The following is a 48,183-nucleotide window of genomic DNA, read 5'->3' as shown; positions in this document are numbered from 1 at the left end:
CGCGCAGGCCCCCGTCGCCGAGGCTCCGGCCCCGGCTGCCGCGTCCGCCGGATCCGGTACGCCCGTGAAGATGCCCGAACTGGGCGAGTCGGTCACCGAGGGCACCGTGACCCGCTGGCTCAAGGCCGTGGGTGACACCGTCGCCGTCGACGAGCCGCTGCTCGAGGTGTCCACCGACAAGGTCGACACCGAGATCCCTTCGCCGGTCGCGGGCACGCTGCTCGAGATCACGGCGCAGGAGGACGACGTCGTCGATGTGGGTGGTCAGTTGGGTGTGATCGGTAGTGGTCAGCCCGCGGCCGCCGCTCCTGCCCCCGAGCCCGCTCCCGCTCCCGCTCCCGAGCCCGAACCGGCTCCCGAGCCCAAGGCAGCACCGGCTCCCGAGCCCGCCGCCGCGGCGCCCGCGCCGAAGCCGGCTCCCGCTCCGGCTCCCAAGCCCGCTCCGGCTGCCAAGCCCGCGTCCGCTCCTGCCCCGGCTTCGGCCAACGGCAGCACCCCGTACGTGACGCCGCTGGTCCGCAAGCTGGCCGACGAGAACAACGTCGACCTGTCGAGCATCACCGGTTCCGGTGTCGGCGGCCGCATCCGCAAGCAGGATGTACTCGCCGCCGCCGAGGCCAAGAAGGCGCCCGCCGAGGCACCGGCTCCGGCCGCTGCCCCCGCGGCACCCGCGGCCCCGGCCAAGCAGTCCGCCGCCCCGAAGCTGGCCGCCCTCGTCGGCACCACGCAGAAGGCGAGCCGGATCCGTCAGATCACCGCGACCAAGACGCTCGAATCGCTGCAGAGCACCGCGCAGCTGACCCAGGTCCACGAGGCCGACGTCACCAAGATCGCGCATCTGCGTCAGCTCGCGAAGGCTTCGTTCAAGGCACGGGAGGGCGTCAACCTGACGTACCTGCCGTTCTTCGCGAAGGCCGTCGTCGAGGCGCTCGGTGTGCACCCGAACGTGAACGCGTCCTACAACCAGGACACCAAGGAGATCACCTACCACGCGTCGGTGCACCTGGGGATCGCGGTCGACACCGAGCAGGGTCTGCTCTCGCCGGTCATCCACAACGCCAGCGACCTGTCGCTGGCCGGTCTGGCCCGTGCGATCGCCGACATCGCCAACCGCGCGCGCACCGGTGGGCTCAAGCCCGACGAGCTGTCCGGTGGCACCTTCACCATCACCAATATCGGTAGCGAGGGCGCGCTCTTCGACACCCCGATTCTGCTCCCGCCGCAGGCGGGCATGCTCGGCACCGGCGCGATCGTGAAGCGCCCGGTAGTGGTGACCGACGAGGCCGGTGGCGAGTCCATCGGCGTGCGCTCGATGGTGTACCTGCCGCTCACCTACGATCACCGTCTCATCGACGGTGCCGACGCGGGCCGGTTCGTCTCCACCATCAAGCACCGCTTGGAAGATTCGGCGTTCGAGGCCGATCTCGGCCTGTAGCCGAGGAATTCGATGAAGGTGGTCATCGCCGGTTCCTCCGGCCTGATCGGGACGGCGCTCGTCGCGGCACTACGCCGCGACGGGCACCAGGTCTCCCGCTTGGTGCGCCGTACTGCGGCCGCACCGGACGAATTCGCGTGGGATCCCGCGCGCGCCCAGCTCGACGAGCGGGCGTTGCGCGGGGCCGACGCGGTCGTGAACCTGTGCGGTGTTGGCATCGGTGATCGCCGCTGGAACGGCACCTACAAGCAGTTGCTTCGGGACAGCCGCATCACCCCCACCGATGTGCTGGCCACCGCGGTCGCCGCCGTCGGCGTGCCGACATTGATCAACGCCAGCGGCGCGCACTACTACGGCGGCGAGACCGGTGACGCCGTCGTCGACGAGACATCACCCGCCGGAACGGATTTCCTGGCCGTGCTGTGCCGGGACTGGGAAGCCGCCACCGAACCGGCGGCCGAAGCGGGTGTCCGCACCGTGCTGATCCGCAGCGCCGTGGTGCTCGCCCGCAACGGCGGCCTGCTCAGCAAGCTGCAACCGCTGTACTTCGTCGGCCTGGGCGGACGACTCGGCAGCGGCCGCCAATACTTCCCGTGGATCTCCCTCGACGACGAGGTCGGCGCCATCGTCTTCGCGCTCACCCACCCCGAGATCTCCGGCCCGATCAACGCCACGGGCCCCGCCCCCGTCACCAACGCGGAATTCAACCGCGCCCTCGGCCGCGCACTGCACCGGCCGACCCCGTTCATCGTCCCCGGTTTCGCCGTGCAAGCCCTGGTCGGCGAGCTGGCCGACTCGATCCTGCACGGCCCACGCGCCATCCCCTCGGTGCTGGAGGAGGCCGGGTACACCTACCAGCACCCGACCCTCGGCGCCGCCCTGTCCGCCGCCGTCGGCAGACAGTGAGCCCCTCGATGCTGATCCGCGACGCCGACAAGGCCGATCTCCCCGCCGTGCTGGCCATCCACAACACCAACATCGCCGAGTCGACCGCGATCTGGGACACCGACGAAGTCGACCTGGACGACCGCCTCACCTGGTTCGCCACCCGCACCGCCGCCGCCATGCCGATCCTCGTCGCCGAGATCGACGGCGAGGTCGCCGGCTACGCCTCCTACGGCCAGTGGCGCCCCAAATCCGGCTACCGCTTCACCGTCGAGAACTCCGTCTACGTGGACAACCACTTCCAGCGCCGCGGTGTAGCCACCACCCTGCTCACCGAATTGATCGCGCGCGCAACAGATTCCGGCCGCGTCCACGCCATGATCGCCGCGATCGAGTCGAGCAACAGCGCGTCGATCGTCCTGCACGAACGCTTCGGCTTCCACACCGTCGGCGAACTCCCCGAGGTAGGCCACAAATTCGGCCGCTGGATGGACCTGACCCTGATGCAGCGCAACTTCCCGATCGAACCCTGACACCCTCTTTGGCCTCCCCGGTCCCCCGGCGTAACGTCAGAACGGTGAACGACACGCGCCCCACCGCGTCCGCTCGATTCGATTCGACCCCGATCGTGGTCGAGGATCTCGGACTCATCGACTATCACGCCGCCTGGGAGCTGCAACGGCAGACCGCCGATCAGCGCGCCGCAGGCGAAGGAGCCGATCGGCTGTTCGTGCTCGAGCACCCGTCGGTCTACACCGCGGGCCGCCGCACCGAGGCCGAGGATCTGCCGATCGACGGCAGCCCGGTGGTGCAGGTCGACCGCGGCGGCAAGATCACCTGGCACGGACCCGGCCAGCTGGTCGGCTACCCGATCATCCGCCTCGCCGAGCCCGTCGACGTCGTCCACTACGTCCGGCGCCTGGAAGAGGCCCTGATCCAGGTCGTCACCGGGCTGGGGATCACCTGCGGCCGCATCGACGGCCGCTCCGGCGTGTGGCTGCCCGCTACCGAACTGCTCGCCGAGCGCAAGATCGCCGCGATCGGGGTGCGCGTGCAGCGCGGCGTCGCCCTGCACGGCATCTCCCTGAACTGCAATTCCGCCCTCGACGGCTTCCAGGCGATAGTGCCCTGCGGCATCAAGGACGCCGGCGTCACCACCCTGACCCGCGAACTCGGCCGCGAAGTCACCGTCGCCGAGCTCAAGCCTCTCGTCGCCGCCGCGATTGTTGCCGCGCTCGACGGCGAAATTCCCGTCTCGCCGCATGACATTGATCGCACCACCGCACCGGCGAACGCGCAGGCCCCGAGCGTAGAGTCGGTCCGGTGAGTTCCGTAGACGCCTCTGCCCCCGCCGGACGCAAGCTGCTGCGCATCGAAGCGCGCAATGCGGAGACCCCGATCGAGCGCAAACCCAAGTGGATTCGCACCCGCGCCACCATGGGCCCCGAGTACACCGAGCTCAAGAGCCTGGTGAAATCCGAGGGCCTGCACACGGTGTGCGAAGAAGCGGGCTGCCCCAACATCTTCGAGTGCTGGGAAGACCGCGAGGCCACCTTCCTCATCGGCGGTGAACAGTGCACCCGCCGCTGCGATTTCTGCCAGATCGACACCGGCAAGCCCGCCGCCCTCGACCGCGACGAGCCCCGCCGCGTCGCCGAGAGCGTCCAGTCGATGGGCCTGCGCTACTCCACGATCACCGGCGTCGCCCGCGACGACCTCGACGACGGCGGCGCCTGGCTCTACGCCGAGACCGTGCGCGCCATCAAGGCGAGCAACCCGGCTACCGGCGTCGAACTGCTCATCCCCGACTTCAACGCCGACCCCGCCCAGCTCGCCGAGGTCTTCTCCTCGCGCCCCGAGGTCCTCGCGCACAACCTGGAAACGGTGCCGCGCATCTTCAAGCGCATCCGCCCCGCCTTCCGCTACGAGCGCTCCCTCGCCGTGCTCACCGCCGCCCGCGAGGCAGGCCTGGTCACCAAGTCCAACCTCATCCTCGGCATGGGCGAAACCCCCGACGAGGTCACCGAGGCGATGCGCGACCTCCACGAAGCCGGCTGCGACATCCTCACCATCACCCAGTACCTGCGCCCCAGCCCCCGTCACCACCCGGTCGACCGCTGGGTGAAGCCGGAGGAATTCGTCGAGCATTCCCGGTTCGCCGAAGAACTCGGCTTCGCCGGCGTCATGGCAGGCCCCCTGGTCCGCTCCTCCTACCGGGCAGGCCGCCTCTACGCCCAGGCGATGACCCACCATGGCCGCGAGATCCCCGAAGCCATGGCCCACCTCGCCAAGGAAGGCACCGCCTCCCAGGAAGCCAGCTCGGTCCTGGCCCGCTTCGGCAGCTGACTTAGACTAAGGGTCCCCTCACCCCCTCGGAAGGACCCATGTCGAAGTTCGAGAACGTCTCCGTCAGCAAGAAGGCCAACGTCTACTTCGACGGCAAATGCGTCAGCTACAGCCTCGAGTTGCCCGATGGCGCCTCGGTGTCGGTCGGCGTGATCCAGCCGTCGTCGCTCACCTTCTCCACCAACGCTCCGGAGGTCATGGAGCTGGTCGCGGGTGAGGCCAACGTGACGTTGGCCGGTACGACCGAGGCCATCACCTACCGTGCGGGCGAGTCGTTCAAGGTCCCCGGCGACAGCTCGTTCGACATCGACGTCGTCGACACCATGCACTACATCTGCTACTACGGCTGACAAACCCGGCGCCGGGGCGACCATCTCGGTCGCCCCGGATCGCCGGATCTACTTCACAAGGAACTCGTCCTTGTACAGCCGGTTGGGCCGCGGGGCGGTAGCCTCGCTCAATTCCACCTGAAAGTCACTCTCGCGCTTGGTCCTCGGTCGGTAACTGCCACCGAAGGTGACCATCACCGACCCGCCGACACCGGTCGTTCCGCGAGCCGACGTCGTTTCCCGGCCGGCGTTGAACACCGTCGCCACATCGCGTCCGTCGTTGCCGACAGCGATTTTGCCGTCATGGAAGAACTGCACGAAGGTCCCGTTGTCCGCGCCGACGGTGGCAGCCACTGTGTGCCCCTTCTCGGGGTCGAGCTCGAACTCCGCATCACACTGCTGACGCCGATCCACGGGACCGGGCTCACCGAGCGTGCGCCCGATGCCGAGCAGCACAGTCTCGCCGAGGGCGTTGTGCCGCTCGCGACCTTCTTCGGTCCACAGGTGGGTGGTCGACCAAACCTTTACGCGCCCGTCATCGAAAAGCGACACCCGGTCGTCGGTGCCGTTGCTGATCAGATATTTCGCACTGTTGGGGGCCATACTCCCCATCTTCCTCGCTTTTACGGATCGAGATCACCCGTTCGGATGAGTCGATCGCCCAAACCGCGCTGCACGCCAGGTCAGAAGCTTTTGTGCGGTACACCGACGGTAAGACCACCGTCCACCACGAACTCCGCGCCGGTCGAATACGAGGACTCGTCGGACGCCAGATACGCCACCAGCGCCGACACCTCATCCGGCTCGGCCGCCCGCGCGAGCGGAATCTGCAGGAAGTCCGCGGGAATCCCCTCGGTCATCGGCGTGGAAATCAGTCCCGGATGCACCGAATTCACCCGAATCCCCTGCGGCGCGAGCTCGAGTGCCGCCGACTTGGTGAGCCCACGCACCGCGAATTTCGTCGCCGTGTATCCGTGCAGACCCGGACTACCCCGCATCCCCTCCACCGAGGAGATGTTCACAATCGACCCGCCACCAGCGGCTTTCATCGCCGGAACGGCCGCCTGCATCCCGAGAAACGTCCCGGTCAGATTGATATCGATAATCCGCTGCCACTCGTCCAACGCGAAGTCCACCAACAGATTCCCATTGACGATCCCCGCGTTGTTCACCAGCACATGCAGCCCACCGAACTCCTCGACCGCCGCCGCCACAGCCCCCGCCCACTGCTCCGGCTCACGAACATCGAGATGCCGATACACCACCGCATCCCCGAGTTCCTTTGCCACCGTGGCGCCTTCGTCATCGAGAACGTCACCGATCACCACCGACGCCCCCTCGGCGACGAACCGCCGAGCATGCGCCGCCCCCATCCCCCGAGCCCCACCACTGATCACCGCAACCTTGCCGGCCAACCGTCCCATGTCCGCATACTCCTTCGTCGAATCGAACCCCCTCACACCGTATGAGGTTCGTCCGCACGAATGGGCAGTATTGCTAGAACACGTTCTAATTCAACCCGGCGGACGGCGATACGCTCGCAGGAGCGCCGATCAAGCCGACCGCGAGCTGGAATCAGCAGGCGATGTTAGCCGCGCCTGACGACTGGAACGAAATATGCACATGGTCATAGTGATTCTGCGTCGGGCTGCCACGATCCTCCATGTAGGACCAGCCGTTACCGTCGTTGTAGCGCTGCTGCCAGATCACATAGGTGACACCGAAGCGCGCCTTGTTGGCCAGGACGAAATCCGCGATGGTGTTACCCAGGGCAAGGTTGCCCGTCATCACGTCGAGCGCTTGCCCCGCGCCGTGGTCACCGTCATAACGACCGTGTGCACCACCGATATCCGAGACCCCGAACATCTTCTGCAACAGGTGACCGACCTGCGCCACGTGCGGCAGAGTCCCGTTGAACTCCGTCCCGCACAGAACCTTGACCTTCAGCGCCGACAAGGCGGCCAGTTCGTCATCGGCCCTGACAATCGGCCCCGGTTGCGGCGCATCGTGCATCGGCGCTGCGGCGATCGGGTCGAGTTCGATGGCCGAAGTCGACAGCGGTTCGACCGAAGCCACTGCCTCGACCTCCGCCCCACCCGGCCGCATCACCATCATCAACATGCCGGGAATCGTTGCCGCGAGACTGCATACGGCCAGCGGCATGCGGCTCTTGGGAGCCGACGGTTTGCGATGCGAAGCAGTCACGATGTAGATCACCAGTCGTTGTCGAGAACAGGTCACTGTAAGATTACGAAACGGTCGCGGAAATGTCACGCCCAGACGCACACTACACAGTCGGACCAGCATCTATCACCCGAAGCGATCTCGCAATCCTTTCGCCGCGTGTCGTTATCAAGACGGCCTGTCGCGACGCCTGGCGCTTCAGCTGTCGCTCACGTCACCGGCTCGACCCGTCGACATAACAAGGATCGGGATCCTTCGCCTCCCACGAACCCATCGGTCATCGCCGCGATCCCACTATCCAGGCGGATTGTGCGCAGTCGGGGTCGAGCTGCCGACGCGCCCGATCAGCTTGTTCACCGCGCAGGCGGTCCAGTGCCGTCGGATCACATTCGGCTACCCTCCGTCGGCCGGATTCCCCACCGCTGACGAGCGCCGCGCCAATGTCGGTGCCCCTTGCTACTTTTCGTGCATTCGATCTCCACGAGCTCAGCGAGGACGCATGACCGCCGAAACCACCTATCTCGAACTGTCCGACGACGCGGGCTCCTCGCACAAGTTCTACGAGGTAGTCGTCACCGGAACGAACGTCAATATCCGCTACGGCCGCATCGGCGAGCAGGGTACGTCCAAAGCGAGCTCCTTCGCCACCGAGGACAAGGCGAATTCGGCCGCGCAGAAGAAGATCGGCGAAAAGATGCGCAAGGGCTACGCCCCCGCCGTCATGGGCGCGCGTGAACGCCGCACCGTCACCCGCCGCAGCATCACCAGCCAGCGCTCCACCGCCAAGTCGGCCCCCGTCCTGTGGCGCTTCGACTCCGGCGCCGCCGCCTTCGGCATCTTCGTCGACGAGCAGCGCTGCTGGGTCGGCAACGAGGACGGCGAGGTCTTCACCCTCTCCCCCGCCGGCGTCGTCACCAACAGCTACAGACTGCCCGACGCGGTCAAATGCATCGTCGCCGACGACTTCTGGATCTACGCGGGCTGCGACGACGGCCGCGTCTACGACCTGTCCGGCAAAGTCCCCCGCGCCGCCTACGACGTCTCCGCCGACGACGTCTACTGGCTCGACATCCACGACGGCATCCTCGCCGCCTCCGACTCCGCGGGCGGCCTGACCGTCATCGACCACGAAGAGGAATCCCTCTGGTCGGCCCGCAGCAAGGGCAACTCGGGCTGGATGGTCCGCGTCGACCCCACCGGCGTCTACCACGGCCACAGCGCCGGCGTCACCAAGTACCACCTGGAAACCGGTCGCTCCCAGTGGAATTCGTCCACCCGCGGCGCGGTCCTGTTCGGCTGGCAGGAATCCGACACCGTCTACGCGGGCACCTCCCACAACCAGGTCGAGGAGATCACCAAGCAGGGCACCACCACCCGCACCTACCAGTGCGACGCCGCCGTCTTCTCCTGCGCCGCCTCCCCCGACGGCCGCTACGTCTTCGCAGGCGACTCCCACTCCTCGGTCTACTGCTTCGACGCCACCGGCACCCGCCTGTGGAAACTCGCCACCGGCTGCGGCTCCGCCTACTCCATGCAGTACCACGACGAAAAGCTCTACCTGGTCACCACCTCCGGCGCCCTGGCCTGCCTAGACGTCAGCGAATCCGCCATCCGCGACGCCGACCAGGGCGTCCTGCCCACCACCCGCTCGGTGAAAGCCCCCGAATTCTCCGCCGTAGCCCCCAGCACCACCCTCGAACTCACCACCGACGTCGGCACCGGCGTCATCGTCGAATGCCTCCAACACGGCGATTCCCTCCGCGTCCACGTCATCTCCCCCGGCTACGACCCCGGCTGGAACGTCCAATTCCCCCGCGACATCCGCCTCGCCGGCGCCCGCTACGTCGTCGACGCCGTCTCCGAATCCGCCCGAGGCGGCTTCTACCGAGTCCGCGGCGACATCCGCCGCCTGGGCTGACACCCCCACCGCGACCCGACCCCGCCGCCATGCCGAGTCCGGCACCCATCGACTAGCTGACGACAACGGCCTGGACCCCGATCACCGAATCGGAACACCCGCACGAACGTCGCAGCCCCACCGCCAGCCACGAACGACTACCGTCCGCCAGTAACGAGATGGCGGCTGTGGCTGGCGGTGGGCTGCCTCAGACTTCGCCCGCATCGGGGTTCAACGCAGCCAGGGTGGCAAAGATCGGCACCCCCGGATCCGCCGTGATACCCCGCCCGCGCAGAAACGCATCGATCATCCCCCACACCAATTCATGCACCCTACTTACGAATTCACCGGAATCCGGCTCCCTGTCGCTCAACCACAGGTCTGTCAGCACGATCATCACACCGACGATCGCCCGCGCCAGATATTCGATCCCCTCGGCATCCAGAGGAATCGAATCCGCCACCGCCCGAGCCCTTTCCGCGAAGCGACCCGCCACCGCGCCGGCGAGGTCGTACTGACCCGTCACCCCCTCACGGTTCGCGCTCGTCTGCGTCAGGAACCGGAAAACGTTGGGGTGGGCAAGAATTCCGACGGCATAGTCGGTGAGCGCGCGATCGATGGCGGCGCTGGGCGGCTGCAACAGCAGGGTCAGGTCGGTTCCCGTCGCAGCGAACGCCGAGTCGGCGAATCGTGTACCGATGGCGGCGTAGAGGTCACCTTTGTCGGTGAACTGCCGATACAGCCGCGGCTTCGTCATCCCCGCCTCGACCGCGAAAGCATCCATACTCGGATAAGGCCCGTCCCGATCGAGCACCCGAATCGCCGCGTCGACGATGACATCCCGACTCACCGGCGGAGGTCGTCGGCTGGCACGGGTCACGGTCGAGAACGATACACGTACCGGCAGTACGATCGGGACTTTCCACATATCCCGGCCGAATGGCTCTTTACAGAAGGCACCCCGTACCGGCAGTATCGTTGCCCGTACCGGCAGTACGAACTTCCGGACATCGCATCGAAGGAGACGGTCCGTGTCGGATGCCCTGCGCCAACTCACCGCAACACTCGGCGCCCCACCACCACCGGACTTCGCCACCCTCACCCCCGACGAGCTGGCACTCCTCGACAACTACGTCCGCGCCGCCCTCGACCACCGCAAGGCCGCCCTCGACGACGCCCTCGACTCCGGCATGCGTCTCATCCCCCGCCTGGCCCGCCCCGCCGTGAAGAAGGTGCTCGGACTATGACCGCGACCCACCACACCACCGTCGAACTAGCCAAACTGGCCCGCGTCCTCGACCGCGACCCCGCCGACCTGGCCTTCCTCGCCACCCTCCCACCCGCGGCCCTCCGCGAATTCCGCGACCAGATCACCGATCTCACCGCCCGCCGCGAAGCCCGTCGCATGCAGCGAGTCGGCGCCGCCGCCAAACTGGTCCCCGCCCCCATCGCCGCCAAGATCACCGAAGCCGCCTTCGGCCCTGTTCTCGCCGCCGCGCTCGCCGGCTCCGTCGACCCAGCCCGCGCCGTAGCCATCGCCAGCGCCCTCTCCCCCAGTTTCCTGGCCGACGGCACCCTCACCCTCGACCCCCGCCGAGCAGTCGAACTGATCGCCCAGGTCCCCGGCCCGATGGCAGCAGCCGTCGCCAGCGAATTGATCAGCCGCGGCGACTATCTGACAATGGGCAACCTCGCAGGCTCGGTCCCCGACTCAGTCCTGCGCGCAGCCCTCCCCCACGCCTCCAACCTCGACATCCTCCAGGTCGGCTACTACCTCGAGGAAACCTCAGCCGCCGACCGCCTCCTCACCATCGTCACCGACCGAGTCCCCGGCGTCATCCGCGCAACCCACGACGCCGACGAATGGCCCAAAGCAATCACCCTGCTAGCCCTCCTAGGCCCCACCGAACGCTCCAAACTCGCCAACGTCGTAGCCGCCCAAGACGACGAAGTCATCGACGGCCTACTCGCCGCAGTAGAAGAAGTAGACGCCTGGGACACCCTCCTCCCCGTAGCAGCAGGCATGGCCCCGCACCCCCTACAACGCCTGGCCCAACGCCCAGCCATGCAAAACCCCACCCTCCTCACCAAAATCGCCAACCTAGCCCTAACCCAAAACCTCTGGCTCTCCCTACTCCCCCTAGCCACCCACCTCTCCCCCACCCAACTCCACACCGTCGCCGCCCGAGTAGCCACCGAACCCGACGACTGCCTGACCACCCTCATAGAACAAGCCCACACCGAAAACCACTGGCCCACCCTCCTGCCAGTAGCCCTCGCCCTCTCCACCCCAGACCGCAAACGCCTGGCCTCCCTCCCAGTGATGCACCGCCCCGCCTACCTCACCGCCGCCATAGAAGCCACCGCCACCCACAACCTCTGGCCCGAAGCCCTCCCCCTCCTCAACGACCTCCCCACCACCACCCACGACACCCTCGCCACCACAATCAACGCCCTCACCGACAACGAATTCCTAGCCGCAGTCCAAGCGGCCCCAGCAGCCGATTGCAGCGCAACCCTGATACAAATCCTTCTCCGCCAGGACTTCTCTGCTCGATCCCGTTCGATCACCCTCATTAACGAAGCCGACAACCTGGAAATCCTTGTCGGCACGATCACCACGCAAGATCCCGCCATCTGGCTAGGTCTGTCTGACATCCGCACAGAATTCACCGAACAACTCCGCAACCTGCTCGCCGCACAAGCAACTCGATGCGGTCAACCAGAACTCGCGGACAATCTGACGGCCAGCTGATCGGCCGGGGACCTATCAAGCATCCTCGCGGCGGTGTCAGTCGTGACGGACGCTCGCACGGGACATACATTGCGGGATAGTCTGCATTCCGCAGCCAAGCAGGCCAGATATCTACGGCCTTACCCCGAAAGTCTCGCTGCACAGAGATTGCGCGAAAGCCTGGTCTTCGCGGTCGCGTAAACGGGGGTTGTCGGCGAGGAAAAGGAGTCGGATAGGGGACGTGCTCGCTTGGGCCCAACAGCCCGGACCTACGCAGACGCGGGTCCTCGGCAAGACGACATCCGGCCTGAGCGGTGATCGTCATGGTGAGTTAGTTCTTCCGGACAGAGATGCGAGCACCGTCCTCGCTGTTTACGAAATCCTGGTGGTAGTTGCCAAGCGCCGGATCCAGTTCGAAGTCTCACCAGACGAGGCCGGCATGGGCGACGACTTCGAAGCGATCGAACCGCCACCGTTGAGTGGATTCGGCCTGCCAGACCCGGATACCCTCGTCGGGATTGTCATGCGCTTCCAGATCGCACGGAAATTCCATGCCGTCTCTGACGCGCACGAACCACCGTTCTCGGTCAACGAGCGCCCCCGTGACATCGGCGATCTGCTTCTCATCCGAGACTCCGCGGCCGCCACCGGGAGGCCGACATTTTCGGAGATCCAAACAGCGGGAACGGCCGTGTTCGGCCCGCGCCCACGAAGCTCGCCGTCTCGGGCGCCCTCCTCGCTCGTGGCCGCCAACCATTACGACGTATCCGCGCTGGCTTGGCGACTTCGCGAAAGCTGCCATGTCCACGCGGGATCCAGCTCTCGCTCGATGACGCCGTTGCCGAGGTGAACGCGCGGTAAGACGCGATCCACACGGCAGGGACCAACTAGTCGGCAAGCGGGGCAGCTGACGCTAGGGATATGGTCCCCATCATGGAATTCGCCACCGCCACTGCGGAGTTCGATCGCACCAGCGCCGTCCCACGGGTCTCCAATGCCGAGGAAAAGCGCAAGCTAATCCACACCGAGTTCCCACTAACCGGCATGCTTCAGCAGTTCCTGGCCGGTCGCACTCGTCTACCTGTGGAGGCGGCCTCGTGAGTAGCGGCAAATCGGTCCGTCTGTTCCTGGCTGACGGCACGCCTGGTGGGCTACTCACGGCCGAGATCATGAACTGGACTGGTCACGTCGTGGCTGCTCCGCGTTCGGACCTCGCGGCGCTGTTGAAGCGCCCCGAGGCGACGCGCACTGGCATCTACATTCTGCTCGGCGATGATCCGAACAGTCTTGGCGGGCAGATGGCCTACATCGGCGAAGGCGACGACGTCAGCAAGCGTCTGTATCAGCACGCTCGCCCGGAAGACCGGAACGGCAAAGACTTCTGGGATCGAGCCATCGTGCTGACCAGTAAAGACACGAACCTGACGAAGGCGCACGCTCGATACCTGGAGAGTCGGTTCATCACGCTCGCCGTACAGGCCAATCGAGCTCGGCTCACCAACGGCACCGCGCCACCGCCGATCGTCTTGCCCGAGGCTGACGTGTCGGACATGGAGTACTTCATCGAGCAGGCCAAGATCGTGCTGCCAGTGCTCGGGGTGAATCTCTTTCGGTCGCCACGAGCGATTTCAGTGGGATCAAACCCCGAAACGGCCGAGCCCCGGACGGATTCGCCGCTGTTCGAGATGGCGGTTAAGAAGTTCGGCATCACCGCGACCGCGCAGGAGGTCGATGGCGAGTTCACAGTGATCGAAGGTTCCCGCGCGCGACTGGCTTGGGCCGGTGACGAGAGCCACAGCTATGTGGGGCTGCGGGAGAAGTTGGAGCACGATGGCACGCTCGTGCCCACGCCCGATGGCTCGGCTATGCGCTTCACTCGCAACCACGTGTTTGCTAGTCCAAGCGCAGCGGCAGCCATCGTCGCCGGCCGCGCCGCCAATGGCCGCAAGGACTGGCAGGTCAAGGGCACGCAGACAAGTTATGGGCAGTGGGAAACCGAAGGAGTTGAGGAGGCGATGAGACAAGGGGTGAGCAATGAGTGATGTGACAGATTGAACAGAAAGCCCAGAACCGCGTGGTCGCGTTGTTTCGCGACCAGTAGCCTCAAGATCTTGGCAATTGGAAGTACCGCGATAGCAACTCGAATGTCCAGACTGAGTTGCTGACGCAGTCACCCACCGCCGACGGCGACACCTGCTTGTCATCCACTCATCACCACATGAAGCTGGCGGCGAACAACCCTACAGACCGATTCGCGACCAGCGTCCGCAGTGTGTCAGGCCGCGCGGCTACGGATCAACTCGGCGAGGTCCCGCGTCTCCTGGAAGAGCGGGAGGCTGGCGATGCGTTGGCCATGAAGGGCAGCAACCTGTGCGGGGATCCACTCGAGCATCTGCTGCGCCGGCCACTCAGGCCAGTACCCATCCTCGCTATCAGGAACTCGTGACAGGTCGAACGGTTCCTTGAGTCTCGGAACGGGGACCTCGGCTCCCTCGGTCGACGATGTCTTGCCACCTTCGCGGAGGACGCGCCGCTCGGGCTTATGCCCAAGTACCGAATCCGGTCCACGAAGCTGCTAGCTCCTGTGTCTGTTCCCGGGTGATAAAAACCAGCCCGCCATTGCTGACCCGTACACCAGTACCCGTGCGCTCATCGCCGTCCCTTCGGGTTCAGGCGGCCGATCTCTTCGACCGCCGGTACATCACGTTGTCCACGAAGTGTCGTTGGAGCGTGACCGCCTCGCGCGAGTTGCTCCGAATGGGCTGCAGGAGTTCTCGAAACCTGAGTCACCACAACGCCCTGAGAGCTTGTCAAATCAGACGAGCATATGGCTGGATGCACAGGCCTGTCCGCTTCCGCTCTCGGAAACGAGATCAGCTGTCGTTTCGGATGTACGTCACGCCGAAGGCACGAACCTGACGGAACTCCTGGCGCGTACCACCGAAGTCAAACCAGCCCCCTTCTTGCTTCTGGAAAATGTCCAGACCACGGCCGAGATTGATGCGCCACCCGTTGTCGGTGCGGATCCAGCGGTCGTGACCGCCGGGGTCCTTGGCCACGTCCACCTTGATCCCCTGCTGGGCAGCGCCCTGAACGATTTGGTTGAGCATCTGCAACTGCTTCTTCTGATACTCAGGATCCTCTTCGAGCAGGGTAAATAGCTTGAACGACACCTCGTCAGCGGGATCCTTCGCCGAAGCGATCAACGCCAGCAACTCGACCAGGTTGCGGCCCTGGTGACTCATCCGGATGTACGGGTCGTGCAACTCGATCTGTGTCGCACCACGCAGGTACGGCATGAACAGGGTCTCGTAGGAGACTCCGCGCTGGTTCTCGACGAAGTCCCGCTGTCCTTGGAACAGCTCCTCCTTGACCGAAGCCGTGACAGCCGCGGCGTCCGGTGTAGCCAGCTCAGCCACTTCCTCATCGACGCTCCCGGTGCCCGGCCGACCACGGTGGTAGTGCCCCGGGTACTCGTCTTCCTCCAGCGTGGTGACGGCCGTCCATTCGCCCGCCGGACGCTGGTAGCCGAAGTTCACCGCGGTCATGGTGTGGTCAATGCGCAGGATCTGGTCCTTCACGCGCTTGCGTCCTTCGACCGCGAAGCGCAGGACCTCCTCGATCTCCTCGGCCGTGGCATGCTCGTGCGGGTAGATCAGCTTCATCAGTCCGGAGAAGGTCTTGTGGATGCTGTCGCGGTCGCGAGTCGAGATGTCTGAGCCAAGCGTGAAGTACTGCTGGTAGCGGTCGGAGTAGTCAAGGTCCCGCATCGACTTGAGCACCTCGGCGATGTAGTCGACGACGAATCCGTATCCCGTGGAGAACATGTCGCCGCGGATCGTGTCGAATTCCCAGCCCGGGATATAGAAGTGCAGGCGGTCGAGGTAGGCCGAGTCGTGGTAGCTCTCGGGCAGTTCATCGAACAGGTCGGAGTGCTTGAGCATGTACGGCACGGTGTGCGAGGTGTTGCCCACGAACACCATTGATGCCTCCGCGCCGAGAGTCTCGACACCACGGGAGAACGACTTGTTCGCCATGTAGTTCTTCATGATGTCGACGAGCGCCTTGTCGGTGCGCTTCTTCTTGCCCGCGAACTCGTCGAAGGCAACCACGTCCCAGTAGCCGACGAGCCCGAGGCGACCGTTGGCGTTGTTGACGAACAGCTTGGGCACGGTGATTTCGCCGCCGGAGATCAGCATGCCGTGGGGCGAGAACTCCGAGTAGATGTGCGACTTGCCGGTTCCTTTCGGTCCGAGCTCAACGAGGTTGTAGTTGCGCTCGACGAACGGGATCAGGCGGACGAGCTGGAGAAGCTTGGCACGACGGCCGAACATTTCCGGGTTGAAGCCGATCGACTGGATCAGCAGATCAATCCACTCATCCGTCGTGAACTTCGCACGCGCAGACAAGTAGTTCTGGTAGTCGAAGTTCGACATCTGGATCGGCTTCAAGCTGCCGAGGATCCACGGCACCGCACGGACGTCGTCGCTGTGGAAGTACTCGATGTCGCACAGGCACCACACACCACTGACCAGCAGCTTCTGATTGGCGTTCACGGTGCTCGGGTCGACGAGAACTCCACTGATGCCGAGGTTGGCGAAGGAGGCCTGGTAGACGTCGTCCTTCTCGTTGAGGGTGACACTCACCTTGTCGATGATCCGGAAGCGGCCCTTCTCCCGAATGCGCGACTTGACCAGTTCGGACTCGTTGCGGTGCACGTAGTGCTGCGCCAGGATGTCTCGCACCTTGTCGATGCCTGCCTGGATCGTGGCCTCATCGTCAGAGGCCGCGTACTGACCGAGCAAGTACTCCAACACGTACGAGGGCACGATCGCGTTGCCCTTGACCGCCTTGACCAGGTCCTTCCGGACCACGGCGCCGGCGAAGTGCTCGTTGATCGTGCGATCCAGATCGCTGGGCTGCCCTGTCGCTTGCGGTGCCTCGTCTTCCAGAACGCCCTCGATGGGCGCGGCCGGGGTCAGGTCGATGTTCTCGCTCATCATCGCTCCTTTAGAAGTCAAAGTCTGTTGTAAAGGAGCGTTTGATCGTGTACGGCACGCTCTTGTACTTCTTCCACTGGTCAGTGCCGTCGATCGGCTCCAACAGGCGGAATTCCACACTCTGGTTGTTAGCGTCGTCCGCGTCCTTGCTCAGCAGGAGCCGAACGCTCTGGAACCGGTCACGCCCCTGGTCGCTCTCCGAATCGAACATCATCTCCTGTTCGTTCGAGATCAGCTGATCCCCGAAGTAGAGCCCGGCACGCAACCGTCGTGCAGGACGCTGCGGTTCGACCTTCATCGACTGGTAGAGCTTGACGACAACCTGACCCGTTGTGATCTTGTCCGACTCTGGGTGGATGTCGACGTTGAGCGGCTCGACCGTGTTCGAGCGTCTCTTGTTGATCGAGACGACCGGCACCACGATCTCCTGGAGCGATGCTCCCCCGTGCACGAACTGGAACCCGGCACCTGGCTTGACGATCCGGTGGATCGAATTCGGAATCTGCACCTCGAGATCGCCGGCCAGCCCCAGCTGCTCCGGTTGAAAGATCCGAAGCCCGGAGTCCTTCTTCAGACCACGGCCGAGCACGTAACGGCGCTTCTCCGCCACGATCTGATCACCTTGCGGCTTGACCGTGAGGTTGAACTGCGGTGCCAGTTTGGAGCGCTGATAGAGGAACCCGTGGTCCGCGGTGACAAAGATGTTCGTGGCGTTTGCGTTGGCGAGCTTCTTCACGATATCGACCAGTTGATCGAGTGCTTCTGCTACTGCCGAAAAGGTGCGGTGCTCCGACTTCGCGCTGTCTCCCGTGGCGTCGATCGTGTCGTGGTAGATGTAGAGCACCTGGTGGGATGAATACAGTTCTCGCCGCTCGGCAAGTTTCATCTCCACGAAGTCCTTCGCCTGTACAACCACGCCGCCCACCGCGTTGAGGATCTTATTGCGGTTCGCAGAACCATCGGACTTCACACCGTCGACCAGAACCGGATCACCAGTCGGCGAATGAGCCAGCATCTTGTGCGGTAAGAGCGCCGCCATGCCCAGCTGTGTGTAGCTGGGCAGCACGCCCAGTAGTGCCTCGATCTTGGCCTCGTACCTGTTCTCACCACGGATCTTCGAGGTCAGCTCCTCAGCAACCTCGAAGCGCATCGCATCAGAGATCACGACGACAGCCTTTTTGTGACCGCCCTTGGTGAGCTTCGCGACATATTGCTCGTAGAACGAAGACTGAGAGGTCACCGCAGGCGTACACCACTGCTCGATCGCATCGACCTGCTGCTGCCAGCTCATGCCGAGCGGGGCGAGGAAGTTCGTGACGTAGGCAGCCTCGACCTGGTCCGCCAGCTCGTCGAGCGGCTGCTTGAACTCGGCCGTCAGGTAAGCGTGCGTGAACTGGCGGTAGAGCTGATCGATACGGAACAGCTCGTCGCGGTAACGCGTAATCCCCTCGTCGAAGCTGGTGAAATCCACTCGGCAGGTGCGAATCGCGGGGAAAAGCTCAGCGGCGGCCGCTAGTGCCTCGTAGAGGGTGGCGTAGTCCTCGAACCAGAAGCTGTCGCGACGGCGTGTGCTGATGGCGTCGAGGACATCGCGTTGCGGCATCGTCTGGTTGACGATCCCATCGACCAGACGTCGGATAGTCTCCCGTTCAGCGGCTTCGAAAATGTCGGCGTCAGTCAGTACATCCCACGGGATCTCTGCGACTTGCTCCTGGTATCCGAGATCATTCTCGGTCTTGCGGGCGAGCTCCTTGATCGCGCGAGCGCTACGTTTGGAGTCGCGGAAGCTACGGAAGTCGATCGCGAGGTTACGGGCGCCGTTAGACGCGGTGACGTCGAAGCCATCGTGAGCCCGCCGGAACATCCACAGAATGAAGCCGGGCACTGTCGGCGACTCGGAACGGTACCCATAGATGTGCTTTGCGCCACACCAGTGAAAGTCGGCAAGCCCGTACTCGGACACGGCGTCGAAACCGGCCGAGCTACCGTCCGACTGCTGGACCAGCAGCGTACGCGTGAGCTCGGAGAAGCTGTGTTCCTTCTGACCGATCGCGACAGCGCACATCTTTGCCCGGACCGTCACAAGGTCATCGCTTGGCGCGAGCAGCGCCTTCAACTTGTCGACAAACGTGGCATTCGCGAAGAATGAGGCGTGCTCGGCGATGAGCGCGTCAGCGCCAGGCAGGGTCAGCCCCAGGCCAGCACATATGAGCGCGTCACGATCTGCCGTGAACGCCGGACCGTAGGCCAACTCGATATCGAGCAGCCAATTACTCACCCCTTCCGCGACGGCTCCGCAGCGGTAGAGCAGGAACTGAGTTATCGTGTCCTGGCGGAGCACACGATGCTTGGCGGCGAATTCGTTATCCTCGATACGCAGCACGGTGATGCCCTCCGGCACGTGGCTGTCGAGGTCAGCCGCGTAACCACCGTCGGGGTCGTGCCACACGACGATGCGTTGCTCGGCGAAGCGACCTGCCAGGTAGTCGGAGATCGTCGGCGTCTCGCTCATTAGTCGTCCTCATCGTCGCGGCCTGAGCCTAGTTCGGGGCGCGCAACCTGTTCCTGGGCTGCGCGGTAGATCTGCGCGATTCGCCGCTCCAGTTCCAGCTTTGGTCGTTGAGCTGTCCGGGCGCTGCAATGGCCGCAGCTCAAATGCTGCGACAACGTCGCTAAACTCTCCAGTGCGTCTCCGGTCCAGCGTTCCTGGAGCACCTCGGTGTCAATGAGATGACCGATCTCCCAGTTCACCTGGGTCAACGCCGCATTCGCCTGAGCAGCAACTGCCGTACGGTTCTGCTCGACCAACGCCGAGAGACCCGCCCGAACAGATCCGCCGCGCTGGTATCACCGACGCGTTCCAGGTCACCCATCGGATACCTCCAGACCCGTGATCTTCCGTACAGCCGGGTAGAACTTCGAGTAGTTCACCTTCACCCCGTCGTCGAGGTCGATCTCTACTCTCTGGATATCCAACTGGTAGAGGACGTCGTGCTCGTAGTCACGGAGTTCGGCGAGGATCGCGCGGAGGCGATCAGCTTCCTTCTGCTCTTTCGCCGATACGCCACCAGCAGCGGCTTCCTCAGCGCGCTGGAACGCGACCTCGAGCTTGGCTCGGTATTCACGGAGGTACTCGTTCAGGACGGTCGAGACTGTTGACGGTGTGTAGCGGTGGAGGTAGACCAGCGCGTTGAATGATCCCTTGGGCGAGGAGAACATCCAGTAGATCGGGCGCTTTTTGTAACGCTGCACATGGTCGTCGTAGAACGTCGACTTCGCGACGCTCTTGCCGGACGGATTCGACGTCGCGATGAAATAGTCCCGAATCGCCTTCACACCCAGTGATTCCTCGACAAAACGCAGGTTCTCCTCGAAGTGCTCCGCACCGAAGGCGGTACGCATGAACTGACGGAAGCGCTCCACGATGTCGTCCTCGAACCAACCGTCGTCGACGAACGGGATGACGTTGTCGGCGTCGGGCTCGAACGTCGGCGACGACACCTTCGCGAGATAGTCCTGAAGCGTCGCACCCTGGTCGGCAAGGATCAGTCCTGGCTCGTCGAGACTGTAACGACCGAACATGCAACCAACGGCGTAGGAGATCAGCTCTGCTACGACGTCAGCACGTTCCAAAGCCTCGTACTCGGCGTCCGACTTACCGGGGCCGTATCGAAATTCAACATTGCGAGTGAGTGAAACGCGGTGGAGCGGAACATCGACCGATACCTCATCTGCTAATCCGTACGCCTCAGCGACGACGCGGTTGTTCTCCCTCTCTCGAGTCTGTTGCTCGCGAGAAGTCTGAGATTGGTCCGACGACCAAACCCCATAGCGTCGAGCAAGGGGGCCGCCGACAAGCGCGGAATTAAATAGCGAAGGACGTTGGAATTCCCACGATGTTTCGAAGTCATCCCAATCACTCCGTGAGGTATCAATCAGATCCTGAATCGACTCACTAGCGGCAGCTTTGATTGACTCGGAGTCTATGATCGGGACTGCCCCAATGTTGATAGGCTGAAAATTAAGTGTCGGCGAAATTGCTGCGAGAATAGCGTCTGCAGTTGTAGAATTTAGAATCAAGGCCGGAACAGATAGATCTCGGCCAGAAAATAGCGTGCAACCACCGTTATCGAACGCGGCACCCTCAGGCGTAAACCGCATCGACAGTCCCCCTGACGTTACTGTCCCCCAGGTCCAACCAGATCGTCCGAAGTAGCGGCTTCCACTGCGCGTTCGCATCTCGGTTCCAGCATGCCGCCAGTCCACCAAGAACTCACGGTAGCCATACCATTTACGAAATCCGCCACCCTTGTTGTAAGCGTTCCAAGTGCCATTCCGGAACTCAGTCAACGATGTCCCCCGCTGAGACACTTCCCACCACCCGCGCAGGAACCTCGCGTTGTCGCCAGTGTCCATTCCCTTCCGCGGTTCTGCGCTCAACCGCAATGGTTGTCCAGTCGTGAAGGTTGTACGCATAACATCAGAGAGCCAGTACGCAATCGGTGAGCCAGGAACCTTGGCGAAATCCTCGGATGATGCGGCAAACCGCCACTCGCAGTCAATTCTCTGCGCAGCATCAAGCAAAACTGTCCTTTTCGCGGCTTCGTTCTGCCCATTAACCGCCCGAACAAAATCTGCTAAGCGCGCGGTTTGCCGACCAGGTTCGAGTACGAAAGCAGTCGTAGACACGACGGCACCGGGGATCGAATCGAAAGCCCGTTCGCCAAGATGGACCATAGAAACTGGCGGGCTGGAGCGGACAATTCTCTGCCTTAGATCCTCATAGGATGAGATGAACATCCAAGACTGCATCGTGATCATGGCGGTAGCGCCGTGCTTTGCCGTCAGTGCCAGACATCGCTGAATGAACATCGCAAAGAGATCAGACTTCGATTCTTTGTACTCCGCCTTGGCGAACTCGGTAAGCCGAGTATCCATATTCTTACTGCCCATGTAGGGCGGGTTTGCCACCGCGATCGCGTACTCGCGACTGAGGACCGCAGCCTGCTCAATAACATTTCTAGCCACTTCGAGAGTTCGCCAATGGAAGATATCGCCGTCGTCGTCAAGCGCGGCCAATACGGCTTCCGAGCGCTGCGTCTCTTCGGCGGCCGGTTGGATTAGCGCACCGAGTCGGTCGGCGTCGCTGAACTGGTTCCAGAACGCCTCCTCCGCGTGACGGTCGCCATCCTTGGTCACCAGGAAGTCCAGTTCATCGGACCCGAACGAGATCGGTTCGATCACGCAGATCTTAGGCTTCACCTGCGAACGAGTGAAGAAGCGCCGGTCGCTGTCGCGTGCCTTCATGGTGAGGGCGAACGCTGCCAGAGATCCTGCGCGGGGGTCGATCTCGGTGCCGTAGAGATTATGAGCGAGGATCAGGCTCGGGATCTCCGACGGCGCGATACCGTCTTCTTCGTAGATTGCGTAGAGCAGGTCAAATGCGTAGGTGAGCATATGGCCCGACCCGCAGGCCGGGTCGATCACCGTCAGCTCTTCGGGGCCGTTGATCTTGAGGAAGTCGGCTTCCTCGTCTACCGGGGCGATGTAGTACTCCATCCGGTCGACGAGCCGCGAGGTCGGCCGGTTGAGCATCCAAAGTCGGCCGAGCGAGTTCTCAACCAAGTAGCGAACAATCCAGTGTGGTGTGAAGAGCTGGGTTGCCGCCGGGATCTCTTCGGCGCCGGCCTTTTTGTTCTTCTTGAAACCGGCGAAGACTTCGTCTTTCCGCTCGGAGATGTAGAACTGGTAGAGCCATCCGATAACCTCGACGTCCTTGCAGACGTCCTCCGTAAGCACTTCGCGGGCACACGACAGAATCGCGCCGTCGGCAAGTAGCCCTGAAGGTACGAGCAGTTCGGTGTAGTCGCCTTCACGCTCGAACATGAAGGGCATGGCCTTGTTCCAATGCCGACAGTACTCAGTCAAGAGCAGCGCGTAGGCCTCCCCCTCAGCGTCCGTGCTGCGACGGGTTCCGTCGAGAAGCCCCAGGATCGCGTCAGCCGTGCGACCGCTGGTGACTACATCGGTATCGAGGTGTCCCCGCTTGGCGTCGGCGAGGATCTCCGGCTGGCCGTGGTCGTGTCCTTGCACTGGTGAGACGATTCCGGCGCTCGTGTAGCCTCGGGCATCCATATAGCGCAGTGCGATGAGCCGGTTGAACCACGTGTATGCGACCTTGTCGATCACATGCTTTTGGCCGTGCTTGGCGATGTCCCTTTCGAGTCGCTTCACCGGCTCGCTGCGCTCGCTCCGTGCGACCGAACCAGCAGCGAGCACCGCCGAAGCCTGAGCCTCAACCGCGGTTAGCAGTTCTCGGCGGGCTTGGGTGGCAAACCGCTCCAGGGACTTGGTATCCATGTGTGCTTCTCTTCCTCAGAGCGTGATGCGCTTGTTGTCGTTGATCGTGGCGAGTAGCGTAGCGCGCAGTTTGTCGAGGTAGGCGTCGACGTCATCCGCGTTTTCGAGGACCTGACCATTGCCCGGCAGCGCCAGTTTCTTGATCGACACGGTCTGCTTGACCGGTACCGAAGCAGGCGTCGGGGCTGGGTCGTTGCCGGGCTGCGGGTTCGGTTCGGTGTTCGGAACCGACGCGGACTTGGCGGCTTCCAGCTCGTCGATAATCTCCGGGTAGATCGTGTCGGCAAAGTGAGTTGCGAGATTCCTGATCGCCGGGATCTGTGTCTCCTGCTGCACCCGGTCGCGCACCACCTGCGCTTTACACCTCACCGATTGCTGGGCGGTGTCGGTTGCGTCAGCGTAAGCCTTACTTTGTGGCACTTGGCACCAGTAGTCGTTAATCTCGTCGGAAGCGGCGGTACGTGCAGCGTCGATCAGGTTGTGCAGCTGCTGTTCCAGATCGTTCACCGCGACACCGAGCTGCTGGGTCTTGTTGCCACGGAAGATTTGGGCGTCTTCCAGCGCGAACGCGACGACGTCGGTGGCGCCGACGGGCAGGTGGCCGATATTGGACTGGTTGTTCTGCATGAAGGCCAGAGCGTTTTCGAATATGGCGCCCTGGCTGCCGTTCAAGAAAGCCTTGATCGGGTCGATCACGTCGTATTTCGCATCGAGCAGGTCATCGGCGTCACGGAAGTCGGTGATGAACCAGTCCGCCTTGTGCTCGGTCAGGTCGGCGAGAATCTGAATCGGCTCGTCCAGCTGATCGATGAACGCGAACCGTGAAGCTGTACGCAGGGTTTTTAGCTCGGCGAGTTTGGCTTCCAAGCGCTCTTTGCCGGCCCGCGCAAGATCCAACGGGTCCTTGGCGATCCCCCCGTCGTCGGTGAATGCCACGACGAACTTGCGGAAGGCGTTCACGATCTTGGGATCGAACACACGCTGCGGCGCGACGACCATCGCCGAGTAGCTCTGCGTGTTCCGCAGTGCACCAGTGATCTCGGTACGGGCCAATACCTTCCCGTTCAGTTGGACCTCGATCTTCGACTGTCCGGCAAGGTAGGCGACGACTGCAGCGACCGACCACTGGTCCCAGCCGAACGGTTTGGCCGTGTAACGATCGACGAGCTGTCGCATGGTGACTTGCTCATGGCGCTTCCCGCGCAGCTCCAGGTGACCGAGTACGTCTCCGCCAGGAACGTCCAGGACGCTGGCGGCCTGCTCGAACAAGACGTCAGCTGCGGGGTTCACAAATCCGTTCAGGCTCTGCTCGGCGAAGGTCTTGCCGGCGAGCATCCCGAGATTCGTATAAGTCGCGGCGATGACCCGCTGGAACCCTTCGTTGATACGGACCTGCGCGTCAGCCGAGCTGACGTCCAGTGCGCCAGCGTTGTGGATCAGCGTCGAGTTACCGACTGCATTACGCAGCCGTTCGACAATCTCCTTTTCCCGTTCCGCGTTCTGGGTGCCTTTCGCTTGCAGGATCATCTGCTCGATGGCAGTGCGGCTCGACGCCTGGGCACGCTTGACGTACTTTTCTGTCTTCAGCAGCAGCCGCAGGTCACCAAGGATGCGGTTCGCCTCGGCCGGGAGAACAACGCGCAGTTCATCAAGCCCGGCGCTGTGGGCCTTAATCTGCTCCAGACTGAACTCGGTTTCGGGGCTGGTGAAGTGGAGCGACAGCTCATACTGCTTGCCGTACGGACTACCGTCGAGCTTGTATCCGAAGGGGAAGTTCTGCCCGTTCTTGTAGGCAGTCTTGGTCAGCTTGACCACGGACTCAGCGAGCAGCTTATTGAGTTTTCCGGAGACCTCGGAGTTGTCGATGTCGACGCTCTTGATCTCCTGCTCGATCTTCTGCTCTTCGTTGGTTAGATAGTCATACAGGTCACCGTTGCGCTGGATGTAGGTCTGCGCCTCCAGTGCGTTGAGGGCCGCGCTGACGTCCTTGCCCAGCTGGGTGAGGTCCCTACCGAACTGGTCGTAGACGAGCACGGTCAGGTTGCGGGCGGTGGCTTTGAAGGTATCCACATACTTGACCAGGAACAGCGCCTTAAGCAGCTTGACGGCCAATGGAGGCAGCGAGGAGCTGCGCTCTGCATCGTTGATTGCCCGCTGGTTCGCGGACTTCAGTGAGGCGCGGATGCCCTCGAACATCTGGTCGAAGGAAGCGAGCGTTCCCAGAGGTCTTTCGGCCAGACCGGTGGCGACCTGCTGAACAACGCCGAGCATGGAGCGCTCACCGACAGAGCTGTTACGGCCTTCGAAGAGGTCGTGGTCGCTGATGCTTTCGATCGCGGACTGGAACAGCGGGAACTGGTAGCTCACGAATGGGTAGGTGCCCACGAAGTGGGACTCGTCCCGGTAGTTCGGGTAGTGACGTCCCTCGACGAAGTCGAACAGCGTCTTGAAGTTCGCGTGCTCGGCGCCATAGATCGCCGCGACCTCATCGGTGGCGGACTCGGTCTTGGCGAGCAGTCGCTTGCGGATAACCTCCTCGACATCCTGGCTGGTGAGTTTGAGCCGGTTCTTGAAGCGTGCCTGAATCTTGGAGAAGTCGTTGGCCTGCTGCTTGGTGCGGTTTCCGCCGACCTTCTCCATGTCCTCCTGCGAGGTGACGAAGATCCACGCTCGCCCTTTGCATTTCGTGGCAAGGGACTCGGCGATGGTCTGGAGGTTCAGCATGAGCTGGGTGTTGGTGCCGATGAACTGGCCGACCTCGTCGACGAAGAAGTTCAGCCGGTATCCCTCAGGTTGCCGACCCAGCCAGGCGGCGACCTCGTCGGCGAAGTCCTCGATCGAGACCTTGTAGTTCTGGCTGTACTGGCGGATGATGCCAGGGCTCTCGGAGCCGTTGACCTCGGCAAAGGCCCTGTCGATATTCCCTGTTTCCAATGCAGACTGTTCACGGCCCCGCAACCACGGAATCCCTGCGAGGCGCTCGAAGGCGGCCTTGAACGCGGAGTACTGACCGCGGGAGTCCAAGTCGCGTTCGAAACTTGCGATGTGTCCTTGATTGCCGTAATAGCCGCGGGACTCGTCGAAGATCTTCACGAAAACCTTGAGCAAGGCGTCGTTCTGGTCCTTCGATATCAGCGTGGCCTTCTGGTCGATGTTGAACAGCAGACTCTTGGCCGCGATCCGGTCGGCCTTCTCGATCAGGGCAGGCAGGAACGCGTCATCGGCCTTGTCCCGGAACTGTTCCGAGACCTGAGCTCGCGGATACTCGTGGCCGTCGATATCACCGAGCAAGTGGGCGAGCATCTTCAACAGGTGCGACTTACCGGAGCCGAAGAAGCCGGAGATCCACACGCCGTTGGCGTTCGTGTAGTTGGTGTAGGCCTCCAGAACATGTTCCACGCCCTTCGCGGCCTCGTTCGTAAGGACATACTCCTCCACCTCGGTGGCGAGCTGGGAGGTATCGTCGGCCTTGATGACACCCTCGATCGCTCGGTCAATCCGCTTGCCGAAGATCTCGTTGATCGTGCGCACGCTCATGCTTCTTGCTCCAGAATGTCTTTGGCCCGGTAGTAGCTGTCTCTGGCACCGAGGTTCAGTACGCGCAGCTGGTGGCCTGCTGTCTGAGTGAACTCATAGGCCCCTGGGAACCAGGCGAGCATCGGGCGCCCGACCACGACGCTTTGCAGGTTCTCTAGCACCGTGTGGGTGCGGATAAAGGGGAATACCTCACCGATGCCGGTGAGGAAGACCATGTCGCTGGGCTGTACATCGAGCCGCGCACGAATGGCGGGCGCGAGGTGATCGTGCGGGTCGAGCATGCCCTGCAACACCTCACGGAACTCCGACTTGTCCATCGTTGGCTCGAGGTCGAGTACGCGCGCCCAGACACCGCGGTTCTGCAACAGCTCCACGGCAAGGTCGTAGAGGTTGACTTCCACGACGCTGAGACCATCATCGCTTTGAAGCCTAGTCTGCACACGGTCACGCATGCCTTCGACGTCAAGTCCCCAGGCAGGCGGGAAGTGGTAGATGAAGAACGGGACTTCCTTGGACAGGCCTTCCATCTTGCGGAACCGTTCACTGCGCAGCACGTCGTACACGTGCTTCTCGTCGCTGACGAGGTCCCGCTGGGTGGTTCGCATCGCTACACCTCGTGGTTGAACTGGCTGATCGGCGTCGTGGTCGGAAAGAACCGGACGTCGCTCGGGGTTCGGTGGCCGAGCACCTCTACGACACGCGCGGAGAGCACCGCAGGGATAATATCCCCGCTCGTGGTACGCAGTCCCGCCTCGTGGAGCATCCGGAAGAGGGTCTGGCGGAGCTTCTGCCTGGTGGAAGGTTTCAGTTCGTCTAGTTCCGGGTGCCACAGGCTCTTGCCGGTCAGGAAGCGGTTGAGGTCCTCGGCGCTGAGTGTGGGAGTCATCAGCAGGAAGCGTTCGCGGAGAACTTCTTCGGCGAAGTCGCCGATAATGTCGTAGCGACGGCAAGCCGCAACCCACATGAGCTGACGCTGCTCGGTGGGACTCGCGTCGGTCAGCAGTTCAAGCTCACTGTTGCTCAGCACGGAGAGTCGTTGAACGGTCTCGCGGGTGACACGAATATTCGAGGAGAATGTGCGAGCTTGCAGCCGGTTACCTTCCACAACCTGGGTACGAGTCTCATCCCAGGAACCGCAGGCCAGATATACCTCGGCGGCCACCTCCCCCTCGCGGGTCAAGAGACCGCCGCTCGAGAACGACAAAGCATAACGTGATCCTGGATGGTGAGTCACTACCACAGGGCCTCCTTCCTGTTTTGAGCAGTAGATCAACCTATCCGAGACCACCGACATTTGTGTCGTCGGTCCCCGCGCAAGTCGTCAAACCGAGTTCGCCGCGCATCCGCGGCGCACCCACGTGTCGACCTCGCTGGCCTGAACCTTCAAAGCTGACCGACCTAGTGCGCAGGCATCCCACGTTCGGCAATCCAGGTGTCGACGATGTCATTCTTGACGCCGAGGTGGGCGGCGCTGTCATCAGCTGGCAACCACGGTTCGCTGACGCCGCAGGACTGGGGTTCCCCGAACCGGGAGCTACGACCGGGAGGATAGGTGACCAGCGAAGTGGTGTTGGCACCGATACCTGGAGATGCCCGGCGACTCATAGATTGTCACCAACGAAGTGATCCACCCCCGATAGGAATTGTTCTATCCTGGCGCCCGAAGCTGGAAGATACGGGCGGTACTCTGCGACAGCGAAAACATAGCTCCACGCATACAGGCGGCTCGGCGTCAGCAGCGGGTGAGACGCCAGATCACCCAGCCTCTCAACGATGGTGCGGGGCCCGTCCTGGACCGCCACCCACAGCGCAGCTTCGGCATTCACGTCACCGACCGCACCGAGCGGGTCGATCGTGTACCAGAGGTCGGGACCTTGCAGGATGTTCTTGGCTTGCAAGTCGGCGTGAAGCACGTGCCGTCGTTCAGTCGTGATCAACAGTCGCTCAAGCACACGCTGTGCCTCCTCGAGGTGCCGATCGATCGCAACCCTCTCGACATCCTCGACGAACCGCGGATCATCGAATCGCTCTCTTGCCCAAGCTATTCGCATCTGCACAACGTCGGCAAGGTCTTTCAACACCGGCGGTTCGGGCAGGTCGGGAGCATTGAGCCTGCTGAGCAGTGTTGCGAAACTGGCCGATTCACCGGGATCGCTGCCAGGCCAAACGACAGTGCCGGGGATGACCCGGGTCATCAAGAAGACCCCGGTGTCGATGTCGTGTTGCAGTACCGAGGGTGCCGCGTTGCCAGCCGCCCATCGGTCAATCATCCGCATCTCGGTGTTGCCGGCCTCCAGATCGACAGGGATCTTCAGCACCGCCGCTCGACCGGTCTCGACCTCAACGCAGTAAGCACAGCACGACATCGCACCGTTCTCCGCGATGCTTTCCAACTCCAGACCCCACCGCTCGGCGTAGTAGCCGAGTCGGTCGGGCAACGCACCGAGCCAGGCGCGGCCGTCCTGCTCACCGCGCAGGAAGATGATCGCCGCTTCGAGCCGTTCGGGAATTGTCGGGACGTTCATCGAGACAGCACCTCCTTGATTCGGTGGGTGACACGGTCCACGTCGTTCTCATCGTTATAGATGTGCATTGCTAGCCGCAGCAGGCATTCTCCCTGGGCGCCCTGGCCGACCCATGCTCGGATCTCCGCAGCCTGCAGCAAATCCTTGACCTGCAGAGGGTTCGCTCCGTCGAGAATGAAGGCCCGAATGCGGGGCGGCCGGAATTCCGGTGCCGACGTGTACCTCGCCCCGGAGTCTGCCATTGCGTGGTCTGCTATGTCTGCGAGCTTCTTGCAGCCGTCGATCAGTCCATCCGATTCCCATTCGCCCCATTGCCCGATCGCTGTCTGCACGCTGAGACGTGGGACCGGATCGAACGTGCCCGGCCAGGAGAATCGCTCGACCAGGCTAGACGAATCCCAAGTCAGCGAGACTTCCGCGGGACGGATGAGGGTGTCGAGGTCTGAAGCAAGCCAGAGGAATCCGACGGGCCGCAGCGTCGGAAGCCACTTGTGCAGAGTCCCGAAGACCGCAGATGCACCCCACTGCCTGGGTTTCAGCGGAATGTGTCCGGGACCGTGCGCCGCATCGACGATCAATCGCGCGCCTCGCTGTGCTGCCCAGTTGCCGAGTTCGGACATCGGCAGTTCGATAGCGGTCGACGAGGTAATGGCGCTGACCTGTAGGTAGTCGACTGGACCAGGTACTCGTGCATCGAGTTCGGCCAAGAGGTCGGTAGTCGACTCGAAAGGCATTGGTACCGACACTGAGATGAGGCTGGCGCCCGCCTTCGCACAGGCTATCTCCCAAGCGCGGCGTATTGATGAGTACTCGACATCGAGGATCACCACAACGCTGTTCGACGACAGCGGAACCGAAGTAATGATCGCGGCGGCCGCTGATGTCGCGTTGGTGCACAACGTCATTCGATCCTGATCGATCCCCAGCGCACGAGCCACATCGGCTGTTTGCACCTCGAGTCGAGCGGTGAGCTCAGCGCCGAGATGAACAGTCGGGTCCGATTCGATTTCGCGGCGAAGGCGTTCCCCTTCTTCGATTACGCGCAGCGAGCCCAGCCCATAGGACGCGTGGTTGAACTGAATGATGTCCGCACCCAACGGAAACTGTGCGACTGCAGCGGTTTTCATAGCAACCCGCCTCTCAGCTGCGCCAAGCTCGGCACATCGAACCGGAAAATGGCGTCGGCTGCTTGCGCGTCCTCCTCGGGCACGCCCAACACGCTGACAGCGAACGAAACCGGATCCCAGACCAAAGGGCGTTCACGGAGTCGTTCGACCAGCCCCCGCAAAAGCTGACGAGACTCCACGAGCAGAAAGTCTTCACCGGTCGCACGCGCAAGTTCGTCGAGAAACTCGCCTCCGGCCACCGGGCCGTGCTGCCACTCGATCTCGGCCAGCTGGCAGGCAAGCGTTGTCGAAATCCGTCCTGCCGCCGAGTTCTGGCTGATGTCGGTGAAAACCGCGAAAGCGTTGGCGGCGTTCGGGAACTCGCCCCGCAACCCCAGCACACGGCTGAGGTCACGGACGTGCGGCGGGTTCTCACTGGCCACCCCGGAGGTCTGCGACATCTCACGCAACTGGGCAAGCAGCTGAGCCGATCGCTCAAGCTCCAAGCAGGCCATCGTCTTCTTGCTGAGCCAGTGCACGGCTTCGTACTCGGCATACGGATGTCCGGCCGCAGCCGCGACATCAATCGCTTTCTGCAGCCACTGTTCAGCCTCCATCGGCTGAAACGCGGCCAGGTGCGCAAGCCCTCGGTGACCAAAAGCTCGGGATTGCACTTCGGGGTCCGCGGACATCGCCGCGACCTGGTCACACAGGTCGATGCACTGCACGCAGTCCTGAACCGGCCCACACAGCGCGACCTCGGCGTAGAGGTTCAACGTCTCCGCGAGCAACCCACCGGGTTCTGGATAGGCGACGGCCAACTGGTCGAGTACGTCCACCGTCTCCGTCCAGCGGCAGGTCATGCGCAGGGTTCGCGCCCACAGCAGTCGTACATGTGCCACCAAGGTGGGATCCGCCGTCGCAGCATCAGGAAGTTCGAGCGCGGCTACACACGCGTCCACTCCCCCGACGTGGTCGCCGCCGGCAGCGAGACATTCGGCCAGTAGTGCGAAGGCATCGAAGCTCGGTGCGTTTTCGACTGCGATCCGTGCGAGGTCACGCGCTTTCGAGACTGCTCCCAGCGCGAACTGACGTCGCGCGGCTTGCAACGCGAGCGGCCCGGCCTTCGCGCTGTTGCGTGCTTCGACAGCGACCGCTGCGGCACGCACCCACAACTCGTCGTCCCAGTCCTGCTCAGCCTCGATGATCTGCAGCAGTTTGGTGTGGTGGCGCCGCCACCGTGGTCCGTTGGCCACGCCGCGTTCCCGCAATACCTGCGCGAAGAGCGGGTGATGAATGCGGTAGCGGTCGTACTCATTTCGTCGATCGGCCGGGCGGACGAGATCGTGCTCGTCGAACAGAACGTGCAGTCGCTCGAAGACATCGTCGATGTCGAGCCTGGTGAGTTGGGCGAGGTAGTCGACTTCGAAGTTGTAGCCGATCAGTGCCGCCGTCTCGAGCAGCCGCTGATCCTCGGAGGACAAGTAGGACAGTCGATCCTCGATGACAGCCGTGATCTGACGTGGAGGGAGATGACCATTACGTTGGTTCACGCGCGCCAACGACTCCGCGAACAGCGGATTACCCGCGCTCAACCGGACGATCCTCGATACCGCATGTGACGCGATGCTCGGACCGGCGACGGTTCGACGGACCAGCTCCTCAGTGTCTTGCGGCGACAGTCGCGGCAGATCGATGACCGGTGTATCGGGAAGATATCGGCACAGTCGAAAGACCGTTCGTTGCAACGGATGCGTCTGCTCCACTGACTTCAATTGATCGGAGCGGTACGCAAGGACCAGGACGAGTGGGCCCTTCACCCGCAGCGCGATCGTTGTCAGAAGGTCGATGGTCGCGGTATCCGCCCAATGCAGATCATCGAGCACCATCAGGAGCGGAGTATCGGTGACGATGTCCTCGATGAGGCGGAGTAGCTGGTCGAGGCGGCTGTCCATCTCCGTCCGTTCACCGCCACTCGCTGCGTAGGACTGTCCGGTTCGGACGCCAGCTGCGAGCACCTGGCCAACGACCGGCACAGATTCGATCCAGTCGGGTGCGTTTTCTTTGAAAGATTGGGTGATTCGATGCCAGCGGGACGGCGAACTCGATCGTTGCGCAGAAGCTGCCATCGAGCGCAGGCACTCGCGCACAGCCTGGAACGAATCCGAGGCGAGCGAATTCAGCATCGCCTGGCCATAGCCGGTCAACAGGTGCGCAGCGCTGTGCCGGACGGCAGCCTCGTGAGCGAACGTCGTCAGCAGGCTCGTCTTTCCGACCCCCGCCTCGCCTCGCAGGACGATAATGCTCGCCTTCTTCTGCTCGACCGACTGATCGACGGCCCTCAACAACAGCGCCAGTTCATCGATTCTATCCACCAGCGGGGCTGGTGCGGCTGTCCCCGGCAAAGCGTTCCCCTCGCTTATGGTCCTTGTGCTACGCACATGGCTTTGCACGCATCATAGATGGATAGGCCGTCTGATCGAGAGCTGTTGTGGTGCCATAGGATTGGGCGAACGTCCAGCAGCTACGAGGACGCCTCCTCGAGGTGCTTCATCAGTACATCGAAGGTCGGCGCATCGGGCCACGAGGGGGTCAGATTCCCGACACGAGCCCATCCCCAACGGCGATACGCGCTGTAGGCCCTGTCGTTGTCAGGCTCGACCAGTAGCGTCGCGCGGACTTCACTTCGACCCTTGAGCAGCTCATCGTGAAGCTCGCGGGCGATGCCTCGTCCTGCATAAGCCTGGTCGACCATGATCTCGCTCAGCGCGAAAGTCCTCGCACCACTTTCCTCGATGAATTCAGCCATGTCTGAGGCGGAGTCATTCAGTCGGAGACCTACCCACCAGGCTGTTTTGGGCGTCAGCGGCCATCCCCAACTCTGGCCGACCGCAACATCGTCCAGGTAGGCAACGACGAGTTCGAAGCCGCTTCCCCGTGCGGGGTCGGTGTACGCATCGAAGCGCTGCATGAACGCTTCCGGTGAATCAAAGGCGTGTCCCGATTCGATGGCATCACGGTAAGACCGGCGAAAGACATCCTCCACGACGTCGTGACCTTCGCGCGCGGCAGCAGCCGTGTAGTGCGTGAACCGCAAGCCGTTCACGCTATCGAGACCTTCCGATCGAGGTGGTCGTAGCGGTCAGCGAAGCCAGCGGCCGTGGCCGCGTGAAGTGCTCGAATCGGCGCCATCGCGCGCAGAGTACGAGTCGATCCGATCACGTCGAGAGTCGCCAGCACTGATTTTCCCTCGGCGAGAGCTCCGCGCGTATCCCCCGCTGAGGCAAGGGTTGCCGCATACCATGCGCGCGTGTTCGCCTCGTTGCGGATGCTCTGTCCCTGCAACGCCCGCTCATAGTGGGTGAGGGCGGTGTGGTAGTCACCGAGGTCGCCGTGCCCCCGAGCCTCGTGCCCCGCCATCTCCGATGGGTCGACAAAGCGCAGCCAGCTCGGGCAGTGGCCGAGGAGTTCGGAATCCATGGCCTTGTCCATCGCTTTGTGCGCCGCGCTCATCGCGGTCCGGAATCCGTCGGAGTTCCCGATGCGAGCCCACGCCTGTGCCCGCCGGATCGCGATCAGCGCGTGTACGCGACCAGGCTTCCAGCGCTCGGCCAGCCGATCCGCCCGGCTCACGTTCTGAAGCGCCAGATGTGAATTGCCTACGGCCTGCCGGGACAAGAGGATTTCCTGGTTCGCGGCATTGAGTAGGGCGTGAACGGCCAGTTCGTCATCTCCCGAGTGCATCGACATCTCGAGAGCCGTGCGATACGACGCTCGGGCAAGATCATGCTGTTCGGCGTCATGAGCGAGCCACCCGGTGATCACGGCCAGATTGCCCACCGCGCTGGCGGCCGCGGCGCCCGTTGCCGGATCGCAGTCGGCGCCATCGAACTCACGACGAGCCCGCATCAGCGCGGAACTCGCTGCACGCACCAACCGGTCCCCGCCTTCGCGTTGATCGCGTTGCTCGAGTTCCTCCGTGTACTCGATCCACGTCCTCACTTCGTCCAGCCCGATACGACGCGGCTGTATGTCCGCCGGATTGGTCCCGACCGCCGGTCCTGCCAGCGAGACCGCACTCACGGTGGCCGCGATGCCGAACTGCCTGCGGTTCACGTCATCCTCGCTCTCCGTGTTCGTTACGAGCGCCAGCTGCATTCGATGGAGCTGATCAGCGGTGAGTCGAGCGAGTTGCGTGTCGAGCGCGGCCGCCGACGCACCGCGAACCGGCTTCGCCTCGGTTGCCCGGCACTCCCACTTTCGAACGGTGACAACCTCATAGCCCAATCGCGCGGCGAAGGTCGGTTGGCTTTCTCTCAGCGCGTCCACCCGCAACGCCCGCACGTGCACCGCTGTCCACTTGCCGACGATCATCGTCACCCCTTGTCTTCGCCGTCATCTGTGGGTCGGACTCGTATCACCTTCGTATGAGGTTCGGCGCTGTTCGGAACCCGCCGTCCCCGTCACGCTGGAAGACGTTCTCATCCACCCTCTGCCAACGTCGTATTCCCAGGTTACGCGGGCCGACGCGAGAGGAAGACGCAAATTCGGGAGACAACGATGTCCACTTTTGACCAAGCACTCGTCCTGCGCATCCTACGGCCTGGCGGTCAACTCACCGACCACCAAATCGCTACCAACACAGCCATATCCATCCGCCGAACCAGACGCGCACTCCGCACCCTCCACCTCAACGGCCTACTCCGCCACGTCGCACACCGTCAAGCCTGGGAACTATCGCCTTGCGGCCACGCCTACACCAACACCCCCGCCGGCCAAGCCATGCTCGACGTACCCCGATCGGCACTCGCCGGATGAAACCCATCGCCATCGGATACCTACGATCCGACATCTCCGGAACAGCCCAGAACTGGGACGAGATCCGAATCCGCTCCCTCGCAAAGCGATACGGCTACGACCTCGCGAAAACCATCGTGTTCACCCCACGGACCCCAGACCCGATCACCCGATTGATCACCACCGCCCACCGGACCGCCGCCGAAGCCATCTTCACTCCCCACCTCGCGCACCTCGGCACTGAACTGCCCAGCATCATTATCCGAACGTGCGACGTGATCACCGTCGATGACGAGAACACCTACGCAAGAGCTTATTTCGTTTGCAGCATCCCTACGGTGATCACATGATCCGTGAGCAATCCGGCGACCTACTCAACGCCGACGTCGAAGCGCTTGTCAACGCCGTAAACACCGTCGGTGTGATGGGCAAGGGGATCGCGTTGCAGTTCAAGCAGACCTACCCGGAGATGTTTCGGGAGTACGCCCGAGCCGCACGGGCCGGCGAAGTTCAAATCGGTGCGATGCACATGTGGGCAACCGGCGCCACGAGCGGTCCGCGGTTCATCATCAACTTCCCGACGAAACGGCACTGGCGCTCCCCCAGCCGCCTGGCCGACGTAGCCGCGGGCCTACCGTCCCTTGCCGAGACCATCGAGCGGAACGAGATCCCGGTCACTGGCCATCCCGGCGCTCGGCTGCGGGCATGGTGGCCTCGACTGGGTGGGCGTGGAGCCGCTGATCCGTCAGACGCTGGAGCCGTTGTCTGGCCTGAGATTCAGGCATCACGAACCGGTTGGTATTTGTTTCGACCGCTCGGGCTCTTGAGGTAACCCACGAGGCGATGTCTGAATCTCACCAAGAGTATTGGACCGCCGACGATCTCGACAATCTGCAAGTAGCCTGGCCACACAGTGCCAGCCGAGCAGAGGATCAACGGTGGATCAGCCCGATAGCGAGACCGCTCTCAGCGTTTCCGTTGAACCGGAGGGGCTACTTGTCGCTGGCGACGCCGACGCTGTTGCCACGTACTTACGCAAGCTGCGCTTCAACGCGGTGGAGATGGTCGAAGTGGCCGGCGTGGACGCGCAAACCGTCACCGGCGCGGCTGCCCTGGCCACCGGGCTGGCTGCGATCGGCGCTCAGCACGGAACCTTCGTCCGGATCCGGCCGGCCGATGTCGAGTTGTTGCGCAAGTTCAAAGTGATCCCTGGGGAATCGGGCTTCAACCGGATGACAGTGACCGACGTCGCTGGGCGTTTTCGCGGCCAAATGCAGTGGCAGCCAGCACAACTGGCAGGGACCAAAGCGCTCTCGCTGCAAATGGCCGTCGCGACGATCGCTCTTCAGACCGCGATAGCTGAGACAACTGCGGCCATCGAGCGTGTCGAAGGCACCGTTGATCAGGTGTTGAACCTGGCCAAGGCAACCACGATCGGTGACGTCATCGGACATCACCGATCGTTGACGCGGATCGTGCACACGCTCGATGAAACCGGCACGCTGCCCGCGGTCGACTGGGACTCGGTCGCACACTTGGGACCGACAATCGAGACAGTCGTCGAGCGCCTGCGCGCCCACATCAACAGAACCATCGACGGTTTCGACCGCACGAAACCCGTGCAAGATCGCGCCAAATACCTGACACGGGCAGTGAGCGACAATCGCCTGGGTGAAACCCTCGAGTTGCTCGTGCTCGCACAAGATTCGATGTATCAGTGGCAGCGCCTGCGCATCGAACGAGTCCGCGAAACCGAGTTCGCCAACCTCGAGCTGGTGATCGCGACTGCCCGCCGAATACTCGCCGAACAGCTCGACTCCGACAGCGAGCTGTTGCTCAAAGCTCGTGCCGAGCTCGCGAGCTACGCGGCGATCAAACCCCTCGAGCTCCTGCGATGGTTGTCGACGACGCAACTCAAGCGCGACGTCGTGCAACTGCGGTGCGACCTCGACAGTTTCGCGACCGCACGTCGAGCAGAAGTCCTCGGTTGGCACGATCATGAGGACCCGACCGTGCGAGATGCGCTCGCCGAACTCGGAACTCGCGTCAAGTCCTTCGGCGACTCGGCCAAGGTGCTGGGCTCGCGCGGACTCGACGCTGGCGCGACCGGCTTGGACATCCTCGGCCGCAGCGCCCAACGCGTCGCGGCCCACCGCCGCAAAGAAGCCGAACCGGATACGGACAACACCGCCTCACCGTGGAGTAAGTAGCGGCAGTGTGGCCTCGGACGATTGGCGCGTAACAAGCTCGGGGCCCGACGCGAGACCATGGCAGATCCGTCGAGACATTCCGCTGAACCGAAAGGCACGTGAAGCCGTGGAGGCACCGAAGTTGTTGCGCGGACAAAACCTTCCGATCCCCGCGGACACGACCCGCGTCGCTGCCGTCATCGGTTGGGCCGACCCTGCGGCAGACGTGGATGTTTCTGCACTGCTGCTGGGGGCCGACGGAAAGGTCGGATCCGACTCCGACTTCATCTTCTACAACCAGCCGCGGTCCGCGGATGGTTCAGTGCGGTTCGAGGGCACCGACGGAGTGCGAGGGAGCACGCGAGCCCGGATCGTGATCGACTTGTCCACCGTTCCCGACCATGTCCATACGGTCGCGCTCGCGGGCAGCATTGCGACCGGGAACTTCGGCGCGCTCGGAGATCTCACCTTCGAAGTCGTCGACGATGCCGGGCGTCCGCTGGCCGAATACGTCACCGCAGACGCGACCACGGAGACGGCGTTCGTTTTCGGTGAGGTCTACCGCCGCGCCGGTGTATGGAAGCTTCGGGCGGTGGGCCAAGGCTGGGATTCCGGACTCGCCGGTCTGGCAACAGATTTCGGCGTCGAGGTAGATGATGCTGCCGACTCCCCCGTCGAGCCTGCGGCGGCGAGGGTTCAAGCCGGGCGCGCTCCCGAACACGAAACAGGGTCGCCGTATCGGCTCTGGAGTCAGCCGCGAAACTGGCGCGACCACGAGCTCGACGTCACCGAAGAGCATCTGCCGGCGATTCGAAGCCTCCTTCCAAACCCTCTGCCCGAGGAACGAATCGAGCTGACCCCCGAGTTCGAACTGATTCCCGAGCCATTCGGACCGCGCGGCCAGTGGGCCATTTCTGTGCGCGCGGACCGTCGAACTATCGGATACCTCGATGACGAAAGTGCTGCAGGCTGGGCAGGTCCCATCAGACGCATCATCGCCTCGGGATTCGTTCCGACGACCTCCGGCCGTATCGACTACTACGAATACGACGGGTGGGACGGGGTCGAGCCCAGAGCGTCGGTGCAGCTCGGTCTCGGCGACGCGTGTGACGCGATCCCCTTGAACGACCCGCCGACCGTCCTCTACACAATCCTTCCGCGTTCGGCCATCGTGCAGGTGACCAAGGAACAGGAGCACTTCGATGTGCTCCGGAAGGTGGTACCTGCGAGCGGGCACGGCGTCTTGATCGTCACCCTTCACGAGAACGTGCCGGAGTCCGGAAAAGCGAAACCGCACGTGGAGCTGCGAATCGACGATCAGCGGATCGGCCAGCTCACTCCGCAGATGAGCCAGCGCTTCGCGCCACTCATCCAACATCTCGAGCGACGTGGCCTCGTCACCGCTTGCTGGGGAGACATCACCGGTTCGGCTGTCGCCGCGAAGATCCGCATCGACAGCATCAAAGCTAACGAAGCGTCTGCGCAGGTACTGGACGGAGTCCCGGTCACGTGCCCTCGACTCGGCCCCGAACTGCCTGATCCACTCGCGTATGACCTCGCGGCGGCAAGGCCGCTGCTCGAACCACTTCCGCTTGTTCAACCCGTTTCGAATCCCTTGCCAGCCGAACCACCGGACGGCTCGATCATTCGCTTCGGCCGGGGCAGCTACAACTATGTAGCGGTCCGGCGCGGCCCGAGCTGGGAGACGACGTCCACGGGCAGCGGTGGCCCGATCGACCAGGTGATGTCCTGGCCGAACCTGGGCTCGAGACTCCGCAAGTTCGATATCGCGACAGGATTCGCTCCGACGGACCGCCACGGCGATGCCCGGACCCGCCAATCCCTCGCTGTCGTCCGGTTTACCGCGGGCGGCCACTATCTGGCGGCGATCAATATCGCCTCAAGGGGAAGCGAGAACAGCACCTGGTACACGACGGTGACCGAATCTATCGCGGACCGATTGCCCTTCAGTAGCTACACGAGTTGGCCAGAGATCGCCCAGCACGGAAAGCACATCCAAGTCGTGTCCGAGTGGACATCGATCGGCTGATCCATCCACACCGCCACCGATAGTTTCCGCGGAGATCAGCGGCTAAAGTCGGACACTATGACCAGCTCTGGGGGAGATGGCCGCGCACTGTCAGTGGTGCCGGATCAAGTTCGTGAGGTCGGAAACTTCGTCTATGGCCTTGCCGATACGCTGCGGCAGGCATTGGACTCGGCCGCGCGCGAGGTTGACGATGTGGCGGAGGGCAGCTGGACAGGCGACGCGGCCGTCACCTTCGCGGCCGGCTGGGCTGAGTGCCGGACCGGTGGCATCGAGATCTTGACCGCGTTGACCGGCATGGCAGAGAAGCTCGGCGTCACCGCCGACACCTACGCGCGCCGCGACGAGAGCAATGCGGCAGCCTTCACTCCGGTCTCACTCGACCTACCGGGGCTGTAATGGCCGAATTCACGGTCGATCTCGACCAGCTGGACAACCTGGTCACCAGGCTTGTCGGGTTAGCCGGCTTCGTCGGCGATCACCTCGACGACATCGACGACAAGGTCGCCGGTCTGCTTGGCACCGGATGGGAATCTGTCGCCGCAGAGGCGTACCAGGCTGCGCATCAACAGTGGGTAGCCGGAGCACGCGATTTCGCGGACGGCATCCGAACGATGAGTGATGCGGCCAAAGCCGCACACGGTCACTACGGGACCGCACAGTCTGCCAACTCGAGGATGTTCCGTGGGTCCTGACGCCGCACCGCCGTCCGCGATACGGCTATCGCCAGGGCAAGACTGATGGCACCCGGACTCGCCATCAGGTCCGACATCTACTACGCCGCCGCACAGAAGCTCAGTACGTTGTCGGCCGAAATCGGCACTGCAGTCACCCGCGATCTCGCACCGGCGCTGCCCACCACGACCGGCATGGCGGGCAACTACCTGGCCGCTGTGCCGTGGGCGACGGCATATCTGCTGCACGCCAGCGAGATTCGTACCTTCGTTCAGACCTACGCCGACGCTCTGCGTCACTACAGCGACATCATCGATGCCGCAGGCTACAACTGGGACACTGCCGAGTACAACGCGGATTCGAACCCGAACAAGGGTGCTGCGCCTAGCCATCCAGCCCGAGCGCCGCAGTCATCCATCGCAGGCACGGGGTTTGCTGAGATTCCATGCGCAACAGGCGATAACGGGCCTGGCGTCGTGATCAACTCCACCGGAATCAGTGCCTCTGAATGGAGCGGGGCACCCAACGCGCGCGCTGATGCTCTCGATACCGCGGCCTCGGGGTGGGAAATTTTCTCGAACAGCCAGGAACTGAGCAGCGCGGCGGCAACCCTACAGGCGGTGCACGACTCGTTTGGCGTCGTACAGGCCGATGAAGTCGCTGATCTTCAAATGGGCCTGGTTGCCTTGCGCAGTGCTGCACAGCAGATTTCCACTGCCACTACGGCACTGGCCGAGGCAACCCGCACACACCACACCAATCTCCTCGCCGCCCGCCAGAAGCTCGCCACAGTTGCTGCCGCCACAGCATTCCCGGCTCATCCCGACGCCCAGGTTGCCACAGCGATCGGCACCACCTCGATAGCGATCACTGTCGGTGCAGACCTGATCGAGCCTGACATCGGAATCGCTCGCAGCGCTCTGTCCACCGCGTTGAGCAGCACCGATCTCTACAACCAACTGTCGGTAGTCGGATCCAACCGCGGACTTCCCAGTTGTGACGCAATCACTGGTCTGCGTGATCTCCAGGCGATCCAAGCACTGGCGATGATCGTCGAGTCCGGCAACGAGCACGACAACACGGCCATCGTCGACGACCTCACGAACCTGTCCACGTGGACTACCCCGGCGCCGACGCTGACTGTCGGCGACCCCAGCGCACTGGATGCCTGGGGACCGCAGATGAAAGCCTGGGCAATCTGGTCGGTCCAGTACGGGCACGAAGCCGGCGTCGACCCGCGCATGGTCCTGGCCATGGCCCTGCAAGAAGGGGCGCCACTGCGATCCGGCTACGCCAACGGGAACGACTTCCACGCCGCGACCCAGGGCAAGCCGGAGAACTATCATCCGGACTCGGACAAAGGCATTCTCGGCGGATATGCCTGGGATAAAGCACGACGGTGGGCAACACCATTGGGTATCGACAAGAACGATGCCGGAAACTCGATCGGCCTGACAAACCAAAAACCCGGCCCGTTCAACGAAGTAAAGGAAAAATATCCAGCACAGTTCGAAGGGCAGGAATGGGCAGACTTGACAACAAGTGACGAGCTAGGAATCAAGTCCGCCGCCTATAACCTCCGAATGTTGCAGGACTCGGCGATGGAGAATGCAACTAATGAGGTCCGCGCAAATACACCACTGAACCAATTTCTCGGTTCAGGATACAACGCTGGCGGTATGGAAAAACGCACAGCAGATGTCGCCGTGGGCCGCGGAGTATTCAGTGATGGCGAAACCGAGCACGGCCAGAGCACACTCGAAGTGTTCAAGGCCGCAGACAACATATTGCGGGGATCAGGGGCATACTATTGAGAATCCAGCCGTTAGAGCGTGACGTTCGGCGCCGTTGGTTCGCTGGAATTGTTATATTGACAGTTGTGCTTGGGCTGAGCATCTACGGCTACAAGCGGTGGGACGAGTGGCGCTACACCACGAGCGAGGCACGCCTCGTCGCGGAAGGCACGACCGCGACCGGATTTGTGCGGGTAGATGTTATCGATGTGTCGAGCGGAGATAATCCGCCTGGCGCAGAGGCATGGCTTCTGGGCTCCCCCCCTGCGCCTTCGAATGCGGCAGCCTTGATCAGCATCCCTGGCTTTCCGTTGCACAACCTCGATCCTCCCTACGTTTCAATACCGAGGCAGCTTCCGAACGATTACACCATCGTCGCGAGAGGCGAGCAGACTGGCCGGTGTGGAGTATCGGTCACCGTAGACCGGAATCCTCGCAACACAGCCCCGCCATGGGGAAGGCAGAAACATTCCCGGGAGATACTGTCACCAGACCAGCTGGAATCCGTGCGGAGTGGGGACTTGGTCCTCATCATCGTTTCGATCTACAACTGTGGGTAATGTCAAGAAATTCGGCCAGCCGTATAGCCCCGGTTAACATCACCACGGCCGAGAGATCCGCCACCAAGATGTGGGTCGATCCGAAACTGGAAACCCCGCGCCGCGGCGGCAGCAGCAGGGAACCACATCGACGGGGAACGCGGTTCAACGAGTGCCCCATGAACCCTCGGGTGTTGTCGGTGTGGCGGCGTAGTGTCACGCATATCGGCGTTGCGGGTGACCAACCGGAGGTTCGCGATGGACGTACTGCTCGGAATCGGAACGCGTAAGGGTCTGTTTTTGGCTCGTAGTCGGGACGGGCGGGCCAGTTGGACGGTGTCGCCGCCGCAGTTCCCGGTGGCTGATGTGAAGGCGTTGGCGATTGATACTCGACAGGACACGCCGCGGGTGCTCGCCGGGGTGTTAAACAGTCATTTCGGGCCCACGTTGGTGGTCAGTGATGATCTCGGGGAGACGTGGAGCGAGCCGGATGACGCGCCGCTGGCGTTTCCCGAGGACACCGGGGCTGCGTTGGGCGGCGTTTGGCAGATTGCGCCTGCCACCGATGCCGAGCCCGACGTGGTGTACGCGGGCGTCGAACCGTCGGCGTTGTTCCGGTCGACTGATCGCGGCCGGACGTTCGAGCTGGTCAGGGGATTGTGGGACCATCCGCATCGGCCGCAGTGGGAGCCGGGCGGTGGCGGGCTGGCTTTGCACACCGTGCTGCCACATCCGGTCGATACGCAGCGGATGGCGGTGGCCATGTCCACCGGTGGGGTCTATCAGACATCCGACGGCGGCGAATCGTGGACGCCGACGAACAAAGGCGTCACCGCGGATTTCATGCCTGGCGAATTGCCGGAATGGGGGCAGTGCGTGCACAAAGTCGCCCTCGATGCCGAATCGCCGAGCACCATGTATCTGCAGAACCATGGTGGCGTGTTCAGAAGTACCGATGCAGGCGTGAGCTGGCAATCGATCGACGGTGGGTTGCCGCCGTCCAATTTCGGCTTCCCGATCGTCGCGCATCCGCGTAAGCCGGGGGTGATCTACACCTTCCCCCTGGTCGCGGATATGGAGCGCTTCCGCTTCCCACCCGATGCCACCTGCGCGGTGTATCGCAGCGAGGACGGCGGCGAGACATGGTCGCAGCAGAACGATGGGCTCCCGAAGGTTCCGTTCTGGGCCGCGGTCATGCGCGATGCCATGTGTGCCGACGACGCCGACCCGACCGGCATCTATTTCGGCACCCGCAACGGCGAAGTGTATTGCAGCGCAGACGAAGGCGACCATTGGCAGCTCGTGGCCGACAAGCTGCCGGACGTGCTGTGCGTGCGCGCCGCGGTCATCGGTTAGCGCGATGGCTCGTGTCTGTCTGCCCTCGATGCTCCGGACATACGTCGACGGCGCCAAGGAATTGGACGTCGACGGTGCGACCCTGAAGCAGGTTCTCGATGCGCTGCGCGAACGGTCGCCCGGGTTGGAACGCCGACTCCGCGACGAGCGCGGGGCGTTGCGTCGGTACGTGAACTTCTATGTCGACGGTGACGAATGCCGTCTGCTCGACGGCCAGGACACGGCTGTCGGTGCGGGCACCGAGGTGATGATCATTCCTTCGGTCGCCGGTGGATGATCCGTATTCTGTTGGAGCACAATGCTTACCGGAAATAGGGCGTGGCCTGCACCCAATGGAACCCTCGCGAGACAGCCGGGTACTGCGCGAGGTCGACCTGGTCCAGTTGCATTCGGACCGGTCGGCCGCCGAGCGAGCCCTCCAAGATCAGCTGATCCGATTGTGGCTGAACGTAACTGAAGGTCGCGAGCTTCCATTGGTGTGTCGTGTCTTTCGACAGCGTGATGGTGTGCTGGTCGGTGTCGATCCGGGCAGGGAACGAGACAAGTGAATCGTCGAGCCGCTGCATGGTTATGCCCTGGGGGATGTCGAAGATGATGCGGCGAAATCGCTCGGCGGCGCTCGGCATTCCGCCGTTGGACCGCGATTCGCGGAAGTCGACCAAGGCGGGCACGTCCTCGCCGCCAACCGAGTACACGGTGACGTTCCAGATGCCGTAAAGCGGCGATTTGGGACGTGCGTTGCCGTAGGTGTGCCAGCCGTCGTATGCCTCGACGGTCGTCGCGCCGAGTAGCCACACCCCCATCAGTACCTGGGCTGCCAGAAGGATCCGGCCACCGCGTGGCGTTGAAAGCAAAGGTGCCTGCGGTCGAGCTCCTACGGCCCGGCCGAACAGGGCGCGAACGATGCGAACGATGTCGGGTGCGGCCAATACCGTTGCGTACAGGAACAATTGAAGGGCGAACAGCTTCACCGGCACATCGAAGGCGAGATTCATCAGCAGCACCTGAAGAGCCACGATCACGGCGAGCACAGACCCGAGCCCCGCGGTCACCGGCAGGATCAGCAGCAGCGCCGCGGCGACCTCCGCCGCACCCAATGCCATCTCAAACGGCTCCGATAGCGACGACTGCGCCCACAGCACCGCCATCGGGCTCATATGGCCGAACGGTTCGACCAGTCGCTCGAGGTTGAACGACATCTGGGACGGCAGCACTTTGATCATCCCGTACAGCAAAAGAGCGCTGACCAGGGAAATACGCAGCAGCAGCCGGAACCACTCGTACAGTCGCACGTAGTTCGGGCGGCGCCGGTCGAGGACCGACCAGGCAGCGGTGACCGGTACAGCGATCAGGAGCAGGGTGAAGACAGCCACCCATTTCGCGGCGGTGTCACCGCTGCCGGTGACCGTGTAATCGATACTCACATCGAAGATTTGGGTTCCGGCCCAGTCGGTGAGTGGATGCAACGCCGTCCATTTGGCGACCTCGCTCACCGTCTTCTGCGGCACACCAATAGTTCGCAGCAACGCATGCAGCAACCACACCCCGGCCATCCCGATACCGAGAACAACGAACCCGAACCGGAAGAGCACCCGGACAACCGAATGCCACCGCTCCACGACTTCCAGTTCGACGTCGACGATGGGCTCCCGCTGAGCCAACATCCCTGCCACCATCCATCACTCCTACGGTCGAAAGCCGTGCGGGTGAAACGCTATGGCAGCGGGCGTGACTCGGAAATCCAGCAATATCGTTGCCCCGAGCATTCGGGTCACGCGTCAATTCAGAACAGTCCACACATTGCTATCCGGCCCTTGGCCGAGGCAGAACATCTCCTCACCGTCGGGCGACGTCGCTACTCCCGAGCCCACTTCACAGGGAGTACCAGGGGTGCGCGTGCCGAGCAGCGGCGCTGATTGCACCCATTTCGCGCTCGGCCCGCCCGCCTTGGTGCATTTGAACGTGCTGCCGTCATCGGCGGTGGCGTAGTTGTCACCGGGCGGGGTGCAGGGGACTCCGACGGCGGCAGTCGCCTTCTTGGATGCGGACTTGGTGGTAGTCACCGCGGCGGTAGTGCTTTCGGGCACGAATTCCGGGGTGGTGGCGGAAAGTCGGTGGAGCGGCGGCCGGCGGCCGAGTCGTCACGGTGGCGGGTGCCGGAGCGGTCCCGAGAGGAAGCGTGAGCTTTGCCGGTGCCGGGGTGACGAAACTCGGCGCGTCCATCGGAGTGCTTACGTCCTGGACCAGCGGAACGAACTGCAACGCGACTATTTCGGGCAATGGAAATGCGCCGACCACATGACCACGGTCAGGTCGAGGCTGACCGGAGGTGTACGTGCCGAGGTCGGACCACTCGGAGCCCGTCCATCCGATCCGCATACCGTCTCGTCCGATGTCAACTATGTTGATACTCAACGCATTACAGCTCCACCCGCTGTACGGAGCTGAGGTATCCGGAGGGGGATCGATGCCGAATATTCATCGCGAGCGGGTAGCACGGTGGGCGGAGCGCACACTCGCCGAGCAGCGACAGTTGACGCCTGGCCAGCGTCGTTTCCTAGCAGCCCTACTCACCAATCCCGGCTGGCATGTGCTCGTGGACCGCGGTTCACCCACACCCGACCGGATCGCGGCGTTCGCGCTGGGGCGCACCGGTGTTTTCGCACTTGTCTTCACCGAGACACTGCCCAGCTCTGCCGACGTGATGAAAATCCGCAGCGAGGCCGAGCGGACGTTCGCCAAGGTGGTAGTCGGCGGCGCCCAGTTCGTGCCGCACTCCCTCGACATCATGCTGCTCATGCCCCACGGTTCACGGCCCGTGGCAGATGGCCGCTACCTTGTTGTCGATGAGACCAGCTTCGTCGGCACCCTGCTGCGTCGTGAGAAACGGATGCGTGCAGAGCGGGTCAGTGAGCTGGCAGCGACCGCTGCGGAAAAGCTCAGCACGCACAGACACCTCTGCGCCGACGACGCGCCAACAGCGGAAAACGTCGATGCCGGCGGGCTATTCGACCAGGAGGACCTACACGCTGACGCGAGGACGGCCGCGCTTGCCAAGCCATTCAGCGATTGGATGACGTTCCTCGACCCCGAGCAGCTCACGCTGGTTCACACCACCTTTACCGGCCCTGCCCGTTTAAGCGGTCCGGCCGGCACCGGCAAGTCGGTCGTCGCGCTGCACCGCATGGCGTACTTCGCCAAGCGCAATCCAGGGCGACTGCTCTTCACGACGTTCGTCAAGAGCCTGCCCGCCTACCACGAGCGAAGCTTCGCCCAGTTGGCGCCACACGCTGTCGATCGCGTCCAATTCAAGGGACTACACGCATGGGCGACCGCGTTCCTGCGCCGTCGCAAGGTCGAGTTCGAACTCGACAACGACGCGATCAAGCACGCGTTCAGCAAGGCTTGGCAGGGCGCCGGTGGGGTGTTGGACCGGGTCGAGGGTACCGATCGCGGCTACTGGAAAGACGAGATCGACAGGGTGGTCAAGGGCCGCAGGATCACCGACCTGACGACATACAAGGGCGTGCAGCGGGTCGGTCGTGAAGGTATCAGTCTGCGGTCCTCCCGTCGTCAATTCGTCTGGGAGAACCTATATTTGCCTTACCAGGAAGTCCTGGATGCGCGGCATGTCCACGACTTCAACGACGTCATCTCGCTGGCCGTCGACGAACTCCGAGCACGGCCGCTCGACACTACCGAGGCATACGCCATGGTGGTCGTCGACGAAGTGCAGGACTTCACTCTCACGCAGTTGCAGCTGGTGCACCAGATAGCGGGCGGCGATTCCGACGCCCAACTACTCCTGGTCGGTGACGGACAGCAGCAGGTCTATGCCGGCGGCTGCACCCTGTCCGAAGCGGGGATTCCTCTTGCCGGCGGCCGTGGTCGGGTGCTCCGAACGAACTACCGCAATCGTGAAGCGGTGCTGCGGTATTCACAGCGCATCGACGCGGGCAACGCCGTAGACGATCTCGATGGCGGTGCCGGCGTCATCCTCCGAGACAGCGATCCCACGTTGTCGGACGGTCGCGCGGACGATGCGCACGTCTCCCGCCGCGATATCGACCGCATGCTCCCCCTCGCGCTCCGCGATGCACACCTACAGCCGGGTTCTGAGATCGCCGTGATCGTAAACTGGCCGAGCGAGGTCTATCGGTACTTACGGGTGCTGCACCGGGCAGGCTTCGACGCCATCGCGTTGGAGGACGACGACGGCTCGCAGGTCGGGCAGGTCAAGGTCGGTACGGTGCGCCGTGCGAAGGGGATGGATTTCACCGCGGTCTTCCACATCACTGCGGAACCGCCGGCCGATATCGGTGCGTTGTCCGGTGGTGCCAGGGATCGGGCCGAGATGCTCGCCAGACAGTTGCTCGTCGCCACCAGCCGCGCCCGTGACTATCTCTGGGTCGCCTATCTGTCGGACTGAATTAAAGGATCAGGACTGGG

40 protein-coding genes are annotated in these 48,183 nt (G+C 63.1%); 22 read left to right on the top strand and 18 right to left on the bottom strand.

What is annotated here, in order from left to right; translation table 11 throughout:
• The 6 genes from sucB to ppnP all read left to right on the top strand — a co-directional run.
• The coding region (gene sucB, locus NS1_RS36440; protein WP_062991999.1) for a 2-oxoglutarate dehydrogenase, E2 component, dihydrolipoamide succinyltransferase at positions 1 to 1,435 on the top strand (1,435 nt) is incomplete at its 5' end.
• 12 nt (positions 1,436 to 1,447) lie between these two features.
• Positions 1,448 to 2,341 (top strand): TIGR01777 family oxidoreductase, encoded by an 894-nt coding sequence (locus NS1_RS36435; protein WP_062991987.1) that lies wholly within the window; start codon positions 1,448 to 1,450, stop codon positions 2,339 to 2,341.
• 8 nt (positions 2,342 to 2,349) lie between these two features.
• Positions 2,350 to 2,853, top strand: a complete 504-nt coding sequence (locus NS1_RS36430; RefSeq protein WP_062991985.1) for a GNAT family N-acetyltransferase — start codon at positions 2,350 to 2,352, stop codon at positions 2,851 to 2,853.
• A gap of 44 nt (positions 2,854 to 2,897) precedes the next feature.
• The gene (gene lipB / locus NS1_RS36425) at positions 2,898 to 3,647 is read left to right on the top strand and encodes a lipoyl(octanoyl) transferase LipB (protein ID WP_062991983.1); all 750 of its coding nucleotides are present in this window, start codon (positions 2,898 to 2,900) and stop codon (positions 3,645 to 3,647) included.
• Positions 3,644 to 4,666 (top strand): lipoyl synthase, encoded by a 1,023-nt coding sequence (gene lipA / locus NS1_RS36420; RefSeq protein WP_062991981.1) that lies wholly within the window; start codon positions 3,644 to 3,646, stop codon positions 4,664 to 4,666. Before lipB ends, lipA begins: the two co-directional genes overlap by 4 nt.
• 38 nt (positions 4,667 to 4,704) lie before the next feature.
• Complete coding sequence (gene ppnP, locus NS1_RS36415) at positions 4,705 to 5,016, top strand: pyrimidine/purine nucleoside phosphorylase (RefSeq protein ID WP_062991979.1); 312 nt, start codon at positions 4,705 to 4,707, stop codon at positions 5,014 to 5,016.
• A gap of 48 nt (positions 5,017 to 5,064) precedes the next feature.
• Here ppnP and NS1_RS36410 read toward each other — a convergent pair whose 3' ends face one another.
• The 3 genes from NS1_RS36410 to NS1_RS36400 form a co-directional block, all read right to left on the bottom strand.
• Positions 5,065 to 5,598 carry a hypothetical protein gene (locus tag NS1_RS36410; RefSeq protein ID WP_062991977.1) on the bottom strand — a complete coding sequence of 178 codons (534 nt, stop codon included), beginning with the start codon at positions 5,596 to 5,598 and terminating at the stop codon, positions 5,065 to 5,067.
• A gap of 80 nt (positions 5,599 to 5,678) precedes the next feature.
• Entirely contained in the window at positions 5,679 to 6,419 is a 741-nt protein-coding gene (locus NS1_RS36405; protein ID WP_062991974.1) for a glucose 1-dehydrogenase, read from the bottom strand.
• A 151-nt stretch (positions 6,420 to 6,570) separates the two neighbouring features.
• Positions 6,571 to 7,212, bottom strand: a complete 642-nt coding sequence (locus tag NS1_RS36400; protein ID WP_255284826.1) for a VldE C-terminal domain-containing protein — start codon at positions 7,210 to 7,212, stop codon at positions 6,571 to 6,573.
• 466 nt (positions 7,213 to 7,678) lie between these two features.
• Here NS1_RS36400 and NS1_RS36395 point away from each other — a divergent pair, with 466 nt between their 5' ends.
• Positions 7,679 to 9,097: a WGR domain-containing protein gene (locus NS1_RS36395; RefSeq protein WP_062991972.1), complete on the top strand. Its 1,419-nt coding sequence runs from the start codon at positions 7,679 to 7,681 to the stop codon at positions 9,095 to 9,097.
• A 187-nt stretch (positions 9,098 to 9,284) separates the two neighbouring features.
• On the opposite strand, the gene NS1_RS36390 is transcribed toward NS1_RS36395, so the two are convergent.
• The gene (locus tag NS1_RS36390) at positions 9,285 to 10,004 is read right to left on the bottom strand and encodes a TetR/AcrR family transcriptional regulator (RefSeq protein ID WP_084504775.1); all 720 of its coding nucleotides are present in this window, start codon (positions 10,002 to 10,004) and stop codon (positions 9,285 to 9,287) included.
• Positions 10,005 to 10,107: 103 nt separating this feature from the next.
• On the opposite strand from NS1_RS36390, the gene NS1_RS36385 reads away from it, so the two are divergent.
• The 5 genes from NS1_RS36385 (at position 10,108) to NS1_RS36370 (ending at position 13,852) form a co-directional block, all read left to right on the top strand.
• A complete protein-coding gene (locus NS1_RS36385) occupies positions 10,108 to 10,323 on the top strand; it encodes a hypothetical protein (RefSeq protein WP_062991970.1) in 216 nt (71 codons plus the stop codon).
• The gene (locus NS1_RS36380; RefSeq protein ID WP_062991968.1) at positions 10,320 to 11,831 is read left to right on the top strand and encodes a hypothetical protein; all 1,512 of its coding nucleotides are present in this window, start codon (positions 10,320 to 10,322) and stop codon (positions 11,829 to 11,831) included. Before NS1_RS36385 ends, NS1_RS36380 begins: the two co-directional genes overlap by 4 nt.
• A 220-nt stretch (positions 11,832 to 12,051) precedes the next feature.
• Positions 12,052 to 12,660, top strand: coding sequence for a hypothetical protein (locus NS1_RS40605; protein ID WP_157125595.1), 609 nt, complete (start codon positions 12,052 to 12,054; stop codon positions 12,658 to 12,660).
• Positions 12,661 to 12,743: 83 nt separating this feature from the next.
• Positions 12,744 to 12,911 carry a hypothetical protein gene (locus NS1_RS36375; protein ID WP_157125594.1) on the top strand — a complete coding sequence of 56 codons (168 nt, stop codon included), beginning with the start codon at positions 12,744 to 12,746 and terminating at the stop codon, positions 12,909 to 12,911.
• Entirely contained in the window at positions 12,908 to 13,852 is a 945-nt protein-coding gene (locus NS1_RS36370) for a GIY-YIG nuclease family protein (protein ID WP_062991964.1), read from the top strand. Before NS1_RS36375 ends, NS1_RS36370 begins: the two co-directional genes overlap by 4 nt.
• Positions 13,853 to 14,683: 831 nt before the next feature.
• Here NS1_RS36370 and brxL read toward each other — a convergent pair.
• The 12 genes from brxL to NS1_RS36310 all read right to left on the bottom strand — a co-directional run bounded on the left by brxL (position 14,684) and on the right by NS1_RS36310 (position 34,712).
• A complete protein-coding gene (brxL, locus tag NS1_RS36365) occupies positions 14,684 to 16,810 on the bottom strand; it encodes a BREX system Lon protease-like protein BrxL (protein ID WP_084504776.1) in 2,127 nt (708 codons plus the stop codon).
• A 10-nt stretch (positions 16,811 to 16,820) separates the two neighbouring features.
• A complete protein-coding gene (gene pglZ, locus NS1_RS36360) occupies positions 16,821 to 19,322 on the bottom strand; it encodes a BREX-1 system phosphatase PglZ type A (protein ID WP_062991962.1) in 2,502 nt (833 codons plus the stop codon).
• On the bottom strand, positions 19,322 to 19,618 hold the full coding sequence (locus NS1_RS36355; RefSeq protein WP_062991960.1) for a DUF1016 family protein: 297 nt from the start codon (positions 19,616 to 19,618) through the stop codon (positions 19,322 to 19,324). Before NS1_RS36355 ends, pglZ begins: the two co-directional genes overlap by 1 nt.
• A 57-nt stretch (positions 19,619 to 19,675) precedes the next feature.
• Positions 19,676 to 23,170, bottom strand: a complete 3,495-nt coding sequence (gene pglX / locus NS1_RS36350) for a BREX-1 system adenine-specific DNA-methyltransferase PglX (RefSeq protein ID WP_062991958.1) — start codon at positions 23,168 to 23,170, stop codon at positions 19,676 to 19,678.
• A 15-nt stretch (positions 23,171 to 23,185) separates the two neighbouring features.
• Positions 23,186 to 26,707: a BREX system P-loop protein BrxC gene (gene brxC / locus NS1_RS36345; protein ID WP_062991956.1), complete on the bottom strand. Its 3,522-nt coding sequence runs from the start codon at positions 26,705 to 26,707 to the stop codon at positions 23,186 to 23,188.
• On the bottom strand, positions 26,704 to 27,312 hold the full coding sequence (locus NS1_RS36340; protein WP_062991954.1) for a DUF1788 domain-containing protein: 609 nt from the start codon (positions 27,310 to 27,312) through the stop codon (positions 26,704 to 26,706). The genes brxC and NS1_RS36340 overlap by 4 nt, the downstream gene beginning before the upstream one ends.
• A 2-nt stretch (positions 27,313 to 27,314) precedes the next feature.
• Positions 27,315 to 27,947: a DUF1819 family protein gene (locus tag NS1_RS36335; protein ID WP_255284825.1), complete on the bottom strand. Its 633-nt coding sequence runs from the start codon at positions 27,945 to 27,947 to the stop codon at positions 27,315 to 27,317.
• A 361-nt stretch (positions 27,948 to 28,308) separates the two neighbouring features.
• A complete protein-coding gene (locus tag NS1_RS36330) occupies positions 28,309 to 29,232 on the bottom strand; it encodes an aminoglycoside phosphotransferase family protein (RefSeq protein WP_062991952.1) in 924 nt (307 codons plus the stop codon).
• Positions 29,229 to 30,359 carry an aminotransferase class V-fold PLP-dependent enzyme gene (locus NS1_RS36325; RefSeq protein ID WP_062991950.1) on the bottom strand — a complete coding sequence of 377 codons (1,131 nt, stop codon included), beginning with the start codon at positions 30,357 to 30,359 and terminating at the stop codon, positions 29,229 to 29,231. The genes NS1_RS36330 and NS1_RS36325 overlap by 4 nt, the downstream gene beginning before the upstream one ends.
• On the bottom strand, positions 30,356 to 32,713 hold the full coding sequence (locus NS1_RS36320) for an ATP-binding protein (protein WP_062991948.1): 2,358 nt from the start codon (positions 32,711 to 32,713) through the stop codon (positions 30,356 to 30,358). The genes NS1_RS36325 and NS1_RS36320 overlap by 4 nt, the downstream gene beginning before the upstream one ends.
• A 149-nt stretch (positions 32,714 to 32,862) precedes the next feature.
• Positions 32,863 to 33,444 carry a GNAT family N-acetyltransferase gene (locus NS1_RS36315; RefSeq protein WP_255284824.1) on the bottom strand — a complete coding sequence of 194 codons (582 nt, stop codon included), beginning with the start codon at positions 33,442 to 33,444 and terminating at the stop codon, positions 32,863 to 32,865.
• Positions 33,441 to 34,712, bottom strand: a complete 1,272-nt coding sequence (locus NS1_RS36310) for an NsdA family TPR-like regulatory protein (RefSeq protein WP_157125593.1) — start codon at positions 34,710 to 34,712, stop codon at positions 33,441 to 33,443. Before NS1_RS36310 ends, NS1_RS36315 begins: the two co-directional genes overlap by 4 nt.
• A gap of 440 nt (positions 34,713 to 35,152) precedes the next feature.
• Between NS1_RS36310 and NS1_RS36305 the strand changes: the two genes are divergently transcribed.
• The 9 genes from NS1_RS36305 (at position 35,153) to NS1_RS36265 (ending at position 44,011) form a co-directional block, all read left to right on the top strand.
• Positions 35,153 to 35,485, top strand: a complete 333-nt coding sequence (locus tag NS1_RS36305) for a hypothetical protein (protein WP_062991944.1) — start codon at positions 35,153 to 35,155, stop codon at positions 35,483 to 35,485.
• Positions 35,482 to 35,967, top strand: coding sequence for a macro domain-containing protein (locus NS1_RS36300; protein WP_062991942.1), 486 nt, complete (start codon positions 35,482 to 35,484; stop codon positions 35,965 to 35,967). Before NS1_RS36305 ends, NS1_RS36300 begins: the two co-directional genes overlap by 4 nt.
• A gap of 106 nt (positions 35,968 to 36,073) precedes the next feature.
• Entirely contained in the window at positions 36,074 to 37,345 is a 1,272-nt protein-coding gene (locus NS1_RS36295) for a hypothetical protein (protein WP_063816368.1), read from the top strand.
• Positions 37,346 to 37,451: 106 nt separating this feature from the next.
• Positions 37,452 to 39,374 carry a TerD family protein gene (locus NS1_RS36290; RefSeq protein ID WP_062991940.1) on the top strand — a complete coding sequence of 641 codons (1,923 nt, stop codon included), beginning with the start codon at positions 37,452 to 37,454 and terminating at the stop codon, positions 39,372 to 39,374.
• A 57-nt stretch (positions 39,375 to 39,431) separates the two neighbouring features.
• Positions 39,432 to 39,770: a WXG100 family type VII secretion target gene (locus NS1_RS36285; RefSeq protein WP_062991938.1), complete on the top strand. Its 339-nt coding sequence runs from the start codon at positions 39,432 to 39,434 to the stop codon at positions 39,768 to 39,770.
• On the top strand, positions 39,770 to 40,066 hold the full coding sequence (locus NS1_RS36280; protein ID WP_062991936.1) for a WXG100 family type VII secretion target: 297 nt from the start codon (positions 39,770 to 39,772) through the stop codon (positions 40,064 to 40,066). The genes NS1_RS36285 and NS1_RS36280 overlap by 1 nt, the downstream gene beginning before the upstream one ends.
• A 45-nt stretch (positions 40,067 to 40,111) precedes the next feature.
• Positions 40,112 to 41,860: a hypothetical protein gene (locus NS1_RS36275; RefSeq protein WP_062991934.1), complete on the top strand. Its 1,749-nt coding sequence runs from the start codon at positions 40,112 to 40,114 to the stop codon at positions 41,858 to 41,860.
• Between the two features lie 776 nt (positions 41,861 to 42,636).
• Complete coding sequence (locus NS1_RS36270) at positions 42,637 to 43,734, top strand: WD40/YVTN/BNR-like repeat-containing protein (protein ID WP_062991932.1); 1,098 nt, start codon at positions 42,637 to 42,639, stop codon at positions 43,732 to 43,734.
• Positions 43,735 to 43,762: 28 nt separating this feature from the next.
• Entirely contained in the window at positions 43,763 to 44,011 is a 249-nt protein-coding gene (locus tag NS1_RS36265; protein ID WP_255284823.1) for a MoaD/ThiS family protein, read from the top strand.
• A gap of 25 nt (positions 44,012 to 44,036) precedes the next feature.
• Here the strand turns inward: NS1_RS36265 and NS1_RS36260 are convergent, their stop codons facing one another.
• Complete coding sequence (locus NS1_RS36260; RefSeq protein WP_157125592.1) at positions 44,037 to 45,410, bottom strand: hypothetical protein; 1,374 nt, start codon at positions 45,408 to 45,410, stop codon at positions 44,037 to 44,039.
• A gap of 102 nt (positions 45,411 to 45,512) precedes the next feature.
• The gene (locus NS1_RS36255; protein WP_062991926.1) at positions 45,513 to 45,821 is read right to left on the bottom strand and encodes a hypothetical protein; all 309 of its coding nucleotides are present in this window, start codon (positions 45,819 to 45,821) and stop codon (positions 45,513 to 45,515) included.
• A gap of 380 nt (positions 45,822 to 46,201) precedes the next feature.
• Here NS1_RS36255 and NS1_RS36250 point away from each other — a divergent pair, with 380 nt between their 5' ends.
• Positions 46,202 to 48,163, top strand: coding sequence for a UvrD-helicase domain-containing protein (locus NS1_RS36250; protein WP_062991924.1), 1,962 nt, complete (start codon positions 46,202 to 46,204; stop codon positions 48,161 to 48,163).
• The last annotated feature ends 20 nt before the right edge of the window (positions 48,164 to 48,183 follow it).

Origin of the sequence: Nocardia salmonicida NBRC 13393 (assembly GCF_001613085.1) — a bacterium.
Taxonomy (GTDB): Bacteria; Actinomycetota; Actinomycetes; order Mycobacteriales; family Mycobacteriaceae; genus Nocardia; species Nocardia salmonicida.
This window is presented reverse-complemented; position numbering and strand designations above follow the sequence as displayed.

Bases quoted from the DNA above. Each gene is read 5' to 3' on its own strand.
- NS1_RS36435 (WP_062991987.1), top strand. From the start codon at position 1,448: ATGAAGGTGGTCATCGCCGGTTCCTCCGGCCTGATCGGGACGGCGCTC.
- NS1_RS36430 (WP_062991985.1), top strand. From the start codon at position 2,350: ATGCTGATCCGCGACGCCGACAAGGCCGATCTCCCCGCCGTGCTGGCC.
- ppnP (WP_062991979.1), top strand. From the start codon at position 4,705: ATGTCGAAGTTCGAGAACGTCTCCGTCAGCAAGAAGGCCAACGTCTAC.
- NS1_RS36410 (WP_062991977.1), bottom strand. From the start codon at position 5,598: ATGGCCCCCAACAGTGCGAAATATCTGATCAGCAACGGCACCGACGAC.
- NS1_RS36405 (WP_062991974.1), bottom strand. From the start codon at position 6,419: ATGGGACGGTTGGCCGGCAAGGTTGCGGTGATCAGTGGTGGGGCTCGG.
- NS1_RS36395 (WP_062991972.1), top strand. From the start codon at position 7,679: ATGACCGCCGAAACCACCTATCTCGAACTGTCCGACGACGCGGGCTCC.
- NS1_RS36390 (WP_084504775.1), bottom strand. From the start codon at position 10,004: ATGTGGAAAGTCCCGATCGTACTGCCGGTACGTGTATCGTTCTCGACC.
- NS1_RS36380 (WP_062991968.1), top strand. From the start codon at position 10,320: ATGACCGCGACCCACCACACCACCGTCGAACTAGCCAAACTGGCCCGC.
- NS1_RS36375 (WP_157125594.1), top strand. From the start codon at position 12,744: ATGGAATTCGCCACCGCCACTGCGGAGTTCGATCGCACCAGCGCCGTC.
- brxL (WP_084504776.1), bottom strand. From the start codon at position 16,810: ATGAGCGAGAACATCGACCTGACCCCGGCCGCGCCCATCGAGGGCGTT.
- pglZ (WP_062991962.1), bottom strand. From the start codon at position 19,322: ATGAGCGAGACGCCGACGATCTCCGACTACCTGGCAGGTCGCTTCGCC.
- pglX (WP_062991958.1), bottom strand. From the start codon at position 23,170: ATGGATACCAAGTCCCTGGAGCGGTTTGCCACCCAAGCCCGCCGAGAA.
- brxC (WP_062991956.1), bottom strand. From the start codon at position 26,707: ATGAGCGTGCGCACGATCAACGAGATCTTCGGCAAGCGGATTGACCGA.
- NS1_RS36340 (WP_062991954.1), bottom strand. From the start codon at position 27,312: ATGCGAACCACCCAGCGGGACCTCGTCAGCGACGAGAAGCACGTGTAC.
- NS1_RS36330 (WP_062991952.1), bottom strand. From the start codon at position 29,232: ATGAACGTCCCGACAATTCCCGAACGGCTCGAAGCGGCGATCATCTTC.
- NS1_RS36325 (WP_062991950.1), bottom strand. From the start codon at position 30,359: ATGAAAACCGCTGCAGTCGCACAGTTTCCGTTGGGTGCGGACATCATT.
- NS1_RS36310 (WP_157125593.1), bottom strand. From the start codon at position 34,712: ATGATCGTCGGCAAGTGGACAGCGGTGCACGTGCGGGCGTTGCGGGTG.
- NS1_RS36305 (WP_062991944.1), top strand. From the start codon at position 35,153: ATGAAACCCATCGCCATCGGATACCTACGATCCGACATCTCCGGAACA.
- NS1_RS36300 (WP_062991942.1), top strand. From the start codon at position 35,482: ATGATCCGTGAGCAATCCGGCGACCTACTCAACGCCGACGTCGAAGCG.
- NS1_RS36285 (WP_062991938.1), top strand. From the start codon at position 39,432: ATGACCAGCTCTGGGGGAGATGGCCGCGCACTGTCAGTGGTGCCGGAT.
- NS1_RS36280 (WP_062991936.1), top strand. From the start codon at position 39,770: ATGGCCGAATTCACGGTCGATCTCGACCAGCTGGACAACCTGGTCACC.
- NS1_RS36275 (WP_062991934.1), top strand. From the start codon at position 40,112: ATGGCACCCGGACTCGCCATCAGGTCCGACATCTACTACGCCGCCGCA.
- NS1_RS36270 (WP_062991932.1), top strand. From the start codon at position 42,637: ATGGACGTACTGCTCGGAATCGGAACGCGTAAGGGTCTGTTTTTGGCT.
- NS1_RS36265 (WP_255284823.1), top strand. From the start codon at position 43,763: ATGCTCCGGACATACGTCGACGGCGCCAAGGAATTGGACGTCGACGGT.
- NS1_RS36260 (WP_157125592.1), bottom strand. From the start codon at position 45,410: ATGGTGGCAGGGATGTTGGCTCAGCGGGAGCCCATCGTCGACGTCGAA.
- NS1_RS36250 (WP_062991924.1), top strand. From the start codon at position 46,202: ATGCCGAATATTCATCGCGAGCGGGTAGCACGGTGGGCGGAGCGCACA.